Raw genomic sequence first — 56,558 nt, forward strand, 5'->3', positions numbered from 1 at the left:
TCATCATCGCCGCCGTCTTCCTTGCGGGCGCATGCCTCGGCCGCTGGTGTCGTCCCGGGGCGCGGGCCGACACCAGCGGCCGAGGCATGCGCCCGCAAGGAAGACGGCGGCGATGATGACGAGGAACACGGTGGCCAGCACCCGCGATCCGCTGATGAGTGTGGTGAAGTTCGCGATCACGAGCAGGGTGATGCCGAGCAGTCCGACGGTGCCCAGGATCGGCGCGATCCTGGTGTGCCACATCCGGGTGTCGGTGCCCTCACGCCGGAACCAGACGATGATCGCGAGGCTGGTGAGCACCATCAGCACGAGGATGCTGACGATCGCGACACCGGCCATCCAGGTGAACAACTGCAGCACGGGATCGGCGCCGGCGACCGCGAATGCGCCGACCAGCACGAGCGCGGTCACCGTCTGCACCACGGACCCGACGTGGGGCGAACCGTGGCGAGCGTGGACCCGCATCAGCCGGCGCGGCGCCCAGCCCGTCCTCGACAGTGCGAAGGTGTACCGCGCGATGGCGTTGTGGAAGGCGAGCAACGCGGCGAAAAGGCTGGTCACCAGCATCACCATCATGACGTCGGCGGCCACATCGCCGAGGAAGGTGCTGGTGGCGACGAAGGTCAGGGTCGCCGGGTCGGCCTGCGCGGCGGCCTGCACCTGGTCGGAACCGAAGGCCAGCACCACCGCCCAACTCGCCACGGCGTAGAGGATTCCGATGGTGCCCACGGCGACGTAGGTCGCGACCGGGACGGTTCGTCTCGGAGTGCGGGCCTCTTCGCCGTAGATGGCCGTCGCCTCGAAACCGACGAACGATCCGATCGCGAACATCAGCGCGATCCCGGGTGAGCCCGACAGGAACGCCGACGGCGTGAAGGAGACCACGTCGATGCCGTGTGCGCCACCCTGCCCCAGCACTGCGACCGTCAGCGCGACGATCAGCGCGATCTCGGCGACGAGGAGGACACCGAGCACCTTCGCGCCGAGGTCGATGCTGCGATAGCCGAGGACTGCGACCATGGCCATCAGGACGAGCGCCCACAGCCACCATGGCAGGTCGGGGCCACCGAATCGCCTGACGACGTCACGCATGGTGGACGCCGCCAGGCCGTAGATCGCCCCCTGGATGGTCGTGTAGGCGAGCAGCGCCAGGCCGGCCGAGCCCAGGCCGGCGCTGCGGCCCAGGCCCTTGGTGACGTACGCGTAGAAGGCGCCGGTGTCGGTCACCGACGTGCTCATCGCCGCGTAGCCGACGCTGAAGACCAGCAGGACGGCGGCGGCGACGACGTAGGCCATCGGGGCTCCGGCGCCGTTGCCGATCGCGATCATCACGGGCAGGGAACCCGCGATCGAGGTGAGCGGCGCGGCCGCCGCGATGACCAGGAACACGATGCCGGCCACACCGATCGAGCCCTGGAGGGCTGATCGTGCGGGAACCGTCGCCGGCTGGGTGGTGTCGACCATGTGGAGCTCTCCTGTCGAGTATGGTTCAACGAACGTAGAACCAAGAGCTGTGATGGAGGCTACATCCGGGGTGCGCGCGTCGGAAGCGGAAGCAGGGTCGGTAAAACCTTTACCCTGGGCGGAATCGAGCTCATGGAGGTGTGATGCCACGTCTCGTCGACCACGATGAGCGCCGGTCTGCCATCGTCGCCGCCGCGTGGCGGTTGCTCGCCGCGCGGGGCATCGACGGGATCAGCATGCGGGACCTCGCGACGGAGGCCGGGTACACCAACGGAGCGCTCAGCCACTACTTCGCGGGCAAGGACGAGATCCTGCGCACCGCATACGAGTACGTCATCGAAGCGACGAACTCCCGGATCGCGTCGGCGACCCGGCGCCGCACGGGTAGGTCGGCGCTGCGGACCCTGTGCCACGAACTGATGCCGCTGACCGACGAGGCCACCCTCGAGGCCCGCATCGCCATGTCGCTGTGGCAGCGAGCGATGACCGACACCGCGATGGCGGAGGTGAACAACGCGGCGGTCGCGGAGTGGAAGGTGCGGATGGCGCAGTTGTGGAACGAGGCGGTCGCGGCGGGTGAACTACCGGCCCGCGACATCGGCGTGGGAGTGGAGCTGCTGATGACGACCATCTTCGGCCTTCAGGTGACAGCGGTGCTGGACCCGCGGACGACGTCGCGCGTCGACCAGATCAGACTGGTCGACGCGATCCTCGACGGTGGCCCCTGATCGACCTCACACCACGGTCGCCAGCGGGAGTGTCACCTGGACGGCGGTGCCGGACGGCTCGTTCGGCAGGTACCGGATCGTGCCGCCGTGCCGCTCGACGATGTGTTCGGAGATGATCAGCCCGATGCCCGAGCCGTCCTGCTTGGCCGAGAAGGCGCCGGACGCAAGCCGATCGGTGGGCGCGCCGGTCATGCCGCGGCCCTGGTCCCGGATCCACACCGAGGCCAGTCCGTCGGCCTCGCCGGTTTGGATCGAGAGTTCTTTGACCTCGGTCGTCGGACGGACGATCTCGTCGAGTGCGTTCACGCAGAGATTGATGATGACCTGACCGATGAGCACGTTCTCGCCCTGGATGGGCAGGTCGCGGTCGGGGATCTCGGCGTAGACGCGCACGCCCTGCTCGGCCGCGCGCAGTCGCACGAAATACAGGCTCTCCTCGACGGTCTCGTTGAGGTCCATGAGGGTCGTCGTACTCTCGATGCGTCGCACATAGCGTCGGACCGACGCCACGATGTCGGCCGCGCGGTGGAGTTGCTTCTCGATCTGGTCGATGCCGTACGCGAGGCTGCGGGCGTCGACGGTCTCGGCCGAGACACGGGCTTTCAGACCGCTGAGGTAGTTGGTCGACGCCGCGAGCGGTTGACCGAGCTCGTGGGCCAGGATCATGGCCATGTCGCCCATCGCGTGATAGCGGCTCAGGTACTGGAGGTTGGCCTCCTGGTAGGCGTTGCGTCGTTCCCATTCGACCCGGTCGGTCACGTCGCGGACGGTCAGTACCCGCGACCGGATGCCGTCGTGGGCGACGATCTCGAGTTCGCCCGCCAGCCACACGGTGCTGCCGTCGTCCTTGATGATCTCCTGCTGGATCTCCACCGAGCCCGCACCGTCCGTCAGACGTTCGACGACGGGATCGCTGGTGAGTCGCGGCTCGCACCGTCCGAGGTCTTCCAGATGGACCCCCGACAGTTCGGCGGGGGTCCGGCCGAACAGCTTCGCGGCCAGCGGTGAGATGTCGTCGATGCAGTTGTCGTCGTCGAGCACGACGATGCCGGCCGACGTGTGGGTCATGATGCGCTGCAACGACTCCGACACCCACGTGAGTTCCTCCTGCAACTCGACCTCGTCGGAGATGTTGCGGAACTCGACCATCACGACCGGCCCGTCCTCACAGTGCACGAGGGTGGCGCGCGCATCGGTGAGGAATTCGGTGCCGTCCTTGGCGCGGTACTTCCACTGTTTGCGACTCGACCCGTGGACCACCGCCGACTGGAGCCACGCCACCCCGACCTCCCGACGGTACTGACGTTCCTGGGCGCTCATGTGGTGCGCCTTCAGGGGCTTCAGCTCCTCGAGGGTGAAGCCGAAGATGCGGCACGCGGCCGGGTTCGCCCACAGGATGTTCTTCGAGCTCGCCTCGTGGATCAGGATCCCGGTGCCGGTGTGGCGGATCATCTGCTCGAAGTCCCGACGAGCGGGGAACATCGCCATCACCTCACCTTCGTCCGTGTTCGGCATCCACCCCAGCCAGGATTTACCCCAGCCGACCTTCGCCCCCGTCACGATGCCATGCAGTCGACCACGCGCAAGTAAGGAATTGCTTACCCGCGACGCGGGAAATCCCGATACCGCGTCCGACTCCGCGTCCATAGTGTCGATCTCGAGATCGAGAGTCGATTCCGAACGGAGACAATGATGACCGCGGAGAGCCTGACCGAACGGGTGTGTGCGGAACCGGTGGGGGCGGCACGCGACGCGGCCTTCGATCATGCGCTCGACGTGCTCCGGGATCGTCGCGACGAGTTCAACTCGCAGCGGTACGTCCCCGCCGACTACATCGCGTTGCTGAAACGGGCCGGCATGTACCGGGCCTCGACGCCCGCGGTGTTCGGGGGCGAGCCGATGGCTCCGTCGGACTTCATGTCGCTGGTCGAGCGGATCTCCGCCGTCGACCCCGCCACCGGGTGGGTGTCCAGCTTCGGGTCGTCGCTGGTGTACTTCGCCGCACTCCCGGCGGAGACGCAGCGGAAGATCTACGCGCATGGACCGGACATCGCCTACGCGGGCGGACTCTTCCCGATGCAGGAGGCCCAGAAGGTCGACGGCGGCTACCTGTGCACCGGCGTCTGGCAGTTCGCGAGCGGGTGTCGCGGCGCCGACCTCATCGGCATCGGCCTGGCCGGCGGACCCGAGACCGACGGCAAGCCGCTGACGGCACTGGTCGATCCGGCCGACGTGGAGATCGTCGAGAACTGGGACGTCGCCGGGATGAAGGCGACGGGCTCGCACGCCGTCCGCGCCGATCGGGTGTTCGTGCCGGAGGAGATGACCTTCGTGCGTGGCGGCCTGCCCCAGATCGACGAACCGCTGACCCGCTACCCGGCGCTGGCGTACGCCGCCCAGGTGCTCGCGGTGGTGACGCTGGGCGCCGCCCGGGGCGCGCTCGACTACGCGATCGAGGTCGGCGCCGCGCGGACCTCGATCACCGGCGGCGCCAGCAAGGGCAACCGGCCGGCCTACAAGAGTGGCCTCGCGGTCGCCGAGGCCGAATTGCGTTCGGCACGGGCGTTCTTCTACGAGAGCACCGACCGGGTGTGGGCCAAGGCCGTGGCCGGACAGCACATCTCGACCGACGACCAGGCACTGCTGAGGTTGAGCGCCACCCACGCCGCGCATGTCGGGCGCAGTGTCGTGCTGCAGGTCTTCGATCTCGCCGGGACCGGCGCCATCTACGAGACCCATCCACTCCAGCGGTATCTGCAGGACGCCCTCGTGCCCGCCCAGCACGCCATGTTGCAGACCAACACCTACGAGGCCGCCGGTGCCCTGCTGCTCGGTCTCGAGGCCGGAATCCCCAGCTTTCCCTGACATCCACACATCAGTCCGACATCACGCCACCCGACCTCTCGACCGCGAGGAGTGCACCGCCCATGACCGACGAACCGTTGCGCACACTGTTCTGCGTGGGGAACAACCAGAACTTCTTCGACCTGCCCAAGGCTGATATCGGGCCGGTGTGGGAGGCGACGATGGAGTTCCTCACGGGTCTGAAGAACCTCGACGGTGTCGACATCATCGGGACCTTCGACGACGACGCCCACATGGTCGGGCCGTCGGATGGCTGGCCCTGGACGTTCTACGTCCTCGCCGACGTGCGCGACCAACCCACCGTGAAGGCAGCGTGCAACCTGTTGCGCACCACCATGGTCGGCGAGTACGCGCTCTGGAAGTACTTCAAGGTCGAGGCGCGGATGGGCCGAGCTCTCACCATCCGGGACGACGTTCCTTCGTGACCGCTCCCTCATGACCGTCGCCTCATGACCGTCGCCTCCTGACGCGGCAACCGAACCCGACCCCCGACCATACGAAGGAACATCGATGACCACCATCGAGCGGCCGACCCGCGGCTTCGCGGACCTCGCCGACAAGGACCGCGTCGCCGGTCAGCTCTACACCGATCCCGAGATCTTCGCCGAGGAGATGCGCAAGATCTTCTATCGCACCTGGGTGTGGGTCGCGCACGAGAGCGAGGTCCCCGAGGCGGGCTCGTTCAAGACCACCCAGGTCGGTGATCAACCGGTCATCGTGACCCGGGATCGCAAGGGCAACTTCAACACGCTGCTCAACCGGTGCCGGCACCGCGGCGCGACGGTGTGCGACCAGCGCAGCGGCAAGGCCAACGGTTTCACCTGCCCGTACCACAACTGGTCCTACACCCTCGACGGTCGACTCCGCGGCATCCCGTACCCGGACGGGTACGAGGGCGTCGTCGAGAAGAACGACTTCCCGCTGCAGAAGCTGCGCACCGAGAGCTACCTCGGCATGATCTTCGCGACGTTCAACACCGAGATCGAGCCGCTCGAGGACCACCTGGGCGACGCCAAGATCTGGATGGAGCGATTCCTCAAGCAGTCCAACGGATTTCCCACCAAGGTCCTCGGCAGCCACAAGTTCCGCTTCAAGGGCAACTGGAAGATCCAGCTCGAGAACACCACCGACGGCTATCACTTCCCGATGGTGCACAAGTCGTGGATGGCCTCCGTCGACGCCGAGACCGCGAACATGATGTCGTTCATGGACGATCCGGCCGCCGAGACACATGCGCTCGGCAACGGGCACAGTGTCGCGATCATGGCGGCGGCACACGCCGACCTCGACATCGACGACGGTAGCGAGGAGATCCAGCCGCGGTTCCAGCACCTGGTCGATGAATTGGCCGAGGCGGGGGAGAGCCCCGAGCGTATCCGTCGCTACATGCGTTCGATGCACGGTTGTGGGTTCAACCTCAACATGTTTCCCAACATCGCGATGTCGTCGTCGTTCTTCCGCGTCCTCATCCCGATCAGCGTGGACGTCACCGAGGTGTGGCACATGGCGATCGGCATGGAGGGCGGGCCGGAGAGCATCAACCGCGAACGCCTGCGCATCCATGAGCACTTCCAGGGTCCTTTCGGGTTCGGCAGTCCGGACGATGCGGAGGGATGGGACCGGGTGCAGATCGGCGCCGGGGGCAACCCGACCATGCCGATCCTGGTGAACCGCGGGGAGAACCGCGAGTACACCACCGAAGAGGGCTGGCCCACTTCGCATGTCACCGACGAGACCGGGATGCGTGAGTCCTACGGCATGTGGAAGAAGATGATGAGCGATGACTGACCTGCACACCTTCAACGACCCGCGCGTCCTCCGCGCCATCGCGCTCGTGTGGAAGGAGGCCGAACTCCTCGACGCCAAGGACTATCCGGCGTGGGAGGCCCTCTACACCGACGACGCGCACTACGTCATCCCGATCGATCCCGACACCGACGACTTCGACTCGTCGCTGAACATGGTGTACGACGACAAGCGGATGCGCCGGCTGCGCGTCGAGCGGATGATGCAGGGGTACGCACCGTCGGCGGTCGCCGCGGCCCGGACGGTGCGCGTCATCTCGCGCTTCACGGTGTCCGACGTGAGCGACGACACCGTCATCCTGCGCTCGGCGCAGATCCTCAACGCGTTCAAGCGCGACACCTTCTCGACGATCGGCGCCGAGCTCACCCACACCATCGAGCTCGGACCCGACGGGAGCGACCGGATCAGCCTGAAGGTGGCCCGCCTCATCGACAGCGAGGACGCGGTCAGCGCCTCGGGATACCTGGTGTGAGGGCGGAAGTGGACATGGACTCGATCATGGACTCGACCAAGGGGATCGCGGTCGTCACCGGCGCCGCCGGCGGGATGGGTTCGTTCATCGCCCGTCGATTGCATCGGGACGGTCATCGTGTCCTGCTCACCGACATCGCACTCGACGCGGCCCAGCGGATCGCCGAGGACCTCTCGCCCGACGGGTCGACCGCTCGGGCATCGGTTCTCGACGTCGCGCACCGCCAGAACTTCGTCGATGCGCTGGCGCACGTGCAGTCGCTGTGGGGCACCCCGACGATCGTCGTCAACAACGCCGCACTGACCCAGGCGGCCGATCTGATGACGATCGACGAGCCGGATTTCACCCGCGTGCTGAACACCAACGTCAACAGCATCTTCTTCGGCTGTCAGGTATTCGGTGCCGCGATGGCCGACGAGGGTTACGGCCGCATCGTCAACATGGCCTCGCTGGCCGGTCAGAACGGCGGCACCGCCACCGGCGCGCACTACGCCACGTCGAAGGGTGCGATCCTGACGGTCACCAAGATCTTCGCGAAAGAGCTTGCGGCCAAGGGGGTCACGGTCAACGCGATCGCGCCCGGACCGCACGACCTGCCCGTGGTGAAGGCGACCGTGCCGCCGGAGAAACTCGATGCCGTGATCGCCGGAATCCCCGTCGGCAAGCTGGGCAGCCCCGACTTCATCGGGGACATGGTCGGCCTGTTGACCGCCGCGAACGCCTTCTTCGTCACCGGTGCGTGCTGGGACGTCAACGGCGGGCTCTTCGTCCGCTGACCGCACCCTTCGCACCATCCGACCTCACCAGGAGCACACCATGGCCCTCACCGACGTCGTCGTCTCCGCGATCGTCCAGGAGACCCCGAGCATCAAGACCTTCTACCTGTCGAAGCCCGATGGCTCGACGATGGGGGAGTACACGCCGGGTGCGCACATCGACGTCGTCGGGCCGACCGCCATCACCCGGCAGTACTCACTCTGCAGTCGTCCCGACGGCCGGGAGTCGTTCGCCGTGGCGGTCAAGCGCGAGGACCAGTCCCGCGGGGGGTCGGCCGCACTGCACGAGTTGCGCGTCGGGGACCGCCTGCAGATCAGCGAGCCGCGCAACCTTCTCGGGATCGACTCGACGGCAACACATCACGTCCTCGTGGCCGCGGGCATCGGGATCACCCCGATGTTGAGCATGGCACGGTACATGGATGTGCACGGCATCAGCTTCGAGTTGCACTACTTCGCCCGCACGGCGGAGGACGCCGCGTTCCTGCCGCTGTTGCGCGAACGCTGCCCGGAGAAGCTGCACGCGCACGTGGGGGTGGGTCGCGAGGCGCACGGTCCGATCCTGACCACCGCGCTGCACGCGGCGCCGCAGCACGCGCACGTCTACGTCTGCGGTCCGGACGGTTTCATGACCAAGGTCCGGGAACTGGCCGAACGTTTCGTCCCGGCGGAGGCGGTCCACTTCGAGAACTTCCACGCCACCGACCAGCCGGACGCGTCGGCGAATTCCGCGTTCGACGTCGAGCTCGACGGGGAGACGTACCACGTGCCGGCCGACCGGAGCATCGTCGAGGTCCTCGAGGACAACGGTTGCGACGTCGACACCTCGTGTCAGGAGGGCATCTGCGGGACCTGCATCATGCAGGTCCTCAGCGGTGAGCCCGAGCACCGTGACAATGTGCTGACCAAAGCCGAGCGTGAATCGGGCGAAGTGATGGCGGTGTGCGTCTCGCGGACCACCGGCGCGAAGCTCGTGCTCGACTACTACTGACCCCATCAGGGAGGGGTCGGCACCTCGACGTCGAACCGCAGGATGTCGCGCACGAGCGTGCTGATGCTGTCGGCATCGGTCTTGCTCTTGATCCGCGCTCGATGCACGTCGACCGTCTTCACGCTCATGTCGAGCCGGCGGGCGATGTTCTGGCTCGGCAGTCCCTCGACCACCAGCGCGAGGATCTCCCGCTCCCGCGGGGTGAGCAGTGCGACCTTCGATTCCACCCACCGCTTCTGCTCGTGGGTGCGGAACCGTTCGACCGCCTTCTCCATGCCCGCCTGGACCGCGTCGAGGAGCCGCTGCGGGTCGTAGGGCTTCTCCAGGAAGTCCATCGCGCCGGCCTGCAGCGTGGACACCGACATCCGGATGTCGCCGTGGGCGGAGACGAAGATGATGGCGACGTGCGGCGCGAACTCGTTGAGCTTCTCCTGCAACCGCGGACCGCTCATCGTCGGCATGCGGACGTCGAGCACGATGCACGCGGGGGTGTCCCCGGAGTACTGCGCGAGGAAGTCGTCGGCGCTGTGACAGATCCGCGGCGAGATCCCGATGCTGCCGAGCAGCCAGTCGACCGATTCGCAGAGTTCCGGGTCGTCGTCGACGACGTACACCGTCGCGGTCACGTCTGCTGCGGTCACACCCACGCCGCATCTGCCGTCCAGTAGTTCATGCCGACGGCACTGACCTGGTGCCGCCACTCCGAGGTCCGGTTCAGCCAGGGTTCCTCGCGCCGGACCGACTCGTCGGCGGCCTCCGGGCCATCGGCTTCGACGGTCCAGTGCACCCAGTTGACCTCCCGGCCGTACTCGTCGTGCACGAACAGGTCGACATGGTGCCAGCCGTAGTTGAAGGTGTCCTCGTAGCACGTGAGGAACATCCGGTGATGTGTCTCGGGGCGGGGTTTGATCGTCATGGCAGATCTTCTCTCTTCCAACCGGACTCAGGCCGGAACGACCGGATGCGACCGGAGCTCGGTCTCGAGGACTGCGGCGACCTCGAACAGCGCCGACTCGCGTCCGGGCAACCCGATCACCTGGAGGCCGAGGGGCAGCCCGGCGTCGGTGGTGGCACCGGGCACGACGACTACCGGACATCCGAGGAGTTGCCATGGACGGCTCAGCACCGGCGATCCGGTGGCTGCGAGACCACGCGGGGCGGGGCCGGGTGCGGCGGGACCGACGATCACGGTGTGATCGCCGAGGGCCTCGGCGAGCAGATCGCGAGACCGGTCACGTCGGATGAGGGCAGCCGCGTGCTCGGCGACGCCGACCGCGCGGCCCGCGTCGACGAGTTCGTGGAGAGCCGGACTGAGTGCGGTGGTGTGTTCCCGGATGACATCGTCCAGCGTTCCGGCCGCCTCATGGGACATGACCGTCACGTGGTCGTCGGCCAGGGTGCGGACATGGTCGTCGTATTCGAGCGCCCGCGTCTCGACGCCCGCTGCGTCGAGCAGCCCCGGCAACCGGTGGATCAAGTCCGACATCGCGGGATCGATCGGATGCAGATCGCTCCCGCCCCACACCACCACGGTCCGGACGGTCGAACGTCCCGGCACCATCGGTGAGCGACCCGAGAAGGCGGAGTAGACGTAGTGCAGGTCGGCGATGTCCCGTGTCAGGATGCCCAGCGAATCCAGCGACTCGCTGAGTCCGGTGACGCCGGACAGGTCTGTCGAGCCGTGCGCGAGGACCAGGCCCGCGGCACCGCAGTACGCGGCCGGACGGGTCAGCGAACCCGCGGTCTGCGTACCGAGCGCGACCGGGATGACGCCTGCACCGACGGCGGCCGCCGATCCGCTCGACGACCCGCCCGGCGTGTGCTCGGGCTGGTGCGGGTTACGTGTCGGTCCGGGCGAGAAGTAGCCGAACTCGGTCGTGACCGTCTTGCCCTGGATCACCGCCCCCAGATCGCGAAAACGGCTGACACAGGGTGCATCCGACGCAGCCGGTGACGGCGACGTGGTCGGCGAGCCGGCACGGGTCGGCAGCCCGGCGGCGTCGATGAGGTCCTTGACGCCGAGGGAGACACCTCGCAGGGGTCGACGACCCGGCATCGCATCCTGGCGGCGGGCGTCGTCGACGACGGTCGGGGACAGCTCGACCCACGCGCGCAGGTCGGTGTCGGTACGAACGATCTCCGCACGAACCTGTTGCGCGAGAACCTCCGCCGACACCACCTTCTCGTGGACCGCGGTCGCCTGCTCACTGATGGGCTGTTTCCAGTAGGCCGAGCTCACCGTTCCTCCTTCTTGTGCTGGCACCAGTCTGCCCTCTCGCGCATCGCGGCGACAGTAAAGATTTCCCTCGTATCGCCGTAGGCGCGTGGGGCCATAGCGTCGATGTCAGCCCTCGAAATCCAGGCGTCATCTCAGCCCGCCAGCCCAAGGAAACGTAATGACCATCAGAGAATCCGAGGTGGCGACTCCGTCGTCATCGCCGGCCGCCCCCGAGCGACGAATCGACCTCAGCCGCATGTCGAGACGCGCGTGGATCGTCACCGGCATGCTCGTCCTGTTCCAGATCATCGCCTTCGCGGACAAGGCGGTCCTCGGTCTGGTCTCGGCCGATGCCATGCCCGAACTCGGCCTGACGCCAACCGAATTCGGATTCATCGGTAGTGCGTTCTTCTTCCTCTACGCGATCGTCTCGGTCATCACCGGGTTCCTGGCATCGAAGATATCGGTGAAGTGGATCCTGTTCGCGATGGGCGTCACCTGGGCGGTCCTGCAGTTCCCGATGCTGCTCGGTGGCGGCGCCGCCATCCTCCTCGTGACCCGAATCGTGCTCGGCGGTGCGGAGGGCCCGGCCACGGCCATGTCGCTCACCTCCGCACACACCTGGTTCTCACCGACGCGACGCGCACTGCCGTCGAACCTCATCGCCGCCGGGTCCACTCTGGGCCCGGTCTTCGCGGCACCATTGCTCGCCTGGGTCATCGCCGTGTGGGGCTGGCGCTGGGCGTTCGGTGTTCTCGGGATCATCGGTCTGGTGTGGGTGATCGCCTGGTGGGCGATCGGCGCGGACGGCCCCTATCGACCGAAGAAGACCGCGTCGCCGGACGAGCCGGCCGTCGACGCCGACGAGGCGGCGACCGATACGAAGGAGGTCGCGACCTCCGCGGTCGACGAGCAGAAGCCGGTCGTGATCTGGCGGGCACTGCTCAGTGTGGCCTTCCTGTCCGCCGTGATCGGCGGGGCGTCGAACTTCTGGGTCCAGGGCTTCCTGACGACCTGGCTGCCCCAGTACCTCGGTACCGTCGTCGGGCTCTCGCTCGGTGAGGTCGGCGCGATGACGACCGTGCCGTGGGTGGTCGGAGCGCTCGTGCTGCTCGGGCTGGGTGCGCTCGGGCACCGGATGATGCGTCGCGGGAGCTCGGCCCATCTGGCGATCGCCGTCCCGTTCGGCTGCGCCGCGGTGTTGGCGGGTCTGTGCTTCATCACGATCCAGGCGACGTCGGGGATCACCGCGGTGGCACTGCTGTGCCTCGCCGGCGGATGCAGTCTCGCGTTCCCGATGACCGCGACCGCGATCGGTTACGCGGTCGGCGCCCGGCAGCGGCCCATCCTGATGGCGACCCTCGGCGGTGTCGCGTCGTTCGGCGCGGTCATCTCGCCGATCCTCGTCGGATGGCTGATGACCGACGCCGGGTACTCCTCACCCCCGAAGGGCGAGAAGCCCAGCGCGGAGATGGCCGGGAACATGGCCGACGGCGTGCATCAGGCCTTCACGATCACCGGGATCGTCCTGCTCGTCGGCGGCGCACTCTGCATCGCCTTCCTCCGGCCGGAGCGACTCGGCGCGACCCTGCAGAAGCGCTACGTCAAGGAGCCGGCCGAGGTCCCGGCCGTCTGACCACAAGACCGCAGCGACGATTCGATCTCAGGAGAAGCGATGCCCGACAACGTAATCAGTGCCATCGATCCAGGCATCTTCCGAAATGTGATGGGGCACTATCCCACCGGCGTGGTGGTGGTGACCGGACGCGGAGACGACGGTTCGGTGCTGGCCATGGTCGTCGGGACCTTCAGCTCGGTCTCGATGGACCCGCCGCTGGTCTCCTTCATGCCGATGAAGACCTCGCGCACCTTCGAGAAGATGCGGGGCTGTGAGTCGTTGTGCATCAACATCCTCGGGGGTGAGCAGGAGGACGTCGTGCTCACGGTCGCGCAGCGGTGGGAGAACAAGCTCGAGGGCATCGAGTGGTTCCCGTCGCCGTCCGGGGACCCGGTGCTGGCCGACTCGGTGGCCTGGATCGACACCCGCATCCGCAACGTCGTGGAGGCAGGCGATCACTGGATAGCGCTCTGCGAGGTGCGGGACCTGGCCGTGACCAACCCCGTGTCACCGCTCATCTTCTTCCAGGGCGGCTACGGCAGCTTCGTGTCGACGTCGCTGATGGCGAGGATGGACCACGAGATCCTGCCGACGATCCACGCCGCGCATGCGGCGCGCCCGCAGGTCGAGGCGCTGGCCACGTCTGTTCGGTGCGAGGTGTCCGTCCTGACGGCGGTGAGCCGCGATGAGATGGCCGTGGTGCTCTCGGCCACCGCGCCGGGCGTCGATCGGGAGGAGGGCCTGGCGTATCGCATCCCGATGGTGCCGCCGATCGGGGACACCTATGTCTTCGACCAGGACGACGAGACCCGCGAGCGGTGGCTGGCGAAACTACGGAACGCCGACGACGATGTGCGACAACTGCATCGCGAACGGCTCGAGTTCGTCCGGCAGCACGGCTATCTGGTGTCGTTCCTCCCCGAGGAAGGCTCGACCGCCTACGAGGAGATGCGGGCGGCGACGAAATCGTATGAGCGGGGACGGCTGACGCCGTCGCAGGAACGCGAGATCTGTGAGTCCATCGGAAAATCGCCTGTCGACTACCGTATTCGCGACGTACGGTCTGATCAGACCTACGACGTCGGTTCCCTCGTGTTGCCGATCCGGGATGCTCGCGGCGGCTACTCGATGACGCTCCGGCTGTCGCAGCTGCCGCCCGGTGTGAACGGTGCCCGACTGGAGGCCTGGATCGAGCAGGCTCGCGCCGTGGTGGAGGTGCTCGGGCGATGACCGAAGCGGACGTCGACGCCCGGATCGCCACCCTGGTGGCCCGCGTCGAAACACTGGAAGCCGAAGCCGACATCCGGCGGCTACAGGCTCGATACATGTTCTTGTGTGACACCCCGTGTCCCGAGCCCGGTCTCGCGGACGACGCGGAGCGCATCGAACGCATCCTCGGCCTCTACACCGACGACGCGGTGTGGGAGGGGGTCGGGGAGTACTACGACGGACAGTTCGGGCGCGCCGAGGGCAAGCAGGCGATCCGCGAGCACTTCCAGCGCTTCTGGGGCGAGAAGCGTGACCCGGCACTGCTGCTCAACGCGCACTACCTGACCTCCGAGCAGATCCACGTCGACGGCGACACGGCGGACGGCCAGTGGATTCACATGCAGCCGTGGCTGTTCGGCGACGGGACGGCGCTGCTGCGCTCGAGTCGACTGAACAACGCCTTCCGCAAGGACGACGGTCGCTGGCGGATCACCCGAACCCGCACCGAGAACGTCTTCATCGCACCGCTGCCCACCGGTTTCGCCGAGAGCTACCCGTCGTCGTCGGTGCTGATGGGCTGAGGCGTTCGGTACCGGTCGGGTCATGCGGCCGAACTCAATCGGACCAGGTAGACCGTCGCCGCCGCTGCGAGGAGCAGGAAGGCGCCGGGGAAGGCGATGTTGTAGAAGACCCGGGCCCGCACATGAGCGACGACCGCGCCGATGAAGAACAGGGTCAGCCCGACACCGGCGGCCACGCCGATCCACGGCTGGATGACCAGACCGGCGACGAGTCCGGCGGCGCCGGCCGCTTTCAGGGTCGCGAGGTGGGGCAGGAACCGAGGCGGGACATGGACCTCGGCCGAGTTGGCCAGTACGAAGTCGGCCCGGGCGACGTCGGCGACGGCGATACCGGCGGTGGCCACGATGCAGACGATCGTGGCGACGACGAGCACGGTGGTCATCTGTTGTCCCCTTTCGGCGGCCGGGTTCTGACCGGTGGTCGGCGGGTCGGTACGGTCGTCATGAATGTCCTCCTCGGAGGCGGGTTGTCGGTTGCCGGATGTGAGAGTGGCGTCTCGTCTGTCTCGACGTCTCGCCCCTCGGAAAGGTGACATCCGGTGGTATCGATCTCAGAATTCGAAGATCTACGACCGCGCTTGACCGCGGTCGCCTTCCGCATGCTCGGCTCCATCCACGACGCCGAGGACGCGGTACAGAGCACATGGATCAAGGCTTCGCATGTCGATCACGCCGAGGTCCGCAATCCCGCAGCATGGTTGACGACGGCACTCACGCGTGTGTGCCTCGATCAGTTGCGAGCGAGGAGTCGGCGTCGGGAGGATCCGCTGTTCGACGGTGCGCTGCCGGCAGAAGCCGTCGCGGCCGACGAGCACTACCTGCAGCGGGAGGACGTGTCGCGAGCGCTGATGGTGATCCTCGACCAGCTCACGCCCGCGCAGCGTGTCGCGTATGTGCTGCACGATCTGTTCGACGTCCCGTTCCGGGACATCGCGACGGTTCTCGGCTCGAGTGTGGACGGCGCGAAGAAGCACGCGTCCCGGGGGCGCGGCCGGATCGCTTCTGCTCGACCGGACGACGAGCTGTCCGCAGGCGGTGCGAGCGTGGTGGTCGATGCCTTTCTGGCCGCGGCCGGCGGCGGTGACATCGACGCGATGGTCCGGCTCCTCGCCGACGACTGCATTCGCGTCGTCGACCGGTCGCTGGTCCCGCCGGGCACGGCGACCGTGGTCAGCGGCGCTCGGGCGGTCGCCGAGGAGACCCGATTGTTCGCCGACCGCATCCGGGCACATACACCGATGCGACTGGGCGGTCGCATGGTTCACGTGATCGCACCGGGCGGTCACCTGCTCGCCGTTGTCGAGGTCGCAGTGGTCGGCGGCCGGGTCTCGCGCATTCGTATTCGCCGCCCGGCGTCGGTGGCGTCATGACCAGCGGTGTCTAGAAGGGCGGTGGGTTGGCGTCGTTCCAGCGCTTCTCGGCGCGCTGGTGGCGTCGGAAGTCGTTGTCGCGCTGCCTGTTGAGTCTGTCGCGGGCGGGGTGATCGGGTGGCCGGCGCGGGGAGAGCCGGTTGAACAGGTCGCGTCCGCTGAAGGCGTTGCCGACGAACATGTGCCCGGTGGGTGCGGTGAACCAGGCGGTGCGGAACTCGTCCTGGTGGTCCTGCCAGCTGGTGAAGGTCTTGATGCGGTGATGGAACCGGCACAGCGGCTTGAGATTGCACGCATCGGTCGGGCCGCCGCGTCGCGCGTCGGCGTGGTCGAACGGATCGGTGTGGTCGAGATCGACCTGCCACACCGGCGCATTGCAGCCGGGGAAGGTGCAGCACAGTTCGCCCGCTCGCACCAGCGCCTGGAGTTTTCTCGACGGGACGTATCGGGTCGCGGGGTGAGTAGGTGCCGAGGGCGGGCCGGCGTCTGTCGGAGTGATGTAGGTGCGTCGCGCTTCGGCGAGCAGTGTTCGGGCGGTGTGGGCGTCGATGATGCCGTGTCGGTCGAGGAACGCGGGGTCGTCGTCGAGGCCGATCAGGGTCGACAGGTTCACCACGATGTGGAAGGTCGCGCGCGGAGCGAGCTGCGGTGGCGGCGAGACGGTCGGAGAGGACGCACCATCGACATCGGTGTCGGTGGCCGACGCGTCGTCGACGGTGTGCTCGTTCTCGACTTCAGAAGCCGGTGCTGGTGGCTCGGTGGCGGCCGGATCCGCTGCGTCGAGGTCGGGTGCCGCATCGGAGTCGGTTGCGGCAGGCGCGCAATCGTCGCATTGGCACGTGAGAGTGGCTGCACCGCGGGCCAGGGCTTTGAGGGCGTCGGCGCGTCGCATCGGCAGGGTCCGTGGGTCACCGGGGTGTACCGCGTTGGCCATCGACGACAGGCGGGCGTCGAATTCGGCGGCGTCGGCGTCGGGCAGTGTGCCGGAGATCCGGGACTGCCCGGGCGTGAACCGGTCCGGGGTGACCGTCACCTTGCGATCGTCCTTGACTCGTTCCTTGCGCCGGCGGATCGCGTCGGGCGCCCACGCCGCGACGATCGCGTCGACCATGGCGGTGAACCGGGCCGTCGACATGGGTGCGCGGGCGAAGATCGCCTCGGCGAGGTGGGCGTCCACGGTCTGCATCTCGTCATCGTCGGTGATCAGTTCGGTGCGCTTGAGGGCGATGAGGAAGCGGCGCTTGTCGATTCGGCCGCACGCCAGTGCGTGTCCGGTGAAGGCGAGTCGGTAGCGCAGCGCGTCGCCGGCCTCGATGAGTTCTCTCGCCTCGGCCGGTGTGACCGTGAGGGTGGCACCGACTTCGGCGATGGCCTGTTCGAGTCCGTTCGGCCCGAACTGCTCGTAGGGGTTCTCCCCGGCGGCCACTCGTGCCGACAAGTTCTCGAAGGCCTCGATGGAGTCGAGTTCGCCGCTGTGTATCTCGGCGCGCCGCTGCGCGTAATCCATCTCGCGTTCGTCGTGAATGAGGCTGGCAACGACCAACATCCGGTGCGCGGACGCTGCGGCGAGGCCGGCGCAGTGAGTCAAGACCTCGACGAGTTCGGATGCGGAGAGTTCATGGTCGGGACGAAGGCGCGGCTCGACGGACTCGCTCGAGGTATCCGCCGATGTGGATCCGGCCCCCGCCCCCGATGACATGACTCCATGTTACTCGAATATATGTTCGAGTCAAGGGTTGGCTTCTCGGCATCCCGAGGACCCTGCCGTTTGGCAACACGCGACTCAAAACCGCAGCCATGCTCCTCGGCACGACGTTCCTCCTGACCTCAGATTGGCCTCGGTAGATGGTCTGAGTCTGGCAGCAACGGTGTCGCCACCGCGGGAATGGTGACAAGGTTTGCTCCGCATTGTTCGCAGAGTCGATGGTCGTCGGAGGCAACGATGGTCGCGCAGGTGTGGCAATACCTCTCTGGCACTTCATAATCGGTCATCGCAGCGCGCCGCATCCTTACTGAGGGCAACCTCTCTGTTTCGGAGTGATGCATCGTCGGTGGTCACAGCGAGTCGTAGCTTTGGCCGTACCACTGGATCGCTGTCCACTCGGGGCAGTCGCCGGCCGTCAGTTGTAGATGGAAGTCTGGGCCGTCGTGGCTCGTACCATTCCGGGTTCCGTGAGTTGGCTCACCGCGCACACGTAGGTTCCTACTGCGACGTCGACCGCCGAGCCCTGCCACTCCTTGTACGCGTCGACGCGTTTGTGCGGAAACTGCGCAGCCATCGTCAGGGTGTCGTAGCTGACCACCACCAGCTCGCCTCGAGTGGCGGTGCTCGGACCTGCTGCCTGCCGCACGATCGGGTAGTGAGCGGCGACCGGCGAGTTCTCGACCGTGATGGTCCACGACCCTTCGTCGCCGGTCTCCCACAGCAGAAGCGTCCGGCGATGCATCTGCGTGGCGAAATGGGTGAACAGTGATTCCAGAGTCCAGTGTCGTGACACGAACGACTCGTAGGCATGCGGGTCGACAATCCCCATCATCCCGGTGTCATCGGACAGGCCGGACATCGTTATCGGTGGGGTTGACATGGTGTCTCCTGTGATTTCTGTGTGATGGTGTCTAAATGTGATGGAGAGGGTTTCGGCAGTTGGAGCCGCCGTGGGCCAGGCCCATCAGGTGGTTCCGTCATCGCTCTATACGGTTCATCGACGTAAACCCGTGGTAACCGTGGTGGCGAGTCGGATGCCGTCGTCTGGGTTGAGGTCGCGGGGTTGCCCCGTGGCCCGAGCAGATCAATCCGCGGTGGCCACTCTGGAGAACACAGACCGGGCTGCTCTCAGTCGGGCCGGTGACGACGGCGTACGCGTGATGGTCTCGGCGGTGGCCACGCACAATTCGGAAGACCCGGTGGATCGGCAGCTCAGCGTCGATTGCGTACTGCGCCACAATCGTATTCGCGACGAACATCAGCTCGGCGACGATCCCGCCGGTCCGATGACTCAGGCACAGTTGCGCCTACAAGTGGCTGGATACGAGGTTGTCGAGGCCATAGAGCTGGCCGAGGAGCCGGGCACGCAGCAGATCGTTGGGTGGTCGGGTGTCGGCTGGCGAGTTCACCGGGTGGCTCCCTCGTCGGAGTGTGTGCTGTCGTCACCGATAGTGCCGGTGGGTAGTTGACGGATGAGGTGGTTGTCGAGGACGGGGAGGGCGGCGATATCGGCCCAGGAGACCGAGACGGTGTGGATGCGGTCGAGGCAGAGGGTGATGCCGCGTTTGAGTGCGGCGAGTTCGGGGTCGTTGGCGCTGCTGTGGGTGAGGCGTGCGACGAGTGTGTTGAGGCGTTGCAGCGCGGCGCGTTCGGTGGGGCTGCGGTCGTCGAGCCCGACTGTGGCGGCGTGGTCGTTGGCGTCGTACCAGGCTGCCCAGGCGCGGTCGGCGACGGATAGGGCTCGGTCGACGTCGATGGCCGGGGAGTCCTCGTGTAGGGCTTCGACCGCTGCGGTGAGGTCGGCCATGGCGGTGTTGTAGGCGACCGTGGTGGCGACGGTGCCGGTGGTGTCGTGGAGCAGGGGTTTGGTGAGGTACCAGGCTTCGGTGTCGAGTTTGTAGTGGCCCCAGGCCGCGAGCAGGTCCTCGAGCGCGCGGGCGGCGTCGGCTCGTCGCCGGGCGAGGTCCCCGTCGTCGTCCCCGTCGATGGGCGGCTGGTCCTCGCGGCCAGTGTAGGCGGCGTGGGCGGCCTGTTCGACGATGCACGGCCAGTCGCGAGCGTCCGGGCCGGAGCTGTGAAGTGTGTAGTAGCTCCAGTAGGCGGCGATGGGGGTTAGTGCGGCCATGACCATTGCTACGATGCTGAACCCGTTCAGGGACGGCGGCAGCTCGAAGGCGAAGGCGCTGAGGAGGTATGCCGCCGGACCCGACAGTCCGAAGAGGCCATAGAAGGCGAGATCGCCGACATGTCGAGCGGGGTGCTGTCCGCTGCGGTGGAAATCTTGTTTGAGGTCAGCCAGCTCCGTGGACGTGGCCAGCTCGTACACCCGCCTGCGTAGCTCATTGTGAGCGATCACAGCCCCTCTGGGGTCCGCCAAGCTGCCGCTCGCCTGCACGCCGTCCGCGGCGAGGACGATCTGGACTGCCCGCGCCCTCAGCAGGGGGTCGGGGTGAGTGCGGATACGTTTGGTGACCTGCGCGAGGATTTCGGCGCGAGCGGGGTCAGCACGAATTGGCTTGTCGTCCACTGGGTGCGTTCCTTTTGTCAGGGGCTGGACTCGATGTCGGCGGCCAGCCGCAGCCGGCACAGCCACGCAGTGTGGGCTGCCCGCACCCGTGGTGCCATCGACTCGCCGCGGTGCTGGTGATGGAACTCTCGAGTGAAGACGCGATGCCGACCCCGGATCCATCGGCGACCGCCACGATGATGCCGAAACCGGGCTCGACTGCCCGCCCTCGGCGCAACGACGAGAGCATCGGCTCTCTCTCAACCGCCCCGCCTGGGACTGATCGGCGCGGCGACACACCTCACGCCCCGTCAACGGCACCCCGAGCACCGGCCCGGGTGTGTGCTCGAGCAGTGCGTTGATCAGCTCCGCCCACGACAAGTCCTCACCCACAACGTCGTCGTCACGGTTGGGGTCAGCGTCCACCAACTCCGCCACCTGACTCCCACCCCCTCTCGCTGACCGCCAGCGCAACGCTGCGCCACAACCGACAGCACCGAAATGTTGCGTCGATCGCATCCGCCGATTCTCGATAGTGATCGTCGGAATGGGCGTGGTCGACTCTTCGTGTTCACGATAGCGAAGAACGGATACGGCAATTTTCATGCATCGTCGTCGACTGTTCTGCGAGGCGGTACCTTCCTACCCGGGAGATCACCTCACAACGGCAACCCTCGCCGGCACAGGGCTGATCGTCGCAGCGGGCATCGGACTGACTCGGCCCACCACGTCACGCCATCGGCCCCCGGCACGCAAGTGACCTCAATGCGCAGTGAGCAAGCACGTTAGGCGCGATGGACATCCGCTAGGTGCACGATCGAGTGGCCACGGTCGCCCACGAATGCAACCACGGAGCACCGACAGGCGCCCCGAAATGTCAGTTGCCGAGCCGTCAGTTCAGTGGTTCGTCGTCGAACGGCCAGCCGGAGGCCGCGAGATGCCTTCGGACACGGGCGATGTCGTCCTCGTGGGGGAGATCCTGGGTGATCGCGCTGATCTTGACCCCGGCGTCGATCTTCGAGATCGGTTCGGGTGGTGGTGGCGCATCCCCGTGGTCGCGGATGAGGTCGACGGACACCCTCTCGGCCTCCTCGTCGCTGAGTTGCCGACGCAGCAGCGCGAACAACGGGACGTAGTCTTCGCGGGGAACTCCGTCGGGGTAGCCGACCCGCAACCACTCCACGATCCGCTTGAGAAACTGCCGTCGGTCCGCCACGGTCCGCCTACTTGTAACCGAACGGGAAGATCTTCACGTCGAAGTAGTAGTAGATGGTCTGCCGCGTGATCCACAGCAGGGCCGTGACGATCACGAGTGCGACAACCGCGAAGATCGCGTAGCCGAGCAGGCGCAGGGGTGCGTTGCCGTTCGAGATGGTGCCGTCCGCGTCGACACCGGGCGCGCCCTGCGCGTGGCAACGCAGGCCCACGGCGAACAGCGCCGGAAGCCCGGCGCCGAGAATAAGGCCCACCAGCAAGACCTTCATGATCGATTCGACGATGTCCATCGGTGTTCGGGTCCTTTCGGGATGCGTCGGTGACCGTCAGGCGATCGCGGTGGGCTCGGCGTTGTCGGCCGGAACGATCGAGTCGGTGGTGTCGTCCCAGTCGGCGTTGACGTTGCGCGCGTCGATCTTGTTCTGCTGCGCGCGCCAGTAGAGGTATCCGGACGCTGCGAGCAGGAGAACGAAGATCGTGATGCCGCCCGCGACGTCGCCCAGCAGACTGGCGATGTAGTAGCAGAAGGCGCCGACGAGTCCGGCTGCCGGCAGCGTCGTCATCCATGCGACGGCCATGCGCCCCGCTACCGACCACCGAACCTGCGCACCCTTCTTGCCGACCCCCGAGCCCAGGATCGACCCGGTCGCCACCTGCGTCGTCGACAGGGCCATGCCGGCTGCACTCGAGGTGAGGATGATCGCGGCCGACGAGGCCTCGGCCGCCATGCCCTGAGGTGAGCTGATCTCGACGAGTCCCTTGCCCAATGTCCGGATGATGCGCCACCCGCCCAGGTAGGTCCCGATCGCGATGGCCGCGGCGCAGGAGAAGACGACCCAGAAGGGCAGCCCGTGGCTCACCGTCGAGGCGTCGAGGTGGCCGGTCACGATGAGCGCCATCGCGATGACGCCCATCGTCTTCTGGGCGTCGCCGGTTCCGTGGGCCAGTGACACCAGTGAGGCGCTCGCTATCTGGCCGTACCGGAATCCGGCCTCTTTGCGATTCGCCTCGATGCGTCGGGTGATCGTGAACACGAGCCACGTCCCGCAGGCCGCCACGATGCAGGCGATGACCGGCGCGAACAGGGCGGGCACGATGATCTTCGAGAGCACACCGTGCCAGTTGATGCCGGAGAGGCCGATGGCCGCGATGCCGGAACCGATCAGCCCGCCGAACAGTGCGTGCGACGACGAGGACGGCAGGCCGAACAGCCACGTGAACAGGTTCCACAGAATGCCGCCGATGAGCCCGGCGAAGATGATCAGCAGCGCGGTGGTCGGGGTGAGTCCGGTGACGACGTCGCCCGACGTCTGCTGGATGTTGAGGACGTCCTTGGTGATGGTGGCGGCGACTTCCACGGACAAGAACGCGCCGACGAGATTGAGGACGGCGGAGATCCCCACGGCGACCTTGGGTTTCAGAGCTCCGGTGGCGATCGAGGTGGCCATGGCGTTACCGGTGTCGTGAAACCCGTTGGTGAAGTCGAAGCCGAGTGCCGTGATCACCAACAGCACGAGAAGGAGCATCTCTCCGGTCATGGCCCAATCATGCTGCCGGACCGCAGGTCTCGCCTAAATGCCCGATGCCGGGATTGCCGGTTTTGTCCTGGGTCTTTGCCGGCGCAGCGTCAGGTGTTCATCAACAGTTCATCTACGGCGTCGACGCGGGTCGTCGGTGGCTCCGGGCCTCATCCGAGGTCGTGGTCGAGCGAGGCATCGACCAGCAGGCCGAGTGCACCCTCGGCGAACCGGGAGACCGGCCCGACCGCCGCGTCGAGCGCCTCGTCGTAACCATCGCGCGCCGCGCCCCAGAGCCGGCCGGTGGAACCCTCCGGCGTGACCCCGACCACGGCGACGAGCTCACCGGTGGTCGGGATGCAGGTCGCCCAGACGAAGCGTGTCTCGGACTCCCAGTCACGCTGTGCCGCAGCGATGTACGCGGCGGGGTCGCCGACCTCGAGAAGGGACAACGCCGGGACATCGGTGATCCGCTCGTCCGCACGAAGCGCACGCAGATACCACGTCCCGGCGTTGATCTCGACTGGTTGCATTGCCTTGTTGTCGCGTTGACCCTTCGTGACGCCCCTCCGCAAGCTCCAGGGCTCCTCAGGGAGCGGGGGGATGCCGCCGCTCCGCAAGCTCCAGGGCTCCTCAGGGAGCGGGGGATGCCGCCCCTCCGCAAGCTCCAGGGCTCCTCAGGGAGCGGGGGATGCCGCCCCTCCGCAAGCTCCAGGGCTCCTCAGGGAGCGGGGGGGTTGCACAGTCGCGAAGCTCCAGTGCGGTCTTACTTCAGCTCGAGCAGCACCGTGCCCTGAGTGACCGCAGCGCCGGCCTCGATGGTCAGGCCGGTGACGACGCCGTCCTTGTGGGCGGTGACCGGGTTCTCCATCTTCATGGCCTCGAGCACGACGACCAGATCGCCGGCAGCGACTTCCTGGCCCTCTTGGACAGCGACCTTCACGACGGTGCCCTGCATCGGAGCGGCCACGGCGTCGCCGGAAACGGCTGCGCCGCCTGCCTTCTTGCGCGAGCGTGCCTTCGGCTTCTTGCGGACGACGCCGTTGGCCGATCCGCCACCGCCACCGAGCGCGAGATCGCCGGGCAGCGACACCTCGACGCGACGGCCGCCGACCTCGACGACGACGTTCTGCCGGGGTGCGGCCTCGTCCTCGTCGATGGGCTCGCCGCCGGTGTACGGCTCGATCGGGTTCTCCCAATCGGTCTCGATCCATTTGGTATAGATGTCGAACTTCTCGCCGTCGCCGATGAAGGCGGGGTTGGAGACGATGTGCCGATGGAACGGGATGACCGTCGCCAGGCCCTCGACCTGGAACTCGGCGAGCGCGCGCCGGGACCGCTCGAGAGCCTGCTCGCGGGTTTCGCCGGTGACGATCAGCTTCGCCAGCATCGAGTCGAACTGTCCGCCGATGACGTCGCCCTCCACGACACCGGAGTCGACGCGGACGCCGGGGCCGGTCGGCTCCTTGTAGACCGAGATCGGCCCGGGGGCGGGCAGGAAGTTACGGCCGGCGTCCTCGCCGTTGATCCGGAACTCGAACGAGTGGCCGCGCGGGGTCGGGTCCTCGGTGAACTCCAGCTTCTCGCCGTTGGCGATGCGGAACTGCTGACGCACGAGGTCGATGCCCGCGGTCTCCTCGGTGACCGGATGCTCGACCTGCAGGCGGGTGTTGACCTCGAGGAACGAGACCAGGCCGTCGCTGCCGACCAGGAACTCGACGGTGCCGGCGCCGTAGTAACCGGCCTCGCGGCAGATGGCCTTGGCGGACTCGTGGATCTTGGTGCGCTGCTCGGTGGTGAGGAACGGCGCGGGGGCCTCCTCGACCAGCTTCTGGAAACGACGCTGCAGCGAGCAGTCGCGGGTGCCGGCGACGATCACGTTGCCGTGCTGATCGGCGATGACCTGGGCCTCCACGTGGCGGGCCTTGTCGAGGTAGCGCTCGACGAAGCACTCGCCGCGACCGAACGCGGCGACGGCCTCGCGGGTGGCCGACTCGAACAGGTGCGGGATCTCCTCGATGGTGTACGCGACCTTCATGCCGCGCCCGCCGCCGCCGAACGCCGCCTTGATGGCGACCGGCACGCCGTGCTCCTCGGCGAAGGCGACGACCTCGTCGGCGTTCTTCACCGGGTCCTTGGTGCCGGGGGCCATCGGGGCGTCGGCCTTCAGCGCGATGTGGCGTGCGGTGACCTTGTCGCCGAGGTCGCGGATCGACTGCGGTGACGGACCGATCCAGATGAGTCCGGCGTCGATGACGGCCTGCGCGAAGTCGCCGTTCTCCGACAGGAAGCCATAGCCGGGGTGGATCGCGTCCGCACCGGACTTCTGCGCCGCGTCGAGGATCTTGTCGAAGACCAGGTATGACTCCGCCGAGGTCTGCCCGCCCAGTGCGAAGGCCTCGTCGGCGAGCTTGACGAACTGCGCGTTCGCGTCGGGCTCGGCGTAGACGGCGACGCTCGCGATGCCTGCATCCCGGGCGGCGCGGATCACGCGGACAGCGATCTCGCCGCGGTTGGCGATGAGGACCTTGCTGATTGCGGACGGGGTGTTCGCAGAGGTACTGGGCACTTGTTCTCCTGGGCCTTACTCGTACTCGGGTGCTCACGACGCGGTAGCGCACGCGACACGGTTGTCGGACGTCGGTCAAGTCTGGTGGTACGCCGTCACCGGCCGGGATGGGGACGGCGAGGGCGATGCGACACCTTCGAGGTGCAGGTGTCGCGACCTTCCGGGCAATACCCTAGCCCACCGAGCAATCGTTCGGTGGAGCCCTGGGTCACAACGCCGGAGAGAATGTGCTCGCATCACCGAGGCTGCGGATCAGTTCGGCGAAACCGTGCAGGTAGGCGTGGACGGGACCAGCGGAAGGATCGATGTCGACTGCGGAATCGCCCTGACCACCGGGCTCGGTGAATGTGACGATTCCCTCATGTTGTGCCTCCAGAAGGTTCCCGGATGACGGGTGCGCCGCAGCCTCATGGCCCGACGGGACGCTCCGGGTGGGGACGTCGGTCGCGGAGGATTCGACACCCAGGTCGTACACCGGGGACTCGCGCGGAAACCGGGCGGAGTACCGCAGACCCGACGGTGTGCGATTGATCCAGATGTACACCTCGTCGGGCGAGTAACTGTGACTCCGGATGACCTTCGCCCGGCCCGCATCGGCCGCACCGGCGCCCGGGGCATAGCGGGTGTCGATGAACGAGATCACGAAGCGGGGTCCGCCCTCGTGACCGATCAGGTCGGCCACCCGCAGGAACGGCAGCGAGGCACCCTGACGGCCGCGCTTGAGCGCGGCGGTCGACCGGGCGACGGTCTGGTCGAACGTGGGGGAGTCGGACATGTCCAGACAGAAGGGCGCGACCCCCACGAACCAGCCGAGCGACGTCAGCCAGCGGGCATCGTTGCGCGTGTGCCGCGGGAGCACGCAGCGGAACTCCCGATCGCCGGTCAACTCGTGATGGACCACGGCGAACGCCGCGAGCACCCCGGCCGTCAACGTCCCGCCCGCCTCCGAGCAGATCGCGGTGAACCGGTTGGCCGTCGCGTCATCGGCGATGACACCCCACAGCGACTCCTGCGGCTGTGCGGGGGTGTCGGCGGCGGCCGTCGGTGCGGGTGTGGGCGGGTCGGTCGTGTGCAGGCCGGGCATGTCGCCGTGTCCGGCGGCCAGGAACTCCGACCACACGCCGACGGCGGGGTGGTCCCGGCCGGTCTGGTCGGCGATCCGGCGTTCCTCGGCGCTGAAGTCGACGTAGCTGCCCACCTCGGGCAGGTTGGCGCCGCGGTGCTCGCGTGCGGCGCGGTACAGCGAGACCAGCTCTTGCTGCGCCATGATGAGCGAGTATCCATCCACCAGGGAATGGTCTGCGGCGAAGAGCAGGGTGAACGACCGCTCGCGACCGACCGTCGCGAACCGGTACGCCGGCCAGTGCAACGGGGCGGTGGCGCGATCGAACGAACCGGCCAGTTGCTCGACGAGTGGGCCGGACTCGGCGTACCAGCCGATCCGGCCCATCTTCAGTTTCACGCTGCCCGGTGCGGTCGTGAGTCGCTGCAGACCCGAGCCCTTGATCACGACGTGACTCCGCAGGACCTCGTGCCGGTCGATCCACTGGGTCAGCACCGACCGGATGGCCGGGATCGACAGCGGCTCGTCGAACTCGATGCTCAGCCCGAGCCATGCCTCGCGACCGCCTTCACGACGGTTGCGGATCCGGAATTCGAAGGCGGCGCGGAGATGCTGCTCGTGGTTGTGTGAGGTCAGCCGGGGGTCGTAGTCCCAGTTGCCCAGCCCGCCCGGCACATACGGAGTCCACTCGACGAGACCGCCGGGTGCGATGGGTTCGTCGCGGATCTGGATGAACTTCATGCCCCGGAGAGGTCGGGGACCTGGTTACGCACCTGGGCCTTGATCCGGCCCAGCATCCCCGCCATCCCCCGCAGACGGAGCGGACTCACCGCGCTCCCGAGTCCGAGGTCGTAATAGAAATCCGATGGCACGTCGAGGATCTCGCGCGCCGACGCGGTGTCGAGTCCCTGGTGCAGGATGGCCGCGAACCCGCGGGTCGTCGGCGCCTCGCGCGGCGCACTGAAGTGCAACCGCACCGACGCCGGGTCGGCGGCATCCACCGACAGGAACACCGGGGACTGGCACTCGGGTACCGGTTCCATCGCATCCTGCTCGAGATGCGCAGGCAGATCGGGCAATTCGCCGGCGAACTCGAGCAGGAGCGTGATCTTGTCGGAGTCGCCGAGCGCACCGAAGTCGTCGACGATCTCGGCCAGGGCTGGGGGCAGACTCATCGTTCGGTCGGGCTCACTCGGTGCCGGGGACGGCGCCCGGCTCGTCGCCGACGGCGATGGGGACCCGCACGGCGTTGCCCCACTCGGTCCACGAGCCGTCGTAGTTGCGGACCGCGGTGTGGCCGAGCAGGTGCGTCAGGACGAACCAGGTGTGGCTCGATCGTTCGCCGATGCGGCAGTACGCGATCGTGGGCGTCTGCGGATCGAGATCGGCATAGATCTCGTCGAGCTCGGCGCGACTGCGGAAGCGGCCGTCGGGCGCCGCGGACTTCGCCCACGGAATCGAGATGGCGGTGGGGATGTGCCCGCCGCGCAACGCGCCCTCCTCCGGGTAATCCGGCATGTGGGTGCGCTCGCCGGTGTATTCCTGCGGAGAGCGGACATCGACCAGGGGCTCGGTGCCCAGGGCCTCGAGAACCTGCGGTGCGAAGGCGCGGATCTTGGCGTCGTCGCGCTCGACGACCGGGTAGTCCGACCGCGGGTAGTCCGGGACGTCGAAGGAGGTGTCGCGGTCCTCGGCCATCCAGGCGTCGCGCCCGCCGTCGAGCAGTCGGACGTCCTCGTGGCCGAACAAGGTGAACACCCACAGCGCGTAGGCAGCCCACCAGTTGCTCTTGTCGCCGTAGATCACGACGGTGTCGTCGCGCTCGATTCCCTTGCTGCGCATCAACTCCGCGAACTGCTCGCCGTTGATGTAGTCGCGCGTGACCGGATCGTTGAGATGCAGGTGCCAGTCGATCTTCTGGGCCGTCGGGATGTGGCCGATGTCGTAGAGCAACACATCCTCGTCGGACTCGATGATCTTGAGTCCCTTGGCGCCGAGATGCGCCGAGAGCCACTGGGTCGTCACCAGCCGTTCGGGGTGGGCGTATTCGGCGAAAGCCGGATTCGGGTCGGTGTCAACGCTCACGGTGCTCTCCAGCTCGCTGTTCGGACGTTCCTCGTGGATCACGCGCGGACCATCTGCGGTCCCGCTGATAAAGGGTAGGGCATCGGCCGGAGCGTGCTTCGATCAGACGACAAACCGCAGGTGAAACGGGTCATCGCCTGCTAGGTTCGCCGAATGATCGATCGACGCGGCCCCCTCGCGATGCGGTGGGCGGTCTCCCTGGCCGCCGTGGCGGCACTGGCCGTCGGAAGCGGATGCTCGCTGATCCCGTCCGACGACTCGGGGCGGGCCCCGGGGACGTCCGCGTCGACGAGCGCCACGCCGAGTCCGACGCCGTCACGCCCGCCGGGTTCCGCGGGCTCGGATTCGTCTCGGCCGTCCGACGCCGACCCGGCACGCTGCCGCCCCGACGACTGTCCGAAGCTGCCGACACCGACCGCCGAACTCATGACGAGCGGGGTGGACCCGGGCAACGTCGACAATGCGGTCCCCGAGTACCTCACGACGCTCCTCGACGACCTCGACCAGACGTGGGGCGGATGGTTCGACCAGCTCGGCTGGGGCGATCCCGCGCCGGGTCGGGTCCTGATCGGGTCGGGTACCTCCTTCACCACCGAATGCATTGCCGGTGATGAGGATTCGAGCCCCGTGCCGATTCCCTCCGATGAGGCGAACGCATTCTTCTGTGGTGCGGACACCGAACCGAACGGGCAGGGTGTACCGACCGAGGGCAGCGTCGTACTGCCGGTCGAGACCTTCGCGGCCATCTGGGACGGCAACGTCTTCGGGGTGCCGTCGCCGATCGTCGGTGACTTCACCGCCGCGATCGTGGTCGCGCACGAGTACGGCCACAACGTCGTGTTCCGGATGGCCGAGGTCTTCGACATCCCGGACAGCCGGCTCCCGGCAGGCAAGAACAGCGAGCTGATCGCCGACTGCCTGGCCGCGAACTGGGGTGCGACCGCCTATCAGCGAGATGCGCTCGGCGCCAAGGAGATCCTGCAGGTCGCCGGTCTGCTGCCGATCATCGGCGACACCGGCGGCGCCTCCGGACACGGATCGGCGCGCGAGCGCGCGGTGGCACTGACGGTCGGACTCACCGGCCCGCAGTTCAACCGTCAGGGACAGCCGGTGGACTGCATCGAGCGGTATTGGCCGGAGTTCTTCGAGGTGGGGTGACCCTTCGAGGCTCGTCGCTGACGCTCCTCGCACCTCAGGGAGCGGTGGATCAGCAGATCTCTCGGGCTCGGGACCAGGGGCTTTGCGGTTCTTTCGGATCAGCGAGCAGGGCTCACGGGTGGGGTCAGTGACGCCAGAAGTCGGTGACCGACAGGCCGACGTCGCGCAGGAGGGTGCGGACCAGCGGCAGGCCGATGCCGATGACCGATGACGGGTCGCCCTCGATGCGCTCGACCAGCCAGCCGCCGAGGCCGTCGAGGGTGAAGGCGCCCGCGACCTGTAACGGTTCGCCGCTGGCGACGTACCGGTGGATGACATCGTCGTCGGCGTCGGCGAAGTGGATCGTGGTGGAACCTGTCCCGCCGGCGGTGCCGGGACGGTCCAGCCTGATCAGGTGGTGTCCGGTCAGCAGGTCGGCGCTGCGGCCCCGCATCTCCGACCACTGCGCGACGGCGCGTTCGGCGGTGTGCGGTTTACCCAGGAGCCGATCGTCCAGGTGGAGCATCGAGTCACAGCCGATGACCACGACCGGGTCACCGGAGCCGGCGAGTTCGGCGATCTCCGGGAGCGCGGCGACGGCCTCGGCCTTGGCGCGAGCGAGTTCGGCGACGACCACACCGGCCGGCGTGGAGTCGGGAAGCTCCGCGAGCAGTGCGTCCTCGTCGACGTCCGACACGCGCACGACCGGCTCGACGCCGGCCGCCCGCAGGATGCGCAGCCGGGCCGGAGAGGCCGAGCCGAGGACGAAGATCGGGCCGGTGGGACCCGGCCCGATCTCGGATGAACGTGCCACCGTCAGTAGCGCAGGTTGGTGAAACTCCCCGGACCGCCCCACTGAGGACGCAACCGGTCGATCGGCCGGCCCCAGTCGTTGCGTGTCGCGGGCTCGGAGTCGCCGCCGCCCGAACCGGCGCCGGCGAGGACGGTCACCAGCACGGCGAGGTCCTCGTCGGTCGGATTGCCACCCACGACGGTCAGGAACGGGCGCTCGGACTTCGTCGGGTCTTCGCTCACGGGATTCTCGCTCTCGGGACTACCGGCGGATGTCACAGGGGGATGTTGCCGTGCTTCTTGGGCGGCAGGTTGACCATCTTGCGCTCGAGCAGCTTGAGCGCGGTGGCGATCTGACCCCGGGTGTGGCTCGGCGGGATCACCGCGTCCACGTATCCACGGGCGGCCGCGACATACGGGTTGACCAGGGTGTCCTCGTACTCCTCCTGCAGCTGCAGACGCAGCGCGTCGACGTCCTCGCCCTTGGCGGCCGCATCCTTGAGCTGGCTGCGGTAGACGAACCCGACCGCGCCCGAGGCGCCCATCACAGCGATCTGGGCCGTCGGCCACGCGAGATTCACGTCGGCACCCATGTGCTTGGAGCCCATGACGTCGTAGGCGCCGCCGTAGGCCTTGCGGGTGATGACCGTGATCTTGCCGACCGTCGCCTCGCCGTAGGCGTAGAGCAGCTTCGCGCCGCGGCGGATGATGCCCCGGTACTCCTGGTCGGTTCCGGGCAGGAAGCCGGGCACGTCCACCAGGGTGACGATCGGGATGTTGAAGGCGTCGCAGGTGCGCACGAAGCGCGCGGCCTTCTCCGAGGCGTCGATGTCGAGACAGCCGGCGAACTGGGTCGGCTGGTTGGCGACGATGCCGACGCTGCGGCCGTCGACGCGTCCGTAACCGACGATGATGTTGGTCGCGTACTCGGCCTGCACCTCGAGGAACTCGTCGTCGTCGAGGATGCGACGGATGACCTCGTGCATGTCGTAGGGCTGGTTCGGCGAGTCCGGGATCAGCGTGTCGAGTTCGAGGTCTTCTTCGGTCAGGGTGTCCTCGATGGAACCGGCCGCCGGCTGCGCGACGGGCAGTCGCGGCGCGTCGGCGCGGTTGTTGCTCGGGAGATAGCTCAGGAGTTCCTTGACGTACTCGAGGGCGTCCTCTTCGTCGGAGGCGACGTAGTGCGCGGTGCCCGACTTCGACATGTGCGTGTGCGCACCGCCGAGCTCCTCCATCGTGACCTCTTCGCCGGTGACCGTCTTGATGACGTCCGGACCGGTGATGAACATCTGGCTGGTCTGGTCGACCATGACCACGAAGTCGGTGAGTGCGGGGGAGTACACGTGACCGCCGGCCGCGGCGCCCATGATCAGTGAGATCTGCGGGATGACACCCGAGGCGCGCACGTTGCGGTGGAAGATCTCGCCGTACAGGCCGAGCGAGACCACGCCCTCCTGGATACGGGCGCCCGCACCGTCGTTGATCCCGATCAGCGGACGACCGGTCTTGATGGCGAGGTCCATGACCTTGACGATCTTCTCGCCGTAGACCTCGCCGAGGCTGCCGCCGAAGACGGTCGAGTCCTGCGAGAAGACGCAGACCTCGCGGCCGTCGATGGTGCCGTAACCCGAGACGACGCCATCGCCCAGCGGGCGGCGCTCGGCGAGACCGAAGTTGGTGCTGCGGTGCCGGGCGAGGGCGTCGAGCTCGACGAACGATCCCTCGTCGAGCAGGTGCGTGATGCGCTCCCGCGCGGTCAGCTTGCCCTTCGCGTGGGTCTTCTCGACGGCGGCCTCACCCACCGGATGCTTCGTCTCGTCGAGACGATTACGCAGATCGGCGAGCTTTCCCGCCGTGGTGTGGATGTCGGGAGCGGCGGCGTCGTCGCGAGAAGCAGTGGTCATGACTGACGATGCTAACTACCCGGGTGTGAGCCACGTCAACCGGATCAACGTGAGATATCCCTCAGGTTTCCGAGCGATCGGTCGGTGGGAAGACCGCCGCCCGTCGAAACACTCGGTACCCGACCGTTCCACCGCGACGGACAGTAGGTTCGTTGTCCATGAGTCTCGACGCAGATCTGCTCCGTACCCGTCTCGCCGGCACCCGCTGGGACCGGATCGAGGTGGTCGAGGCGACCGGCTCGACCAACGCCGACCTGGTGTCGCGTGCCACCACCGAATCCGTCGGGGGTGAATCCATCGGGGGCACCGTGCGGATCACCACCGACCAGACCGCGGGCCGCGGCCGTCACGCCCGGACGTGGACGGCGCCCGCCGGCACGCAGCTGGCCATGTCGGCCGCGATCGACGTCGGCGACCACACCGAGGACCTGGGCTGGCTGTCGCTGCTGGCCGGCCTCGCCGCGGTCCAGGGCGTCGAGGACGCGATGGGTGTGCGCCCGACGCTCAAATGGCCGAACGACGTCCTGATCGACGGCAAGAAGGTCGCGGGGATTCTCTCCGAGTACACCCGCACCGAGCACGGTCCGAGCGGGCCGGGGGGAGTGGCGGTGATCGGCACCGGGCTCAACACCACGATGGCGGCGGAACAGCTGCCCGTCCCGACCGCGACCTCACTCGGACTCGCGACCGGGCGCGACGTGCCGCTGACCGACCTGGCCGCGTCGTATCTTCGGGCGCTGTCGGACCTGCTCGACCTCTGGCCGCACGACCTCGACGGGCTGGCGGCGCGGTACCGCGACAGCAGCGACACGATCGGTCGCCGCGTGCGGCTGGTCCTGCCCGGCGATCGTGAGCTCGTCGGCACGGCGACCGGTGTCGACCACTCCGGCCGGATCGTCGTCGACGTCGACGGTGAGCAGGTGGTGGCCGCCGCGGGCGACGTCACGCACCTGCGGCCGGAGTGACGTCGGCGCGGCTGGCGTGACTAGCGCTGCAGGCTCTTGCCTGCCATGGCCGGGATGATCGTCAGCGAGGGCAGACCGATCACCAGGTGCACGATCGCGGTCTCGATGCCCACCGAGATCTGGTTGTAGGTCAGGATCGGGATCAGCACGGCCGCCACGAGCAGCAGCCCGACGATCCACCGGTAGAACTGGTCGGGCGACGGCGTGACCAGATGCAGGACGTACCAGAGGGCACCGGCGGCGAGGGCGCACAGGAAGCCGACGACCCCGAACCAGAGTTCACTGGCGGCGACCGGGTTCCACACGCCCAGCTTGCCGGACTCGTTCACCTTCTCGACGAACGCGGAGATGATCCAGGCCACCAGCCAGGCGGCCAGGCCGGTCACCACACCGGTCATCACCACACCGCCGGCGAACGTGACGGGATTGATGTCCGGACCGCGACGCGGTTTCGCGGGCCTGCCCTGCTCATACGCGCCCTGGTTGTAGCCGCCCTGGCCCGCATACGGATCGGCCGCGTAGGGATCGCGCTCGTACGGGTCGTTCTGACTGCTGTAGGCACGTGACTCGGGGGTGTAGCCGGACTCGTAGTGCGCGGTCCGCGGGTCGCGGGGATCCTGGTAGCTCATGGCGTTCTCCTCCCCGACCGGTTCTCGAAGCCGATGGTCGGATCTGGTGTCGGTTGGATCTGGTCTCTGGGGCCCTGGCACGCACAGTGCACGCGGACAGCTGGTCGCCGTGGTTGGCAGTCTACTCAGGCCCCGCCCCGATCCGGACGTCTCCGGGGGGCGCGTTTCCGCGGGTGGGCCCCGGTCGGGCCGGTGCCGTTTATGCTGGGCCGCATGGCCTATCCGCGGGAGAACCTGGCACCGGGAGAGCGTGTCGTCCTCCATCGACATCCCCACTGGAAGTGCCTGCTGGGACCGTTCCTGCTGTTCGCGATCGTGACCGCCGCCGCGGGCCTGCTGATCGGTGTCATCACCTCCTCGTCCCTGCGTTCCACACCGCAGACCGTGCTGCTCATCGCGGTCGCGGTGGTGTGGGCCGCCGGCTTCTGCTGGTACTTCATTCGCCCGCTGTTGGCCTGGAAGACAACCCATTTCGTGCTCACCGATCGGCGGGTGATGTTTCGCAACGGCATCGTCACCCGATCGGGCATCGACATCCCGATCCGCCGGATCAACACCGTCGAGTTCCGGCACGGCCTCGTCGACCGGATGCTGCGCACCGGCACCCTGGTCATCGAGTCGGCGTCCGACGAGCCGTTGTCCTTCGACGACATCCCGCAGGTGGAGCGGGTCCACGCGCTGCTCTACCACGAGGTGCTCGACGTCCATGACGACGAGGATCATCCGTTGGAAGGACGCCGGCGCGACTCCTATGACCAGCCCGTCGCCGGTACCGCCCATCCCGGGGACCGCGCCGACCGCGGGGGCCGGGACCGATGACCACCGTGCTGCTCGCCGAGGACGACGCCGCGATCGCCGAACCGCTCGCGCGGGCGCTGTCGCGCGAGGGCTACGGCTGCGAGGTCGTCTCCACCGGCGCCGATGCCCTCGAGAAAGCCCTGGACACGCGCTACGAGCTGCTCATCCTCGATCTCGGGTTGCCGGTGCTCGACGGCCTGGAGGTGTGCCGTCGGGTGCGGGCCCAGCGGCCCGCGCTCGCCGTGCTCATGCTGACCGCGCGCACCGACGAGGTGGACTTCGTGGTCGGACTCGATGCCGGCGCCGACGACTACGTCGGCAAACCGTTCCGGCTGGCCGAACTGCTGGCCCGGGTTCGCGCCCTGTTGCGGCGGCGTCAGCCCGGCGACGTCGTGCTCGAGGGCGGTGCCCTGCGACTCGACGCGCGCGCTCGCCGGGTCCTGGTCAACGGGCACGACCTCACCCTGGCGAACCGCGAATTCGACCTCCTGCGATTCCTCATGGAACGCGCCGGTGAGGTGGTGACCAGGGAGGAGATCCTCACCGAGGTGTGGGGATCGGCCGACCTGAGGTCGTCGAAGACCCTCGACATGCACATTTCGTGGTTGCGCCGCAAGATCGGCGACGATCGCCACGACCGGCCCCGCCACATCGTGACCGTGCGCGGCGTCGGTTTCCGGTTCGACCCGTAGACGCTCATGCGCCGTCGCCTGCTCACGACCATGATCGCCGTCCTGCTGGCGGTCGGTGGTCTGTTGGGCATCCCGCTGAGCGTCGTCGCATGGTGGTGGGTCGCCGACAACGCGCATCAGGACCTCGACAACCGGCTCAAGGTCATCGCCGATCAACTGATCCGGCAGGAGGGGGCCGACGGCCGCATCCCGCCGGAATCCCTCGACCGTGAGGCCTTCCAGCTGCTGCTGCCGCCGAACGGGCGCCTGACCGTCACCTTCCCCGACCTCACCGGGACCCCACAGCGCACGGTCGTGGGTGCCGAGATCGGCGGTTCCCGACTCTCGGAGTCGATCGCGCTGGGTGCCGCGGGGACGCTGACCCTGTCGATACCCCTCGACGAGGTGCGCAACGACCAGTTCACGGCGGCCTCGATCGTGGCCATCATCGTCGTCGCGTCGGTCATCGGCGGCACGCTGGTCGCGGCGGTCACCGCGGGGCGGATCGTCGATCCCCTCACCGACCTCGCGAACCGTGCGGCCACCATGGGCCGGGGCGACTTCCGAACCCAGTGGAAGATGTACGGGATCGCCGAACTCGACCGGGTGTCGCGGGCACTGGCCGACGCGAACGCGGAGCTCGCCCTCCGTCTCGAACGCGAGCGTGAGGTCGCCGGGGACGCCTCGCACCAGCTGCGCAGCCGCCTCACCGCCATCCAGCTGCGTCTGGAAGAACTGACCCTCCACGACGACCCCGCGGTGATCACCGAGGCGGAGGCGGCGCTCGATCAGGTCGAGCGGCTCTCCACCGAACTCGACGACCTGGTCGAGGCGTCCCGCGCCGACGAACCGGCCCCGGAGTTCATCGACGTGTCCGAGATGCTGACAACCCTGGTCGGGGACTTCCGGCACGCCTTCGAGGCGCGGGGGCGCGAGCTGGTCGTCGCCTTCGACGGGGTGCCGCACGCGCTGACCTCGAACCCGGGCCGGCTGCGCGAAGCGGTCAGCGTGCTCGTCGACAACGCATTGCAGCACGGCCGTGGGACCTGCCGGATCCATGTGGGGACCCTGCCCGCGGGCGACCTGGTGCGGATCACCGTCGCGGACGAGGGGGACGGGGTGGCCGACGAGATCGCCGTCCACATCTTCCGCCGGGGCTTCTCGGCCGGGCGCCGACCCGGTGCGGGCCGGAGCGGGGTCGGACTGTCGCTGGCCCGGGCCCTCATCGAATCCGACGGGGGACGGCTCGAACTCACCGTCCGCCGTCCACCGGTGTTCGCGATCGTCGTGCCCGCCCGGCTGGTCACCGGACGTGAGCACCTCGGCACCGATCGCGGTGACTCCGAACTCGCCGACGACATCGACGAGAAGACCGGCCGGTCCCCGGAATCAGGCGTCAGGCGTGACCGAGTTCCTCATCGTTGAGCTCGGCGAGCGAGGGATGCAGGTCGGTCGACCCGGCGTCGCCACCCCGCAGCTGCTCTTCGGGGAAGGCGAACTTCCGCAGCGCCCAGAACCGGAACGCCATCTGGAAGAGGTTGCCGATGATGAAACCGAGCACGAAGTCGACGACCACGACCTCCGACACGGTGAGGTTCGAGCGCATGTCGAAGACATTGTTGGCGACGAACAGCGGCGCTGCCTGCAGGATCACGCCGACGCCACTGATGGCGAAGAACAGCATCGCCTCGTGGTGACGCTCCCGGCCGCCGCGGTTCTTGAACGCCCACTCGCGATTGAGGATGTAGCTCAAGATGGTGGCGAGCACGCCGGAGATGATCTTGGCGATCACCGGCTTCGGTTCCAGGACCGTGAGGCTCAGGCTGTAGAAGATCGCCATGTCGAAGACGAACGTGGTACCGCCCACCATCGCGAACTTGATCAGTTCGTGGTGCCGCATCACGAGCCGACGGACCGGCGCGGGAAGGCGGGCGATCATCTCGTCGATCAATGGCACAAGATCCGAGTGTACGAAACACGACCGCCGGGCCACTTCCCGGGCGGTTGTGCGAATGACGCCGCGCACATGCCACGATGGTTCGCGTGAATCCACGCGAGCAGGTCGACGGCGCCGTGTCCCCGTCGTCCCAGGTGCCGCCGGTCCCGGACACGGGACGCACGAACGGCCGGTCGTCGGGGATGCCGACGGTCACCATGATCGGTGGTGGCCAGCTCGCGCGGATGACCCACCAGGCCGCGATCGCCCTGGGCCAGTGCCTCCGTGTGCTCGCCGCCTCGGAAGCCGATCCGGCGGCACAGGTCAGTGCCGACATCGTCGTGGGGTCGCACGACGAACTCGATGACCTGCGCCGGGCCGCGGCCGGGTCCGTCGCCCTGACCTTCGACCACGAAGGCGTACCGCTGGCGCATCTCCGCGCGCTCGAAGCCGAGGGCGTGTCCGTGCTCCCGCCGTCGGCTGCGCTGCATTTCGCCCAGGACAAGCTCGCGATGCGCGTCCGGCTGGCCGAACTCGGCCTGCCCGTGCCCGATTTCGCTGACCTGTCCGGCGATCGCGCCGCCGCCCGCACACGTCTGATCGAGTTCGGCGAGGCCAATGACTGGGCCATTGTCGTCAAGGCCGTGCGCGGGGGTTACGACGGCCGCGGCGTCTGGCTCGTCGACGGTGCGCAGGACGCACTCGCCGTCTTCGACGACTACCCGGACGACGCGCCGGGCCTGCTCGCCGAACAGAAGGTGCCCATGCGCCGCGAGCTGTCGGCGATGATCGCCCGGTCCCCGTTCGGTCAGGGCGGGGCATGGCCGGTGGTCGAGACCATCCAGCGCAACGGCCAGTGTGCCGTCGTCCTCGCGCCGGCGCCCGGGCTCGACGACGAGGTGGCCGCCCGCGCACAGCAGATGGCGCTGCGACTGGCCGACGAGCTCGGCGTGGTCGGCGTGATGGCGATGGAGCTCTTCGAGACCGTCGACGGCGAACTGGTCGTCAACGAGCTGGCGATGCGGCCGCACAACACCGGGCACTGGACGATGGACGGGGCGGTGACCTCGCAGTTCGAGCAGCACCTGCGCGCGGTTCTCGACTACCCGCTCGGCAGCACCGCGCCGAGCGCGCCGCTGACGGTGATGGCCAACATCCTCGGTGCCCAGCGCGCACCGGCGATGTCGATGGACGAGCGGCTGCATCACCTGATGGCCCGGATGCCCGAGGCCAAGGTGCACCTCTACGGCAAGGGTGAGCGACCCGACCGCAAGATCGGGCACGTGAACATCGTGGGGCGCGAGGGGGATTCGCCGGAGTCGGTGCGCGAACGTGCCGAGCGGGCGGCCCAGTGGATGTCGCAGGCGACGTGGACCGACGGATGGGATGAACATTCATGAGTGAGACACACGGCCCGCGGGTCGGCCTGATCATGGGCAGCGACTCGGACTGGCCGACGATGAAGGCCGCCGCCGAAGCGCTCGCCGAGTTCGACGTGCCGTTCCAGGTCGGCGTCGTCTCGGCACACCGCACGCCCCAGCGCATGCTCGACTACGCGGCCGGTGCCGCCGGTCACGGCATCGAGGTGATCATCGCGGGAGCCGGTGGCGCAGCGCATCTTCCGGGTATGGTCGCCTCCGCGACCCCGTTGCCGGTGATCGGCGTGCCCGTCCCGCTGCGGCACCTCGACGGACTGGATTCGCTGCTGTCGATCGTCCAGATGCCCGCCGGTGTCCCGGTGGCGACCGTCTCGGTCGGTGGGGCCCGCAACGCCGGTCTGCTCGCGGTCCGCATCCTCGCGGCCGCCGACGCCGACCTGCGTGCCCGGATGGTCGAGTTCCAGCAGGGACTCGAGCAGATGGTCCTCGACAAGGATGCGGCGCTGCAGCAGGAACTGCTGGGGGAGTAGAACTCCCGTCTCGGTCAGGCTGTGGGCTGCAGACCTAGTTTCGCGGTGAAGAAGTCGATCACCCGGTCGTAGGCCTCCCGGGTGGGTTGCCCGGGTTCGTCCCGCAGGTCCTCGGTGAGCACCGAATGTGGCCGTGGCAGCATCGAATCCGGGTTCGCGGACTCATCGGGTAGTTCGACGCCGATGAAGGCGTCGCCGAGGAGCTCACGGAGATAGGCGAACCGGGCCTCCGGCACGAGCCGGTCGCCGCGGAACCGCAGACCCATGACCTCCAGGCCGCGCGCGCAACGGGCCTGCACCAGAGCCAGATCCGACTCACTCACGTCGATGGCGCGGGCGCGTCCGGGCAGCACCGCGAACGGCAGTGAGGGCTGGGACAGGACCGGGGCGAGCATGCGGTCGTCGGTGGCCATCGCCAGTGCGAACCCGCCGGTGAAGCACATCCCGACCGCGCCGACCCCGGGCCCGCCGCACCGGTCGTGCTCGCGGGCGGCCAACGCGCGCAACCACGACGCGACCGGGGAGGTCTTGCCGGTCGCCAGGATCGTGAACTCGCGGGTGACACAGGCCCGGGCCATCGTGCCGAGCATGTTCGTCGCCGATCCGACCGCACCGAGGTTGTCCGGACGCGGATCGCGACCGTCGACACCGAACAGGGACGGGAGGACGGCCGTCGCGCCGGCGCCGGCGATGCGGCGCGCGACGTCCGCCACCTTGGGGCTGATGCCCGGCATCTCGGCGATCACGATGACCGCCGGGCCGCTTCCGAGGCGATGGACTCGGCGGGTGGTCCCGTAGAGGGTCACGTCCTCGGTGTCGAAGTCGTCGAGCGGGTCGTCGGCCATGCGGTCACGCCCGGTGCAGGGTGCCGAGAAGCGCGGATTCGAACAACCGCGCCGGGATGCGCGCTCCCCGCACGATGTCGGGTGAGTCCGACGGCACCACCCGAGGGCCGGTCACCCGGTAGTGCCGATTCTTCCGGGTGAGTCCGAAACTGCCCGCGGCCTGGACGTTGCGGACCCAGTCGGTGTGCCGCCCATAGGTGAGGATGATCGTGAGCCGGTCGCCGTCGACCCACGCGAGCACCGGGATGGAGTAGTGCTTGCCGGACTTGCGGCCGACGTGTTCGACCATCGCGTAGGGGGCCAGGCGGGGCGCCCACTGTCGCTGGATGGGGTTCGTCACTCGCTTGTTGAGGCGGGCCACCGCGCGGGGGATTCGCATGCCCCCACTGTGCCCGATCGGCGGCGTGCCCGCCGGGGTTCACGAGAGGACGAGCGTGGCCTTCTCCATCTCGGCGATCGCGGTGACCCGTTCCGGTGAGGCCGCGGTGACGTGAACGAGACTGCCGCCCACCAAGAATGGTGTGAGGAGGTGGGCGACCACGAACTCGGCCGGATGCCACGGCCGGGTGGATACCACGCGGGTGCCCGGTCCGATCCCGTCGCGTTCCGCGATCGCCCGGGCGTCGTCGAGTACCTCGCCGATGGCGGTGCCCTCGAGCGTGGCCGATGCCGGCCGGCGGGACGAGTACTGGTCACCGTGGACGCGCACGACGCTGCCGTAGTCGCCGACGCCGGGCGGCAGGTCACGCAGCGGCAGCGCGAACGGATCCAGCGAGGCGACCACCACTTCGTCCGCGTCGGGGTGGTCGTCCAGTCGATCTCGGCTGGTGAACACGACCATGGCCTCGTCGGTGCTCTCGAAATGCACGTCGGCGCCCGCCCACAGCGCGCCCAGCAGGATGCCGGCCGTCTGCCAATGCGCCGGGAGATCGACCGCCACGACGTCGCCCGCCATGACGCCGATCTCGTCGACCAGGTAGTTGGCGGTCTTCGCCGCCCAGTTGCCCAACGTGGCGGCGGACAGTTCGGTGCGCTCGCCGGTCGAGTCGTCGTAGTAGGTCAGCAGCGGACGCGAGTGGTCGGCGACCGCGGCGAAGACCGCGTCGGTGAGGGTGTTCGGAGTGTTCAGTTCACGCACATCGGCCCCTGGTTGCCCGCGGTGATCGGTGGGCGCTTGTTGCCGACGCGTTCGCTCGCCGGGGTGTTGTCGGTCTGGTCGCCGGTGTCGCTGATGGAGCCCGGCCCGGCATAGGTGTTGGTCAGCACGACCTTGAGCTGGTCGTCGGCGAGGGTGGGGTCGGCCACCACCCGGGCGCCGCCCAGGTCCTTCGCGAGGAGCCGTGCGGCGTCGCTCTCGTCCTTGGCGTACACGATCGAGTCCTTCGTGTCGGCCTTGCCGCTCGAGGTCGCCCCGATCCGGAAACCCTTGTTGGTCAGGATGTTCGCCACGTTCGACGCGAGTCCGTCGATGGTGCCGGCGTTGACCACGTCGACCGTGTAGTCGCCGCGCTGGATGCCCTGCGATTCCTTCGGTGCCAGCAGATCCCCGGTGAAGGCCTGGACCTCGCGCGGGTCCACCTCCACCACGCTCTGCTGTCCGTCCTCACTCCAGCCCTGCTCGGTGACGATCGGGATGGTCGCGAACTTCACCCGGCCGCCGCTGAGGTCCTTGAGCTGCTCGGCGAACCGGATGATGTCCCAGTCGTCGTCGATGATTACTGACCGCGAGACCGCGTTCTGCAGCTCCGAGAGCTTCCCCGGGTCGGTCAGGGTGTTCGCCGAGATGATCTTCTGCGTGAGCGACGCCATGAATGCCTGCTGGCGGGTGATGCGGTCGAGATCACCGCGGGGGAGCCCGTGGCGCTGGCGCACGAAGCTGAGGGCCTTCGGGCCGTCGAGTGTCTGCCGGCCGGCGCGGAACCGCGCGCCCGTGAAGGGATCCCGGACCGCCTCGTTCAGACAGACGTCGATGCCGCCGGCCGCGTTCGTCAGCAGTACGAAGCCCAGCAGGCCCACCTCCGCATAGTGGTCCACCTGCACGCCGGTCAGGTTGGCGACCGTGTCCACCAACGCCTTCCGGCCGGCGAGCGTGCCCTCCGACTCGGCTTCGCCCTCGGATTTGCCCTCGCCGACCGCCCGCGCGCGGACGCTCTCGCGAGTCGTGCCGTAGGCGGCGTTGATCTTGCTCATCCCGATACCGGGCACGTCGACATAGGAGTCGCGCGGGATCGAGATGGCGGTCGCCGACGAACCGTCGTCGGGGATGCGGATCAGCAGGATGGTGTCGGTGTTCGTCGCGACCTCGTCCCCCGAGCGCAGCAGCTTGAGCTCCTCCGGGGACAGCGGATTGCCCTTCGCGTCGGTTCGCGAGTCGGTCCCCACCAGGAGGATGTCGACGGCCCCGTCCGCGGCGCCGCCGAGATCGAGTCCGCCGAGCTGGGTGATCCGGGTCTGTAGATCCGACATGGTGTTCCAGGCGTAGCCCGTACACAACAGCACCGCCACCGATGCGACGGCGATGAGCGCACGACCCCATCCGGCGCCCGCGGCCCAGCCGCCCGTCCGGGGGCGTCCGCCCGGCGGGGTGGTCGGCGGCACGGCCGCTGTTGCCGGCTTCGTCGGCGCTGCGTCGTCCCGCCTGCGGCGGCGTCCGGTCGTCGGTCCGGCCGCCGGGGGGCGCGGTGTCTGCTCACGCTTCTTCTTCGCGCCCGGAGCCGGGCGGGTGTGGATCTCGCCGGAGGTCCGTCGGACTGGCCGGGGTTCACCGGGACGACGAGGGCGGGTCGCTGCGGGTTCCACCGACTCCGGTGCGGCGCGGCGGTCGCCGGATGCCCGGCGGCCCGGGGTGCGCGGATCGGCCGCTGCCCGACGCCGTGGGTCGTGGGGGTCGGCTCCGCGGCGTCGCGGGTCCGGCGGCGGCTGGCGGCGCGCGCGGGGTGGGGGAGAACCTGGTTCACCGGGACGCTGGTCGGAGCCGCGGGGGACCCCGCGGCCGTCGGGTCCACCGTCGTTCGGGGGCCGCACCGGGCGTCGCCGGGCACCGGGCTCCGGGCCGCGCCGATCGCCGGGCATCGGCTGACGCCCGTCCGAACCCGGCCCCGCCGGACGGCGCGTCTGCGAACGCCGGCGCGGGCCGTCTGGTGGTGAATCCACTGGTGAACGGTCCCTTTCGAGGTCGACACATCGCGTCGGAGCGTCGACGCGACAAGGGTTACGCCTGAGGATGCCGATGCTGATGTGCAGGACGAGTCAGGTGTTGTGTGCTCTCGTCAGGCTACTGAAGTGATTCGCAAATTCGAGAACGCAACGCCGGGCGGGCGAGTAGCCGTCGTCACGTGCGCGGTCCAGGCCGGGTGGAGGACGTTCCCCCGGTCCGGCACGATGGTGCCCATGCGTGTCACGCCGAGCAACCCCACCGTGTACATCGTCGGCGCCGGCGGGCAACTCGGAACGGCCATGCAGGAGCGTTCGGCGCGGGTTCCCGACACGGTCGTGCGACCGCTCACCTCGGCCGACATCGACATCACCGATCCGACCTCGGTGGCAGCCGCGCTCGGCGACCTCGACCCCGACGACGTGGTGGTCAACTGCGCGGCGTACACCGATGTCGACGGCGCCGAGTCCGACGCCGAGGGCGCGCGCCGCGTCAACACCACCGGACCGGGGGTCCTCGCCGCCCGCACCGCCGACGCCGGCGCGTGGCTGATCCACGTCTCGACCGACTACGTGTTCCCCGGGACGGTCGAGGAGGGATCCCGCCCGGCCGCGGGCGACGGATACGAACCCGACGACGTCTCCGGCACCCCGGCCACCGTGTACGGCCGCACCAAACTGGACGGCGAGCGCGCCGCGCTCTCGGCGGATCCGCGGACCACCGTCGTGCGGACGGCATGGGTCTACACCGGCGGACCCGACAGCCGCGACTTCGTCGGCACGATGCGACGCCTCGAACAGTCGCGGGAGACGGTCTCGGTCGTCGACGACCAGCTCGGGTCACCCACTTACTCACACGATCTCGCCGACGGACTCTGGGATCTGGTCGCGGGCGGGGTGCGCCCGGAGGTCGCCGGCGCGGTGCTGCACGCGACGAACTCGGGCAGCGCCACCTGGTTCGATGTCGCCCGAGGGGTTTTCGAGGAGATCGGGGCGCGGCCCGACCGGGTCCTGCCCACGACGACCGCCGAATTCCCGCGCCCGGCGCCCCGCCCCGCCTACTCGGTGCTGTCCGGGCGGTCCTGGACGGCCGCCGGACTCACCGCGCTCCGTCCGTGGCGACACGCGCTGCACGCGGCGATCGCCGCGTCGGACGCCGGCACCGGTTCGTTACCCTGATCGGCGTGCCTGTTCAGCCAGCCGTGGTGACGGTGACCTATTTCTCCGGCGATCACCTCACGACCTTCCTGCGTAGTCTTGCCGCCGTCACCGACGTCATGCCGCAGGTCATCATCGCCGACAACGGCTCGGAGGACGGCGCGCCGGAACGCGCCGAGCAGGAGTACGACACGGTCACCCTCGTCCGGACCGGCGGCAACATCGGTTACGGCGGCGCGATGAACCGCGGTGTCGCCGAGATCGACCCCGACGTCGAGTTCATCCTCATCTCCAATCCGGATGTCGAGTGGAAGCCGGGAGCGATCGAGGAGCTGATGGCCGCCGCCCAGCGCTGGCCGCGCGCGGGCTCGCTCGGCCCGCTGATCCGTGAACCGGACGGCTCGATCTACCCGTCGGCCCGCCGGGTCCCCGACCTCGTGTCGGGAACCGGACACGCGATCCTCGGCACGGTCTGGAAGTCCAATCCGTGGACAGCGGCCTACCGCGCCGACGACGAGACCCCGTCAGAACGTGCGGTGGGCTGGCTGTCGGGTTCGTGTCTGCTCGTGCGGCGCAAGGCCTTCGACGCCATCGGCGGATTCGACGCCCGCTACTTCATGTACATGGAGGACGTCGATCTCGGCGACCGGCTCGGCAAGGCGGGCTGGCAGAACGTGTACGTGCCCACTGCGGAGGTCGTACACACCAAGGGGCACAGCGCGGGTCGCCATCCGGAGAAGATGCTGCCGGCGCACCATCGCAGTGCCTACCGGTTCCAGGCCGACCGCAACCCGGGCCCCTGGCGTGCGCCGCTGCGACTGGCGTTGCGGATCGGGTTGGGTGTGCGGTCCCGGCTGGCCGTGCGTGCGGCGCGCCGCGCGTCGGCGAGCGAAACCGGCTCATGAGTGCTGAAGTAACACCGAGTGCTGACGTGAAGAACGAGTGCTGAAGTGAAGACCAGACACCGCGAGGAAGGACCCGATCCAGTGGACAACTACACCGTGCGTGAGTCGGTGGAAAGACAGTCCGTGGGGGGATCGGACGACATCAGGGAGGATGTCGAGGCAGTCATCCTCGTCGGCGGCAAGGGAACCCGTCTGCGTCCGCTCACCCTGTCGGCGCCCAAGCCGATGCTGCCCACGGCCGGGCTGCCGTTTCTCACCCATCTGCTGTCGCGCATCCGCGCGGCGGGGATCCGCGACATCGTGCTCAGCACCTCGTTCAAGGCCGAGGTCTTCAGCGAGTACTACGGCGACGGTTCGAAACTCGGCCTGCGCATGCGCTACGTCACCGAGGACGAGCCGCTGGGCACCGGTGGCGGTATCCGCAACGTCCTCGACGAACTCACCGCCAGCACGATCGTGGTGTTCAACGGCGACGTCCTGGGCGGCACCGACGTCGGTGACGTCATCGACAGCCACCGCGCCGCCGACGCCGATGTCACCATCCATCTCGTTCGCGTCAGCGACCCGCGCGCGTTCGGCTGCGTGCCGACCGACGGCGACGGTCGGGTCACTGCGTTCCTGGAGAAGACGCAGGACCCGCCGACCGATCAGATCAACGCCGGCACATACGTTTTCAAACGCGAGGTGATCGAGTCCATTCCGTCCGGGCTGCCGGTCTCGGTCGAGCGTGAGGTGTTCCCGCGGCTACTCGCCGAGGGCAGCCACGTCCATGCACACGTCGACCACGCCTACTGGCGCGACATGGGTACGCCCGAGGACTTCGTCCGCGGCTCGGCCGATCTCGTCCGCGGTATCGCGCCGTCGCCGGCACTGGGCGACCGTCGCGGCGAATCCCTCGTCCACGAGGGCGCGGGCGTCGGTCCGGGTGCCCTGCTGATCGGCGGCACCGTGGTCGGCCGCGGCGCCGAGATCGGCCCGCGCGCCCGTCTCGACGGGGCGGTCGTCTTCGACGGCGCGGTGATCGAGGCCGGCGCGGTCGTGGAACGGTCGATCATCGGTTTCGGTGCCCGCATCGGGCCCCGCGCGCTGATCCGGGACACGGTCATCGGCGACGGCGCCGACATCGGCGCGCGTTGCGAACTGCTGCGCGGTGCGCGGGTGTGGCCGGGTATCGAGATCCCCGACAACGGGGTCCGGTTCTCGACGGACGTCTAGTCCGGGGGGCGGGTCCGTCTACCGGATCTTCGCCGCGGCGAGCACTCCGGGTCCCAGCGGGATGACCACCGGCAGCAGTTGCTCGTCGTCGGCGATGAGCAGGGCCGCCTCACGGGCGGCCGCCGTCGGCGGCTCAGTCCGGGCCGGATCGCCGACCGTGCCGTCGGCGGTCGCGTTGTGGACGACGACCACCCCACCCGGCCGGAGCATCCGGACCGCCTCGCCGACGAATCGGGGCAGATCGAGCAGGGGCCCGTCGACGAAGACCAGATCGTAGGACGCGTCGGACAACCGTGGCAGGACCTCGACGGGCGTGCCGTTGATGAGCCGGGTGCGGCCGGGCGCGATGTCGGCGCCGGCGAACGACGCCCGTGCGGCCCGGTGGTGCTCGGGCTCGGGGTCGATGGTGGTCAGCACGCCGTCGGCCGACATTCCGTTGAGCAACCACAGGCCGCTCACGCCGGTGCCGGTCCCGATCTCCACCACGGCGCGCGCGTCGGCCGCACGGGCCAGCAGGGCGAGCAGCGCGCCGACCGCCGGGGAGACCGGCGTCGCGCCCAGTTCCTCGGCGCGAGCGCGGGCGGCGATGACGGCGTCGTCCTCGACGATGGCCGACTCGGCGTAGGCGATCAGGTCGGGGCGTGCGGACGGCGTTGACTCGGTCACGCGTCGAGGTTAGTCCGACCCCGCGGCCGAACCGGACGCGGCACGCCAGACCTGCGCGAATCCGCTCGCAGCCGGACGGCCGGCGCATCCTCAGGCAACACTCAGGCGCCTCATACGGCGGCCACACTCGGATAGGAGAGGGTGAGAGCTGTTCCGGTTGGGACAGTTCCCGGGAGGTCGGTGTGAACCCCCGGCAGTTCGGGAATACCCAACCGGAGTCATCCGTTCGACTTCGGTGAGTGCTTGGGTCACCGGGTGCGTGTTCACGAGAGAGGAACCGACCACCGACCATGATCGATCCCCGCGATCCCGCCGACGCCGTGCCCGCGGGCACCGCAGGTTTCGACGCCACCGGCGACGAACTGCTCATGCCGTCCTGGGACGACCTGGTACGCGAACACGCCGACCGCGTCTACCGCCTGGCCTACCGCCTGTCGGGGAACCAGCACGACGCCGAGGACCTCACGCAGGAGACCTTCATCCGGGTCTTCCGCTCGCTGTCGAACTACCGCCCCGGCACCTTCGAGGGCTGGCTGCACCGCATCACCACCAACCTGTTCCTCGACATGGTCCGCCGCCGCAGCAAGATCCGCATGGAAGCCCTGCCCGAGGAGTACGACCGCGTGCCGGCCGACACCCCGGACCCGCAGCAGATCTTCGACGCGACGAATCTCGACCCCGACCTGCAACGTGCGTTGGACACGCTCGCGCCCGACTTCCGCGCGGCCGTGGTCCTGTGTGACATCGAAGGGCTGTCCTACGAGGAGATCTCGGCGACGCTGGGCGTCAAGCTGGGTACGGTGCGCAGTCGTATCCACCGCGGCCGGCAGAGCATCCGCGACGCCCTCGCGGCACAGGGTCACACGAGCAGCCGTTCGGTCGCGATCGGCTCGCATTCCTGACTTCGGTGCCCCGCCGCCGCGTGGCCCGGGAACCCTGCTCCGCCGAGCTTCGTTGTGAGTCTCGGATAAGCTGAGACGTTGCCCGTGCCGTTGCGCACAACGCCGACGATGTCCCCGGTCCGCCGGGGAGTACGCGTTCGGCGGACGGCATCGGATGCCGCCGGTCGGTACCGTGGCAGAAGAGCAGCAGGCCCAGTGGCAACACAGGATTCATCGTGCGGCGGTTTCGTCGTGGAGAGGGGTGAACGACGATGATGGACGGCGATCGCGGGCGTCCGACCGGGAGTGGCGGTGTCGAGCCACCGACCCCCAACCTCCGTCGTCGGCGGTCGTCCTGGACTCCCAGCAGGTGGAACACCTGGAGTCCGGCTCCCTCGTCATTCCTGCCCAATCGCGGCTACCGCGCACCGGGAACGGCCGGCGGGCGCGGCTTCGCACCCACCGAGCACCTGGCCCCCGAGGCGGTCGCGGCGTTCGTCGACGGTGAGCTCGGCATGTCCGCGCACGCGCGGGCCGCTCACCACCTCGCGCTGTGCCACGAGTGCGTGGCGGCCGTGGAGGCGCAGTCGCTGGCCCGCACCCGGCTGCGCGAGTCCGGCCGGGTGTCGATCCCGGACTCCCTTCTCGGTCAGCTCTCCCAGATCCCCACCCGCGAGATCGACATGACCTCCGGACGACCCCGCCCGACGGAGTTCGGGCCGACGGTGTCGCCCGATGCGCCGACCGACGGCATCCCCGCGGCCCGTGGCCGCGCCTTCCGCCGCCGGGGCCGGTGAACGTGGCTCCCGACGCCGATTCTCCCGACGCCGATTCTCCCGACACCGGTGACGCGCAGTACGCGCGTCCGGCCGAACCGCCCGAGTCGCAACAGCTGACGCCGTCGCGGCCCCGGCATGCACCGGTCTCGCCGTCGACCGCGCAGGTGTTCGGCCGACCGTCGGGCGTGCGCGGCTCGTTCGCCACCTCGACCGACAACCGGTCACCCGAACCGCAGGTCGCGGCCCCCGATCCGGTGCTCGCCGAGGCCTTCGGACGGCCGGCGGGTTCGGCCGAGACCCTGCAGCGGGATCCCCTCGCGACCTACGGCCAGACCGAACAACCGCGCACGCCGGACGACCCCTGGCGTGACCCGGAGAGTCCGGCCCGGCTCGACGCACCGGCGCTGGCCACCGCGTCCGTCGAGACCCCCACCGAAGCCGGTCCGAAGCTCGGGGTCCGCGACATCCTGCTCGGCAAGCGCCTCAGCTGGGTGGCCCTGGCGACGCTCACGGTGATCGCCTTGCTCATCGGACTCGTCGGCGGACTGATGGGCCGGTACACCGCGGAGGTGGCCGCGCCACTCACCAGCGACACGGTCGAGTTGTCGACCGAGGACACCGGCGGCGACGCCGGGCCGCGGTCGTCCGTGGCCGAGGTGGCCCGCGCCGTGGAGAAATCGGTCGTCGCCATCGACGTCCGTGCCGCCGGGGCCTACGCGACCGGGTCGGGATTCGTCATCGACAAAGCGGGCTACATCCTCACCAACAATCACGTGATCTCGATGGCCGCGAACGACAAGAGCGCCAAGCTCGAGGTCGTGTTCTTCGATCGTCAGCGCGTCCCGGCGCGCATCGTCGGACGCGATCCCAAGACGGATCTCGCGGTGCTGAAGGTCGACAACGTCGAGAACCCGACGGTGTCGGTCCTCGGCAGTTCGGGCGACCTGCAGATCGGTGAAGAGGTCGTCGCCTTCGGATCGCCGCTCGGACTCAACCGAACCGTGACCAGCGGCATCGTCAGCGCGACCGACCGCGCCGTGGCGCTGACCCCCGACGCGGAGTCCGACACCGACGCGGTGATCGACGCCATCCAGACCGACGCCGCGATCAACCCGGGCAACTCCGGTGGCCCCCTGGTCAACGCCGAGGCCCAGGTGGTCGGGATCAACACCGCGGGACGCCTCGGCGCGGGCGGCGGCAACATCGGGCTCGGATTCGCGATACCGATCGACGAGGCCAAGCCCATCGCCGAGGCGCTGATCCGCGACGGTCGCGTCAACCACCCGCAGATCGGGGTCAACGCGAGTTCGGTCCGCAACGAACGCGTCCTCGGAGCGCAGGTCCGCAACGTCGTGGCGGGCAGTCCCGCCGAACGTGCGGGGGTCCGCGAGAACGACGTCATCACCTCGTTCAACAACCGTCCCATCGAGAGCGCCGACGAGTTGAACGTCGCGATCCGGACCGCGAACATCGGTGAATCGGTGCCCTTCCAGTACTGGCGGGCCGGTCGGACGTTCAGCGGTACCATCACACCGGCGAGCGACTAACCACACCACCGCACAGGTCAGGACGAGGCACATGTTCAGCAGCATCGGATGGGGCGAGATCGCGATCCTGGTGGTCGCGGCGCTGGTCATCCTCGGCCCCGAACGCCTGCCCGGTGCCGTCTCGTGGACGATGCAGTCGGTCAAGAAGGTCCGCGATTACGCGACCGGCGCGAGCAATCAGCTGAAGGACGAGCTCGGCCCCGAGTTCGAGGACCTGCGCAAGCCGCTCGCCGACCTGAACGAGCTGCGGGGTATGACGCCGCGCTCCATCGTCACGAAACACCTTCTCGACGGCGATGATTCGCTCTTCCGGTTGAACGAGAGCGCGACGACGGTCGATCGGACGTCGACCCCGGCGGCCCCGGAGATCAAGCCCGTCTCGGCGCCCCTGTCGTTCGAGAAGCACGAGCCCCCGGAGAAGCCCGACTCCGCTACGGGCAACCCTGCTGCTCCGAACCGCACGCCGCGCACGGGGTCGCGGCCGGCCGCGGCGGACTGGGACGCGACCTGACCCGACCGGTCAGGAATTCCGGATGGTGTCGAGTCCCAGACTCATCCCGGCCAGACCGCGCTTACGCGCCGCGAGCTTGCCCGCGATCGCGCGCAGTGCGGACCCCGAGGCCGATTCCGGCGCCGACAGCACGACCGGGACCCCGGCGTCGCCACCTTCGCGCAGGGCGGTCTCGAGCGGCACCTGACCGAGGAGATCGACCTGAGCGCCCACGGCACGCGTGAGGCGCTGCGCCACCTGCTCGCCGCCGCCGGACCCGAACGGTTCCATGCGGCTGCCGTCGGGCAGTTCCAGCCACGACATATTCTCGACGACACCGAGGATCTTCTGACGCGTCTGCAGGGCGATGGCGCCCGCACGCTCGGCGACCTCGGCCGCCGCCTGCTGTGGGGTCGTGACGACCAGGATCTCCGCACCCGGGATGAGCTGGGCGATGGAGATGGCGACGTCACCGGTGCCCGGCGGCAGATCGAGGAGCAAGACGTCGAGATCGCCCCAGTACACATCCGCGAGGAACTGCTGGAGCGCACGGTGCAGCATCGGACCACGCCACGTCACCGGGGTGTTGCCGTCGGTGAACTGTCCGATGGAGATGAACCGCACCCCGTGATTGACCGGCGGCATGATCATGCGCTCGACCTGGGTCGGTTTGGCGTCGCTGCCGAGCATGCGCGGGACCGAGTGGCCGTAGATGTCGGCGTCGAGAACGCCCACGCTGAGCCCGCGTTCGGCGAGTGCCGTCGCGAGGTTGACGGTCACACTCGACTTGCCGACGCCGCCCTTGCCCGACGCCACCGCGTAGACGCGGGTGAGTGAACCGGGTTGGGCGAAGGGGATGACCGGCTCGGCCTTGTCTCCCCGGAGCTTCTTGCGGAGCTCGGTGCGTTGCTCGTCGTCCATCACGTCGAGCTCGACGCGGATCGCGCCGACGCCCGGCACGTCGGCGACGGCCGTCTCCACGCGCTGCGAGATCTCGGTGCGCATCGGACAGCCCGACGTCGTGAGATACACGCCGACGTCGACACTCGCGTCGTCGTTGATGGTGACCGACTTGACCATCCCGATGTCGGTGATCGGCTTGCCGATCTCGGGATCCTTGACCTTGCCCAGAGCGGCGCGAACTGCCGATTCCGTGGGCGCGACTCCTGTTGTCATCTGGTCCAGACTACCGGCGGCACCGACGACGCCCGGCGGAGGTCCTCCGATCGCGGTGTCAGCGAACCGGAACGGGGGCGCCCGCCGCGCCGGGGCGGTTCGGTCCGGCATTTCCCGCGGGGGCCTGCTTGACGGCCGGAGCGTCCTTCTTGGTCGGCGGGGGCGCGGGCTGGCCCGGGAACAGCGGTGGGATCGACGGCAGACAGACGATGATGCACGGCTGCGGCGGCGGGCTCGGCCGGCGCGAGGAGGAGGGCGACGACGACGACGACCCGGACTCCGGTGTACTCGGCTTGCTGGACTTGCTCGAACTACTCGAGGGCTTGCGCTTCATCTCCGGGATGGGGTTCGTCGGCATCACGCCGGTCGCATACGCCCCGGCCCAGCCGAGCACGTTCGCGACATACTCCATCGACCGGTTGTATCGCAGCACCGCCGACACCCGGGTGCGCTCGTTCATGATGTCGGTGACACCGGCGCACAGATACCGGCCCGCCGAGTAGGTCGCATCGAAGATGTTGTTCGGGTCGGGTTTCCCGTCACCGTTGGCGTCGGAGCCCCAGGCGGCCCACGTGCTCGGGATGAACTGCATCGGGCCCATCGCGCGGTCGTGCCCAGGGTCGCCGTCGATGCGCCCGCCGTCGGTGTCCTTGATGACCGCGTTCCCCGCCAGGGAGCCGTCGAGGACCGGGCCGGCGATCGGGTTGATGGTCGTGCCGTACTGATCGACGGAGCCGTTGCTCGCGTGATTGGACTCGATGCGTCCGATGCCGGCGAGCAGGAACCACGGGAGCTTGCACTGGGGGCTCTCGGCGGCGACGCGGTTGGCGGCCAGCTTGTAGGCCTGCAGGACGACGCCGGGGATTCCCAGCGGGCCCGACGGGAGATCGGCGGCGAGCCGGAACTGCGGCGACGGCAGCGCCGCCGCGGGCTTCTCCGGCGGCGGTGCGAAGCCGAGCAGCGCGACCGGGGTGCCGGCGACGACCTCGGCCAGCACCACGGGGGCAGCCGGTTCGGCGATCGGGGTGGCGACGGTGCCCCCGGAGGCGCTCGACGTCGCGGTGCCCAGCACCAGCGCACCGACGAGGCAGCCACCCACGGCGAGGGTCGCGGCGCGGCGCGGGAACGACGACGGACGACGCGGTCCGCGGCGACGGCGGACGATGTCGAGGGGCCTCATCGACGGCTCCGGTCGCCCGGCACGGCCCCGGGACGCTGCCCGATCATGTCCACTCCGTTGTCAACACACACATCTGCCCCCGAGAACGCGGCCATCACCACCCGCGGCCCGGTTCGAGAGCCGCTCGCATGGATGCACCGGACGAATCCGTCATGTCGTGGTCGACACCGGGATTCGGTCCGAACTGTGACCCACCATACATATGGGTCTGACGTCCCAGACACGAACTCCACTTTTGGTGTCAGTGATCGAATCGCTCGGACGGCGGCCAGGGTTACGCCGGAGCCGGTGCGCTGCGGAGTTCAGCGCGTCCGGTCGCGCGTACCCGGGCCGCCGGACGGCTCGTCGTCGGCGGTGGCGCCCAGTCGCTCGGTGAGTTCGTCGAGCAGATCGTCGAGTTCCTTGCGCAGGTAGTCGCGCGTCACGGTGTCGCCGACCGCGAGCCGGACGGCGGCGAGCTCGCGCGCGAGGAACTCGGTGTCGGCCTTCGTCTGGGCCGATCGCAGGCGGTCCTCCTCGAGCGAGACCCGGTCGCGGTTCTCCTGCCGGTTCTGCGCCAGCAGGATCAGCGGGGCCGCGTACGCCGCCTGTGTCGAGAACGCGAGGTTGAGCAGGATGAACGGGTAGGGGTCCCACCGGATCGACACCGCGACCAGGTTGAGCGCGATCCAGACGATCACGACGACCGTCTGGATCGCCAGATAGCGCCCGGTGCCCAGGAACCTGGCGACCCGCTCGCTGTACATGCCGACGACGTCGGAGTCGAGGTTGAACGAGATCGTCCGACGGGTGCTGGGGGTGTCGAGTTTGCGTCCCGGTTCGCTCATCGGATGATGTCCCCGCCGGGGCCGACGGCGTCCTCGGGCTCGGTCTCACGCCAGTCGCGCGGCAGGATCTCGTCGAGCAGGTCGTCGACGCTGACCGCGCCGAGCAGATGCCCGGCCTCGTCCACGACGGGCCCACAGACCAGGTTGTAGGTCGCGAAGTATCTCGTCATCGTCTCCAGGGAGTCCTCGGGGTGGAGTTGCGCGAGGTCGGTGTCCAGGATGCCGCCGACGAGATGGGCGGGCGGTTCCCGGAGCAGGGCCTGCAGGTGCACGCAGCCGAGGTACTTCCCGGTCGGCGTCGCGGTGGGCGGGCGGACGACGAACACGAGGCTCGCCGCGGCGGGCGTCAGGTCGGGATTGCGGACCCGGGCCAGCGCCTCGGCGATGGTGGTCGACGGGGTGACCACGATGGGTTCGGAGGTCATCACACCGCCCGCGGTGTCGGGGGAGTGGAGCAGTAGGCGCCGGAGGGGTTCGGACTCCACGGGGTCCATCTCCTCGAGGAATGCCTCGGCCTCGGTGTCGGGCAGTTCGCCGAGGAGGTCGGCGGCGTCGTCGGGGTCCATCGCCTCGAGGATGTCGACGGCACGGTCGCGTCCGAGCGCGGCCAGGACCTCTTTCTGGTCGTCGGACGGCAGCTCCTGCAGCACGTCGGCGAGCCGTTCGTCATCCAGGGCCGAGGCGATCTCGTCGCGCCGTTTGGCCGGCAGTTCGCGCAGCGCGTTGGCGACGTCGGCCGGGCGCATCCCCTCGAACTGCAACAGCGCCTGGGCGACTCCCTGTCCCGGGAGGTTCAGCGCGCTCTGGGTGATGCCCTGCACGCTGGACCACTCCACGACCTGGGTCTCGTGGCGCCGGCGCAGGCCGCGACGGCCCGCCCGGATCGCGACGCGTGAGACGACCCAGTCGCGGGTCCGGGTCTTCTCGATGCCGAGGTCGATCACGGTCACGTCGGCGTCGGCGAGCTCGGGGAGATCCGGATCGACGACCCGGACGTGGGTGTCGAGGACCTGTCCGATGGCGAGCGCCTCGCCGGGCCGCAGGTGGAGCCGGCGGAGGCTGACGGTGCCGGTGTTGAGGGCCACGGCCTGGGGCTCGATCGCCGTCACCCGCAGCATCGGCACGAAAATCCTACGCCGAGTGGTCAATTCGACCGCCAGGCCGAGCACGCGCGGTTGCTGTCCGGACATGCGGATCGAGATCACCACGTCGCGGACGCGTCCGATCGATTCACCGTCGGGACCAAGGACGGCCAACCCGACTAATCTGGCCACGAACACCTTGCTCACCGACGACATGGGAGTAAGGGTAGTGCCATCGGTGCAGCGGAGGCCGACGGCAGACATGGAACGCCCATCGGTGGGGACGAGTCTCATGGTCGAGTCCCACCGCAGCAGTCGCACAACAGGGAAGGCCCCGACATGACCAATCCCATGCGCCCGAGCCGCGAGACGCCGGGCCTGCCCACCCCGCCGAAGGGCTGGCCGATCGGTTCCTACGGAACCTACGCCGAGGCCCAGCGCGCGGTGGACTTCCTGTCCGACGAGAATTTCACCGTGCAGGACGTCACCATCGTGGGCGTCGATCTCATGCAGGTCGAGAGGGTCATCGGCCGACTGACGTGGGGCAAGGTGATCGGTGGCGGGCTGGTGTCCGGCGCCTGGCTCGGCTTCTTCTTCGGCTGTCTGGTGGCACTGGTGTTCGCCGGCTCGCCGATCGCGCCCATCCTCGTGGGCATCGTCGGCGGCATGGTCTTCGGTGTGATCTCCGCGACCATTCCGTACGCGGCGACGCGCGGCCAGCGCGATTTCGCCTCGACGATGCAACTCGTCGCCGGCCGTTATGACGTGCTGTGCGATCCGAAAAGCGCAGAGAGGGCGCGCGACATGCTCACCCGCCTGACCTTCTGAGCGCACGTCCCGCGCTCGGACACGGTGGGATCACAATCGCTCGCGGAGTGGCACGCCCATGCCGAATGTGTTGCATGTCACGAATCCTCACGTATAGCGTTGCACTTCGGACGCTCACGGCGGAGCACCTGGTGCGCCCGCCGCGTACGACATCGAGGAGGCTGCGTGCGGAGCAGGGTCAGGACTGACGGATCTACCAGGCGCGTGAGACGGAAGGTCCTCGCCGCGGCGGTGGCCGCGGCGGCCATGCTGCCCGTCCTGTCCGCGTGCGGCTCGGGATATGAAGCGGGCGTACTCAATTTCTACCCGCCGGCCGACGGTGCGGAC

58 protein-coding genes (1 of these 58 running past the window's edge) are annotated in these 56,558 nt (G+C 68.5%); 27 read left to right on the forward strand and 31 right to left on the reverse strand.

The features are described from left to right. Positions 1–3: 3 nt before the first annotated feature. Positions 4–1,464 (reverse strand): APC family permease, encoded by a 1,461-nt coding sequence (locus CA982_RS13230; RefSeq protein WP_086535783.1) that lies wholly within the window; start codon positions 1,462–1,464, stop codon positions 4–6. A 143-nt stretch (positions 1,465–1,607) separates the two neighbouring features. Here CA982_RS13230 and CA982_RS13235 point away from each other — a divergent pair, with 143 nt between their 5' ends. Continuing rightward, complete coding sequence (locus tag CA982_RS13235) at positions 1,608–2,192, forward strand: TetR/AcrR family transcriptional regulator (protein WP_086535784.1); 585 nt, start codon at positions 1,608–1,610, stop codon at positions 2,190–2,192. Between the two features lie 6 nt (positions 2,193–2,198). On the opposite strand, the gene CA982_RS13240 is transcribed toward CA982_RS13235, so the two are convergent. Continuing rightward, entirely contained in the window at positions 2,199–3,674 is a 1,476-nt protein-coding gene (locus tag CA982_RS13240) for a PAS domain S-box protein (RefSeq protein ID WP_086535897.1), read from the reverse strand. A gap of 207 nt (positions 3,675–3,881) precedes the next feature. On the opposite strand from CA982_RS13240, the gene CA982_RS13245 reads away from it, so the two are divergent. The 6 genes from CA982_RS13245 (at position 3,882) to CA982_RS13270 (ending at position 9,102) form a co-directional block, all read left to right on the forward strand. Next, positions 3,882–5,057, forward strand: coding sequence for an acyl-CoA dehydrogenase family protein (locus CA982_RS13245; RefSeq protein ID WP_086535785.1), 1,176 nt, complete (start codon positions 3,882–3,884; stop codon positions 5,055–5,057). Between the two features lie 62 nt (positions 5,058–5,119). Continuing rightward, entirely contained in the window at positions 5,120–5,482 is a 363-nt protein-coding gene (locus tag CA982_RS13250) for a hypothetical protein (RefSeq protein WP_086535786.1), read from the forward strand. A gap of 85 nt (positions 5,483–5,567) precedes the next feature. Beyond that, positions 5,568–6,845, forward strand: coding sequence for an aromatic ring-hydroxylating oxygenase subunit alpha (locus tag CA982_RS13255; RefSeq protein WP_086535787.1), 1,278 nt, complete (start codon positions 5,568–5,570; stop codon positions 6,843–6,845). Beyond that, on the forward strand, positions 6,838–7,335 hold the full coding sequence (locus CA982_RS13260) for an aromatic-ring-hydroxylating dioxygenase subunit beta (protein WP_086535788.1): 498 nt from the start codon (positions 6,838–6,840) through the stop codon (positions 7,333–7,335). Before CA982_RS13255 ends, CA982_RS13260 begins: the two co-directional genes overlap by 8 nt. Positions 7,336–7,361: 26 nt before the next feature. Next, a complete protein-coding gene (locus tag CA982_RS13265) occupies positions 7,362–8,111 on the forward strand; it encodes an SDR family NAD(P)-dependent oxidoreductase (protein ID WP_208617942.1) in 750 nt (249 codons plus the stop codon). 40 nt (positions 8,112–8,151) lie between these two features. Further along, positions 8,152–9,102: a PDR/VanB family oxidoreductase gene (locus tag CA982_RS13270; protein ID WP_086535790.1), complete on the forward strand. Its 951-nt coding sequence runs from the start codon at positions 8,152–8,154 to the stop codon at positions 9,100–9,102. Between the two features lie 5 nt (positions 9,103–9,107). Here the strand turns inward: CA982_RS13270 and CA982_RS13275 are convergent, their stop codons facing one another. The 3 genes from CA982_RS13275 to CA982_RS13285 are packed head-to-tail and all read right to left on the reverse strand — an operon-like array spanning position 9,108 to position 11,341. After that, positions 9,108–9,728 (reverse strand): response regulator transcription factor, encoded by a 621-nt coding sequence (locus CA982_RS13275; protein ID WP_086535898.1) that lies wholly within the window; start codon positions 9,726–9,728, stop codon positions 9,108–9,110. 11 nt (positions 9,729–9,739) lie between these two features. After that, entirely contained in the window at positions 9,740–10,018 is a 279-nt protein-coding gene (locus CA982_RS13280; protein ID WP_086535791.1) for a hypothetical protein, read from the reverse strand. 27 nt (positions 10,019–10,045) lie between these two features. Beyond that, the gene (locus CA982_RS13285; RefSeq protein WP_086535792.1) at positions 10,046–11,341 is read right to left on the reverse strand and encodes an amidase; all 1,296 of its coding nucleotides are present in this window, start codon (positions 11,339–11,341) and stop codon (positions 10,046–10,048) included. A gap of 157 nt (positions 11,342–11,498) precedes the next feature. Between CA982_RS13285 and CA982_RS13290 the strand changes: the two genes are divergently transcribed. Genes CA982_RS13290 through CA982_RS13300 form a run of 3 tightly spaced genes read left to right on the forward strand, consistent with a single transcriptional unit; the run spans position 11,499 to position 14,728 of the window. After that, positions 11,499–12,956 carry an MFS transporter gene (locus CA982_RS13290; protein WP_086535793.1) on the forward strand — a complete coding sequence of 486 codons (1,458 nt, stop codon included), beginning with the start codon at positions 11,499–11,501 and terminating at the stop codon, positions 12,954–12,956. Between the two features lie 39 nt (positions 12,957–12,995). Further along, positions 12,996–14,168 carry a flavin reductase family protein gene (locus CA982_RS13295; RefSeq protein ID WP_086535794.1) on the forward strand — a complete coding sequence of 391 codons (1,173 nt, stop codon included), beginning with the start codon at positions 12,996–12,998 and terminating at the stop codon, positions 14,166–14,168. After that, entirely contained in the window at positions 14,165–14,728 is a 564-nt protein-coding gene (locus CA982_RS13300; RefSeq protein WP_086535795.1) for a nuclear transport factor 2 family protein, read from the forward strand. Before CA982_RS13295 ends, CA982_RS13300 begins: the two co-directional genes overlap by 4 nt. Positions 14,729–14,748: 20 nt before the next feature. On the opposite strand, the gene CA982_RS13305 is transcribed toward CA982_RS13300, so the two are convergent. Continuing rightward, on the reverse strand, positions 14,749–15,111 hold the full coding sequence (locus tag CA982_RS13305) for a DoxX family protein (protein ID WP_086535796.1): 363 nt from the start codon (positions 15,109–15,111) through the stop codon (positions 14,749–14,751). Positions 15,112–15,267: 156 nt separating this feature from the next. On the opposite strand from CA982_RS13305, the gene CA982_RS13310 reads away from it, so the two are divergent. Continuing rightward, the gene (locus CA982_RS13310) at positions 15,268–16,098 is read left to right on the forward strand and encodes a sigma-70 family RNA polymerase sigma factor (RefSeq protein WP_086535797.1); all 831 of its coding nucleotides are present in this window, start codon (positions 15,268–15,270) and stop codon (positions 16,096–16,098) included. A gap of 10 nt (positions 16,099–16,108) precedes the next feature. Here CA982_RS13310 and CA982_RS13315 read toward each other — a convergent pair whose 3' ends face one another. The 11 genes from CA982_RS13315 to CA982_RS13370 all read right to left on the reverse strand — a co-directional run bounded on the left by CA982_RS13315 (position 16,109) and on the right by CA982_RS13370 (position 28,758). Continuing rightward, on the reverse strand, positions 16,109–17,797 hold the full coding sequence (locus CA982_RS13315) for an HNH endonuclease signature motif containing protein (RefSeq protein WP_086535798.1): 1,689 nt from the start codon (positions 17,795–17,797) through the stop codon (positions 16,109–16,111). A gap of 421 nt (positions 17,798–18,218) precedes the next feature. Beyond that, positions 18,219–18,683: a hypothetical protein gene (locus tag CA982_RS13320; protein WP_144066026.1), complete on the reverse strand. Its 465-nt coding sequence runs from the start codon at positions 18,681–18,683 to the stop codon at positions 18,219–18,221. Positions 18,684–19,208: 525 nt separating this feature from the next. Beyond that, positions 19,209–20,330, reverse strand: a complete 1,122-nt coding sequence (locus tag CA982_RS13325) for a hypothetical protein (RefSeq protein WP_144066027.1) — start codon at positions 20,328–20,330, stop codon at positions 19,209–19,211. 871 nt (positions 20,331–21,201) lie between these two features. After that, a complete protein-coding gene (locus CA982_RS13335) occupies positions 21,202–21,525 on the reverse strand; it encodes a DUF3349 domain-containing protein (protein ID WP_086535801.1) in 324 nt (107 codons plus the stop codon). A 7-nt stretch (positions 21,526–21,532) separates the two neighbouring features. Then, positions 21,533–21,814: a hypothetical protein gene (locus CA982_RS13340; protein ID WP_086535802.1), complete on the reverse strand. Its 282-nt coding sequence runs from the start codon at positions 21,812–21,814 to the stop codon at positions 21,533–21,535. Between the two features lie 36 nt (positions 21,815–21,850). Further along, the gene (locus CA982_RS13345) at positions 21,851–23,062 is read right to left on the reverse strand and encodes an inorganic phosphate transporter (RefSeq protein WP_086535803.1); all 1,212 of its coding nucleotides are present in this window, start codon (positions 23,060–23,062) and stop codon (positions 21,851–21,853) included. 149 nt (positions 23,063–23,211) lie between these two features. Beyond that, positions 23,212–23,574, reverse strand: coding sequence for a GNAT family N-acetyltransferase (locus CA982_RS13350; RefSeq protein WP_086535804.1), 363 nt, complete (start codon positions 23,572–23,574; stop codon positions 23,212–23,214). 233 nt (positions 23,575–23,807) lie between these two features. Next, positions 23,808–25,610 (reverse strand): acetyl/propionyl/methylcrotonyl-CoA carboxylase subunit alpha, encoded by a 1,803-nt coding sequence (locus CA982_RS13355; protein ID WP_086535805.1) that lies wholly within the window; start codon positions 25,608–25,610, stop codon positions 23,808–23,810. A gap of 208 nt (positions 25,611–25,818) precedes the next feature. Continuing rightward, on the reverse strand, positions 25,819–27,414 hold the full coding sequence (locus CA982_RS13360; RefSeq protein ID WP_086535806.1) for a condensation domain-containing protein: 1,596 nt from the start codon (positions 27,412–27,414) through the stop codon (positions 25,819–25,821). Continuing rightward, entirely contained in the window at positions 27,411–27,848 is a 438-nt protein-coding gene (locus CA982_RS13365; RefSeq protein ID WP_086535807.1) for a SufE family protein, read from the reverse strand. Before CA982_RS13365 ends, CA982_RS13360 begins: the two co-directional genes overlap by 4 nt. A gap of 13 nt (positions 27,849–27,861) precedes the next feature. Continuing rightward, the gene (locus CA982_RS13370; RefSeq protein ID WP_010842892.1) at positions 27,862–28,758 is read right to left on the reverse strand and encodes a sulfurtransferase; all 897 of its coding nucleotides are present in this window, start codon (positions 28,756–28,758) and stop codon (positions 27,862–27,864) included. 153 nt (positions 28,759–28,911) lie between these two features. Here CA982_RS13370 and CA982_RS13380 point away from each other — a divergent pair, with 153 nt between their 5' ends. Further along, positions 28,912–29,916, forward strand: a complete 1,005-nt coding sequence (locus tag CA982_RS13380) for a neutral zinc metallopeptidase (protein ID WP_244176255.1) — start codon at positions 28,912–28,914, stop codon at positions 29,914–29,916. Positions 29,917–30,040: 124 nt separating this feature from the next. Here the strand turns inward: CA982_RS13380 and CA982_RS13385 are convergent, their stop codons facing one another. The 3 genes from CA982_RS13385 to CA982_RS13395 are packed head-to-tail and all read right to left on the reverse strand — an operon-like array spanning position 30,041 to position 32,591. Then, positions 30,041–30,709, reverse strand: a complete 669-nt coding sequence (locus CA982_RS13385) for a Maf family protein (protein ID WP_086535810.1) — start codon at positions 30,707–30,709, stop codon at positions 30,041–30,043. 2 nt (positions 30,710–30,711) lie between these two features. Then, on the reverse strand, positions 30,712–30,930 hold the full coding sequence (locus CA982_RS13390) for an acyl-CoA carboxylase subunit epsilon (protein WP_086535899.1): 219 nt from the start codon (positions 30,928–30,930) through the stop codon (positions 30,712–30,714). 32 nt (positions 30,931–30,962) lie between these two features. After that, a complete protein-coding gene (locus CA982_RS13395) occupies positions 30,963–32,591 on the reverse strand; it encodes an acyl-CoA carboxylase subunit beta (protein ID WP_086535811.1) in 1,629 nt (542 codons plus the stop codon). Between the two features lie 158 nt (positions 32,592–32,749). On the opposite strand from CA982_RS13395, the gene CA982_RS13400 reads away from it, so the two are divergent. After that, entirely contained in the window at positions 32,750–33,556 is an 807-nt protein-coding gene (locus CA982_RS13400; RefSeq protein ID WP_086535812.1) for a biotin--[acetyl-CoA-carboxylase] ligase, read from the forward strand. A gap of 20 nt (positions 33,557–33,576) precedes the next feature. Here the strand turns inward: CA982_RS13400 and CA982_RS13405 are convergent, their stop codons facing one another. Then, on the reverse strand, positions 33,577–34,185 hold the full coding sequence (locus CA982_RS13405) for a hypothetical protein (RefSeq protein WP_086535813.1): 609 nt from the start codon (positions 34,183–34,185) through the stop codon (positions 33,577–33,579). A 201-nt stretch (positions 34,186–34,386) separates the two neighbouring features. Between CA982_RS13405 and CA982_RS13410 the strand changes: the two genes are divergently transcribed. The 3 genes from CA982_RS13410 to CA982_RS13420 are packed head-to-tail and all read left to right on the forward strand — an operon-like array spanning position 34,387 to position 37,079. Then, on the forward strand, positions 34,387–35,004 hold the full coding sequence (locus tag CA982_RS13410) for a PH domain-containing protein (RefSeq protein WP_086535814.1): 618 nt from the start codon (positions 34,387–34,389) through the stop codon (positions 35,002–35,004). Further along, the gene (locus tag CA982_RS13415) at positions 35,001–35,675 is read left to right on the forward strand and encodes a response regulator transcription factor (RefSeq protein ID WP_004572230.1); all 675 of its coding nucleotides are present in this window, start codon (positions 35,001–35,003) and stop codon (positions 35,673–35,675) included. Before CA982_RS13410 ends, CA982_RS13415 begins: the two co-directional genes overlap by 4 nt. Positions 35,676–35,681: 6 nt before the next feature. Further along, positions 35,682–37,079 (forward strand): sensor histidine kinase, encoded by a 1,398-nt coding sequence (locus CA982_RS13420; RefSeq protein WP_086535815.1) that lies wholly within the window; start codon positions 35,682–35,684, stop codon positions 37,077–37,079. On the opposite strand, the gene CA982_RS13425 is transcribed toward CA982_RS13420, so the two are convergent. Continuing rightward, complete coding sequence (locus CA982_RS13425; RefSeq protein ID WP_208617944.1) at positions 37,051–37,611, reverse strand: GtrA family protein; 561 nt, start codon at positions 37,609–37,611, stop codon at positions 37,051–37,053. The genes CA982_RS13420 and CA982_RS13425 overlap by 29 nt on opposite strands. Before the next feature lie 77 nt (positions 37,612–37,688). On the opposite strand from CA982_RS13425, the gene CA982_RS13430 reads away from it, so the two are divergent. Both CA982_RS13430 and purE read left to right on the forward strand, forming a co-directional pair. Further along, positions 37,689–38,990: a 5-(carboxyamino)imidazole ribonucleotide synthase gene (locus CA982_RS13430; RefSeq protein ID WP_086535817.1), complete on the forward strand. Its 1,302-nt coding sequence runs from the start codon at positions 37,689–37,691 to the stop codon at positions 38,988–38,990. Then, entirely contained in the window at positions 38,987–39,499 is a 513-nt protein-coding gene (purE, locus tag CA982_RS13435) for a 5-(carboxyamino)imidazole ribonucleotide mutase (RefSeq protein ID WP_055475043.1), read from the forward strand. Before CA982_RS13430 ends, purE begins: the two co-directional genes overlap by 4 nt. Positions 39,500–39,513: 14 nt before the next feature. On the opposite strand, the gene CA982_RS13440 is transcribed toward purE, so the two are convergent. The 4 genes from CA982_RS13440 to CA982_RS13455 are packed head-to-tail and all read right to left on the reverse strand — an operon-like array spanning position 39,514 to position 43,497. Next, a complete protein-coding gene (locus CA982_RS13440; protein WP_086535818.1) occupies positions 39,514–40,344 on the reverse strand; it encodes a dienelactone hydrolase family protein in 831 nt (276 codons plus the stop codon). 4 nt (positions 40,345–40,348) lie between these two features. Continuing rightward, positions 40,349–40,723, reverse strand: a complete 375-nt coding sequence (locus CA982_RS13445) for a nitroreductase family deazaflavin-dependent oxidoreductase (RefSeq protein WP_086535819.1) — start codon at positions 40,721–40,723, stop codon at positions 40,349–40,351. A 39-nt stretch (positions 40,724–40,762) separates the two neighbouring features. Beyond that, complete coding sequence (locus CA982_RS13450; protein ID WP_086535820.1) at positions 40,763–41,482, reverse strand: TIGR03089 family protein; 720 nt, start codon at positions 41,480–41,482, stop codon at positions 40,763–40,765. After that, positions 41,470–43,497, reverse strand: a complete 2,028-nt coding sequence (locus tag CA982_RS13455) for an LCP family protein (protein ID WP_086535821.1) — start codon at positions 43,495–43,497, stop codon at positions 41,470–41,472. The genes CA982_RS13450 and CA982_RS13455 overlap by 13 nt, the downstream gene beginning before the upstream one ends. Positions 43,498–43,725: 228 nt before the next feature. Between CA982_RS13455 and rfbD the strand changes: the two genes are divergently transcribed. The 3 genes from rfbD to manB all read left to right on the forward strand — a co-directional run bounded on the left by rfbD (position 43,726) and on the right by manB (position 46,775). Then, on the forward strand, positions 43,726–44,676 hold the full coding sequence (gene rfbD, locus CA982_RS13460) for a dTDP-4-dehydrorhamnose reductase (RefSeq protein WP_086535822.1): 951 nt from the start codon (positions 43,726–43,728) through the stop codon (positions 44,674–44,676). Positions 44,677–44,681: 5 nt separating this feature from the next. Next, complete coding sequence (locus tag CA982_RS13465) at positions 44,682–45,560, forward strand: glycosyltransferase family 2 protein (RefSeq protein ID WP_208617945.1); 879 nt, start codon at positions 44,682–44,684, stop codon at positions 45,558–45,560. A gap of 81 nt (positions 45,561–45,641) precedes the next feature. After that, positions 45,642–46,775: a mannose-1-phosphate guanylyltransferase gene (gene manB / locus CA982_RS13470; RefSeq protein WP_010842912.1), complete on the forward strand. Its 1,134-nt coding sequence runs from the start codon at positions 45,642–45,644 to the stop codon at positions 46,773–46,775. 18 nt (positions 46,776–46,793) lie between these two features. On the opposite strand, the gene CA982_RS13475 is transcribed toward manB, so the two are convergent. Continuing rightward, a complete protein-coding gene (locus CA982_RS13475) occupies positions 46,794–47,441 on the reverse strand; it encodes an O-methyltransferase (RefSeq protein WP_086535824.1) in 648 nt (215 codons plus the stop codon). Positions 47,442–47,731: 290 nt separating this feature from the next. Here CA982_RS13475 and sigE point away from each other — a divergent pair, with 290 nt between their 5' ends. The 4 genes from sigE to tatB all read left to right on the forward strand — a co-directional run bounded on the left by sigE (position 47,732) and on the right by tatB (position 51,159). Continuing rightward, a complete protein-coding gene (gene sigE, locus CA982_RS13480) occupies positions 47,732–48,343 on the forward strand; it encodes an RNA polymerase sigma factor SigE (RefSeq protein WP_086535825.1) in 612 nt (203 codons plus the stop codon). Between the two features lie 251 nt (positions 48,344–48,594). Next, positions 48,595–49,119 (forward strand): hypothetical protein, encoded by a 525-nt coding sequence (locus CA982_RS13485; protein ID WP_051987056.1) that lies wholly within the window; start codon positions 48,595–48,597, stop codon positions 49,117–49,119. Then, on the forward strand, positions 49,116–50,648 hold the full coding sequence (locus tag CA982_RS13490; protein WP_086535826.1) for a S1C family serine protease: 1,533 nt from the start codon (positions 49,116–49,118) through the stop codon (positions 50,646–50,648). Before CA982_RS13485 ends, CA982_RS13490 begins: the two co-directional genes overlap by 4 nt. A 31-nt stretch (positions 50,649–50,679) precedes the next feature. Next, a complete protein-coding gene (gene tatB / locus CA982_RS13495; protein WP_086535827.1) occupies positions 50,680–51,159 on the forward strand; it encodes a Sec-independent protein translocase protein TatB in 480 nt (159 codons plus the stop codon). A gap of 9 nt (positions 51,160–51,168) precedes the next feature. Here the strand turns inward: tatB and CA982_RS13500 are convergent, their stop codons facing one another. The 4 genes from CA982_RS13500 to CA982_RS13515 form a co-directional block, all read right to left on the reverse strand. Further along, a complete protein-coding gene (locus CA982_RS13500; protein ID WP_086535900.1) occupies positions 51,169–52,314 on the reverse strand; it encodes an Mrp/NBP35 family ATP-binding protein in 1,146 nt (381 codons plus the stop codon). Positions 52,315–52,372: 58 nt separating this feature from the next. Continuing rightward, positions 52,373–53,494 (reverse strand): lytic transglycosylase domain-containing protein, encoded by a 1,122-nt coding sequence (locus tag CA982_RS13505; protein ID WP_086535828.1) that lies wholly within the window; start codon positions 53,492–53,494, stop codon positions 52,373–52,375. 302 nt (positions 53,495–53,796) lie between these two features. Beyond that, positions 53,797–54,321 (reverse strand): DUF1003 domain-containing protein, encoded by a 525-nt coding sequence (locus CA982_RS13510; RefSeq protein ID WP_086535829.1) that lies wholly within the window; start codon positions 54,319–54,321, stop codon positions 53,797–53,799. Further along, positions 54,318–55,619, reverse strand: a complete 1,302-nt coding sequence (locus tag CA982_RS13515) for a magnesium transporter MgtE N-terminal domain-containing protein (protein ID WP_086535830.1) — start codon at positions 55,617–55,619, stop codon at positions 54,318–54,320. The genes CA982_RS13510 and CA982_RS13515 overlap by 4 nt, the downstream gene beginning before the upstream one ends. 123 nt (positions 55,620–55,742) lie before the next feature. On the opposite strand from CA982_RS13515, the gene CA982_RS13520 reads away from it, so the two are divergent. Further along, positions 55,743–56,231 (forward strand): YflT domain-containing protein, encoded by a 489-nt coding sequence (locus CA982_RS13520; RefSeq protein WP_086535831.1) that lies wholly within the window; start codon positions 55,743–55,745, stop codon positions 56,229–56,231. Positions 56,232–56,435: 204 nt separating this feature from the next. Then, positions 56,436–56,558: the beginning of an extracellular solute-binding protein gene (locus tag CA982_RS13525; protein ID WP_208617946.1), read on the forward strand. 1,290 nt of this gene lie beyond the right edge of the window; the window shows 123 of its 1,413 coding nt (coding positions 1–123); its start codon is at positions 56,436–56,438; its stop codon lies off the right edge, out of view.

Source organism: Gordonia lacunae (assembly GCF_002149015.1).
GTDB classification, from domain to species: domain Bacteria; phylum Actinomycetota; class Actinomycetes; order Mycobacteriales; family Mycobacteriaceae; genus Gordonia; species Gordonia lacunae.

Bases quoted from the DNA above. Each gene is read 5' to 3' on its own strand.
- CA982_RS13230 (WP_086535783.1), bottom strand. From the start codon at position 1,464: ATGGTCGACACCACCCAGCCGGCGACGGTTCCCGCACGATCAGCCCTC.
- CA982_RS13235 (WP_086535784.1), top strand. From the start codon at position 1,608: ATGCCACGTCTCGTCGACCACGATGAGCGCCGGTCTGCCATCGTCGCC.
- CA982_RS13240 (WP_086535897.1), bottom strand. From the start codon at position 3,674: ATGTTCCCCGCTCGTCGGGACTTCGAGCAGATGATCCGCCACACCGGC.
- CA982_RS13245 (WP_086535785.1), top strand. From the start codon at position 3,882: ATGATGACCGCGGAGAGCCTGACCGAACGGGTGTGTGCGGAACCGGTG.
- CA982_RS13250 (WP_086535786.1), top strand. From the start codon at position 5,120: ATGACCGACGAACCGTTGCGCACACTGTTCTGCGTGGGGAACAACCAG.
- CA982_RS13255 (WP_086535787.1), top strand. From the start codon at position 5,568: ATGACCACCATCGAGCGGCCGACCCGCGGCTTCGCGGACCTCGCCGAC.
- CA982_RS13260 (WP_086535788.1), top strand. From the start codon at position 6,838: ATGACTGACCTGCACACCTTCAACGACCCGCGCGTCCTCCGCGCCATC.
- CA982_RS13265 (WP_208617942.1), top strand. From the start codon at position 7,362: ATGGACTCGACCAAGGGGATCGCGGTCGTCACCGGCGCCGCCGGCGGG.
- CA982_RS13270 (WP_086535790.1), top strand. From the start codon at position 8,152: ATGGCCCTCACCGACGTCGTCGTCTCCGCGATCGTCCAGGAGACCCCG.
- CA982_RS13280 (WP_086535791.1), bottom strand. From the start codon at position 10,018: ATGACGATCAAACCCCGCCCCGAGACACATCACCGGATGTTCCTCACG.
- CA982_RS13290 (WP_086535793.1), top strand. From the start codon at position 11,499: ATGACCATCAGAGAATCCGAGGTGGCGACTCCGTCGTCATCGCCGGCC.
- CA982_RS13295 (WP_086535794.1), top strand. From the start codon at position 12,996: ATGCCCGACAACGTAATCAGTGCCATCGATCCAGGCATCTTCCGAAAT.
- CA982_RS13300 (WP_086535795.1), top strand. From the start codon at position 14,165: ATGACCGAAGCGGACGTCGACGCCCGGATCGCCACCCTGGTGGCCCGC.
- CA982_RS13305 (WP_086535796.1), bottom strand. From the start codon at position 15,111: ATGACCACCGTGCTCGTCGTCGCCACGATCGTCTGCATCGTGGCCACC.
- CA982_RS13315 (WP_086535798.1), bottom strand. From the start codon at position 17,797: ATGTCATCGGGGGCGGGGGCCGGATCCACATCGGCGGATACCTCGAGC.
- CA982_RS13320 (WP_144066026.1), bottom strand. From the start codon at position 18,683: ATGTCAACCCCACCGATAACGATGTCCGGCCTGTCCGATGACACCGGG.
- CA982_RS13340 (WP_086535802.1), bottom strand. From the start codon at position 21,814: ATGGACATCGTCGAATCGATCATGAAGGTCTTGCTGGTGGGCCTTATT.
- CA982_RS13345 (WP_086535803.1), bottom strand. From the start codon at position 23,062: ATGACCGGAGAGATGCTCCTTCTCGTGCTGTTGGTGATCACGGCACTC.
- CA982_RS13350 (WP_086535804.1), bottom strand. From the start codon at position 23,574: ATGCAACCAGTCGAGATCAACGCCGGGACGTGGTATCTGCGTGCGCTT.
- CA982_RS13360 (WP_086535806.1), bottom strand. From the start codon at position 27,414: ATGAAGTTCATCCAGATCCGCGACGAACCCATCGCACCCGGCGGTCTC.
- CA982_RS13365 (WP_086535807.1), bottom strand. From the start codon at position 27,848: ATGAGTCTGCCCCCAGCCCTGGCCGAGATCGTCGACGACTTCGGTGCG.
- CA982_RS13380 (WP_244176255.1), top strand. From the start codon at position 28,912: ATGATCGATCGACGCGGCCCCCTCGCGATGCGGTGGGCGGTCTCCCTG.
- CA982_RS13395 (WP_086535811.1), bottom strand. From the start codon at position 32,591: ATGACCACTGCTTCTCGCGACGACGCCGCCGCTCCCGACATCCACACC.
- CA982_RS13400 (WP_086535812.1), top strand. From the start codon at position 32,750: ATGAGTCTCGACGCAGATCTGCTCCGTACCCGTCTCGCCGGCACCCGC.
- CA982_RS13405 (WP_086535813.1), bottom strand. From the start codon at position 34,185: ATGAGCTACCAGGATCCCCGCGACCCGCGGACCGCGCACTACGAGTCC.
- CA982_RS13410 (WP_086535814.1), top strand. From the start codon at position 34,387: ATGCTGGGCCGCATGGCCTATCCGCGGGAGAACCTGGCACCGGGAGAG.
- CA982_RS13415 (WP_004572230.1), top strand. From the start codon at position 35,001: ATGACCACCGTGCTGCTCGCCGAGGACGACGCCGCGATCGCCGAACCG.
- CA982_RS13420 (WP_086535815.1), top strand. From the start codon at position 35,682: ATGCGCCGTCGCCTGCTCACGACCATGATCGCCGTCCTGCTGGCGGTC.
- CA982_RS13430 (WP_086535817.1), top strand. From the start codon at position 37,689: ATGGTTCGCGTGAATCCACGCGAGCAGGTCGACGGCGCCGTGTCCCCG.
- purE (WP_055475043.1), top strand. From the start codon at position 38,987: ATGAGTGAGACACACGGCCCGCGGGTCGGCCTGATCATGGGCAGCGAC.
- CA982_RS13440 (WP_086535818.1), bottom strand. From the start codon at position 40,344: ATGGCCGACGACCCGCTCGACGACTTCGACACCGAGGACGTGACCCTC.
- CA982_RS13445 (WP_086535819.1), bottom strand. From the start codon at position 40,723: ATGCGAATCCCCCGCGCGGTGGCCCGCCTCAACAAGCGAGTGACGAAC.
- rfbD (WP_086535822.1), top strand. From the start codon at position 43,726: ATGGTGCCCATGCGTGTCACGCCGAGCAACCCCACCGTGTACATCGTC.
- sigE (WP_086535825.1), top strand. From the start codon at position 47,732: ATGATCGATCCCCGCGATCCCGCCGACGCCGTGCCCGCGGGCACCGCA.
- CA982_RS13485 (WP_051987056.1), top strand. From the start codon at position 48,595: ATGATGGACGGCGATCGCGGGCGTCCGACCGGGAGTGGCGGTGTCGAG.
- tatB (WP_086535827.1), top strand. From the start codon at position 50,680: ATGTTCAGCAGCATCGGATGGGGCGAGATCGCGATCCTGGTGGTCGCG.
- CA982_RS13500 (WP_086535900.1), bottom strand. From the start codon at position 52,314: ATGACAACAGGAGTCGCGCCCACGGAATCGGCAGTTCGCGCCGCTCTG.
- CA982_RS13505 (WP_086535828.1), bottom strand. From the start codon at position 53,494: ATGAGGCCCCTCGACATCGTCCGCCGTCGCCGCGGACCGCGTCGTCCG.
- CA982_RS13510 (WP_086535829.1), bottom strand. From the start codon at position 54,321: ATGAGCGAACCGGGACGCAAACTCGACACCCCCAGCACCCGTCGGACG.
- CA982_RS13515 (WP_086535830.1), bottom strand. From the start codon at position 55,619: ATGTCGTCGGTGAGCAAGGTGTTCGTGGCCAGATTAGTCGGGTTGGCC.
- CA982_RS13520 (WP_086535831.1), top strand. From the start codon at position 55,743: ATGACCAATCCCATGCGCCCGAGCCGCGAGACGCCGGGCCTGCCCACC.